This window comes from Microbacterium sp. KUDC0406 (genome assembly GCF_021582875.1).
Taxonomy (GTDB): domain Bacteria; phylum Actinomycetota; class Actinomycetes; order Actinomycetales; family Microbacteriaceae; genus Microbacterium.
Window position 1 is genome coordinate 2,044,585 of sequence record NZ_CP091138.1, and the last position, 57,671, is coordinate 2,102,255.

Here is a 57,671-nt window from a genome sequence, read left to right on the forward strand (position 1 = left end):
GCGTTGCCGTCGAAGTCGGTCACCGTCACCTCGGAAGGCGTGATCGCGACGATCTGGTCCTGCCCGATCGCGAGCGCGCTGCGGGTGTGCTCGACGAACGCGGCGACGTCGGAGCCGAGGAAGTTCTCCCCTTCGCCCAGCCCGATCACGAGCGGCGAGTTGCGGCGCGCGCCGACGACCAGACCGGGCTGGTCCTGGTGCATCGCCAGCAGGGTGAATGCGCCCTCCAGGCGATTCACCACGCTCTGGAACGCGGTGGCGAGGTCGCCGCTGCGGCGGTACTCCTGGCCGAGCAGCGCGGCGGCCACCTCGGTGTCGGTCTCGCTGAGGAAGGTGACGCCGGCCTCGGCCAGTTCGCCGCGCAGCACCGAGAAGTTCTCGATGATGCCGTTGTGGATGACGGCGAGCCGGCCGTCATCGGCGAGGTGCGGATGCGCGTTGACGTCGGTCGGGCCACCGTGGGTCGCCCAGCGGGTGTGCCCGATGCCCGTGCTGCCGTCCGGCAGCGCGGCATCCGCCAGCGAGTCCCGCAGCACGGCCAGCTTGCCGGCCTTCTTGCGCATGCCGAGCTCGCCGTTCTCATCGATCACGGCGATTCCGGCAGAGTCATAGCCGCGGTACTCGAGACGGGCGAGTCCGGCGAGCAGGATGTCCTGGCTGGGCCGCGGGCCCACGTATCCGACGATTCCACACATGGGTTCAAGAGTAAGGGCGCGGTTTTGCGAGGGTTCCGAACCAATCGGTTCCGGGTCGTTGAGCGGAGCGACGAAGGAGCGCAGACGAAACGCCTTCACCCCGCCAGGAGAGTCACTGCGTTTCGTCTCGCTTCGCTCGCTCAACGACCTGAGGGGCATCAGACCTTGCGCAGCTGCACCCTCTCGACCGCGTGGTCGACGCCCTTGCGCAGCACGAGCGTCGCGCGGTGCCTGGTGGGCAGCACGTTCTCGAGCAGGTTCGGCATGTTGATGTCGTTCCAGTACCCCATCGCCGTCGTGACGGCCTCGTCGTCGGTGAGGTGCGCGAACACGTTGAAGTACGACGACGGGTTGGTGAACGCACCCTTGCGCAGCGCGAGGAACCGGTCGACGTACCACTGCGCGATGTGCGCGGGGTCGGCGTCGACGTAGATCGAGAAGTCGAACAGGTCGCTCACCGCGACGTCGTTCGGCGCGGGCGGCGGCTGCAGCACGTTCAGCCCCTCCACGATGACGACGTCCGGACGGCGCACCACGACCGTGGCATCCGGGATGATGTCGTACCGCATGTGCGAGTAGAACGGCGCGCGCACCTCGTCCGCACCGCTCTTGACCTCGGTGAGGAACGAGAGCAGCGCGCGGCGGTCGTACGACTCGGGGAATCCCTTGCGGTCCATCAGGCCGCGGCGCTCCAGCTCGGCGTTCGGGTAGAGGAATCCGTCGGTGGTGACCAGCTCGACGCGCGGGGTGCCCGGCCAGCGGCTCATCAGCTCGCGCAGCAGGCGCGCGATCGTGGACTTGCCGACCGCGACCGATCCGGCCACGCCGACGACGAACGGCGTCGTGGAGTCCGGTTCCTGCAGGAACGCACTGGTCGCCGCGCCCAGGCCCTTCGTCGAGGTGGCGTAGAGGCTGAGCAGGCGGCTCAGCGGCAGATACACCTCGCTGACCTCGGTGAGGTCGAGGCGGTCGCCGATGCCGCGCAGTTCGACGACCTCGGTCTCGGTCAGCGGCTGATCCAGACCGGCGGCCAGCCGCGCCCAGTCCGCGCGATCGATCGCGCGGTACGGAGACAGCGGCAGAGTCGGGTCGGTCACCCGAACATCGTATCCGCGCCGCGGCGAGGGCGGATGCCGGTGGGCGGCTGCTCGAGCCCCGGCAATAGGCTGATCCCATGTCCGAGCACGCCGGCGACGCGCCCCTGCCTCCGCTCTGGCGGCGGATCACCGGCAGCACCTGGTTCCACCTGATCGCGGCGTTCGTGGTCGTCGGCGCGCTGCTGTCGTTCGTCGCGAAGCCGTACTGGGTGCCGTCGGGATCGATGGAGCAGACGCTGCAGGTCGGCGACCGTGTGCTGGTGAACCGCCTCGCCTACATCGGCGACGCGCATCCGGGTGACGGCGACGTCATCGTCTTCGATGCCGACGAGACGTGGGGACCGCACGCATCCGACGACGAGAATCCGCTGAAGACGGTGCTGCGCCGGCTCGGCGAGGTCAGCGGCTTCGGTCCGTCGGGCGAGCACACCCTGATCAAGCGGGTGATCGCCGGGCCGGGGCAGACGGTGTCCTGCTGCGACGCCGAGGGCAGGATGCTCGTCGACGGCGAGCCCGTCGACGAGCCGTACGTCTTCGCGGACTTCCCGTTCGAGCCCGGCGCGCTGGACTGCGAAACGACGCCGAGTTCGATGCGCTGCCTGCCCGAGGTCACGGTGCCGGAGGGCGCGTATCTGGTGCTCGGCGATCATCGGGCGAACTCGGCCGACGGCGCGTATCCATGCCGTGGACGGGTGGATCCTGACCCCGGATGCTGGCGCTGGGCGCACGACGACGACGTCGTGGGCCGTGCCGTGGTGATCCTGTTCCCGTTCGACCGCTGGTCAGGCCTCTGACAGCGCTTCCGGGTCGGCGACGTCTACGCGGGTAGATCGCCGGGAACACGGGCCGGAGAGTCGACGAGAAAAGTGCTTCCGAATCGGGCGCTGATGAGCTAGAGTCAACTCGTTCGCACCGTTGTCTGCGAGCCCCGCCGTGTGGGAACGGCGACGGTACTTCGTGATGTGGGATCACGTCGGCAGACGACACCGAGGGGTCGGTGGTGTGCGGCGAACCGTGTGCCGATCAGCACACGGCTGGGGAACAACACTGGGGAACAATGATGCGCTGGGGACTGCGTTTCATGCTGGCTCGGGGAGCCCGGGCATGACCTCCGTCGAGGACGCGCTGAGCGTCGCTCGCTTCGGGACCGTACACGTGCCGCTGGCCGCGCCGCCCGGCATGAGTGCGCCCGCGAGGCCTGATCCGTTCACGGCTCCTCCGATCACGTCGCCGACCGATGCGACGACATCGCACGGTGATGCTCCTCCCGTGCATGCGTCGACCGCTCCACGCGTCTCCGCGACGCTGGAGCACCGGTTGACGTGGGAACGGCGATACCACCGTCGGCTCGGTCTGACCGATGCCGCGGTGCTCGCCGCTGCCGCCGGCGCCGCCGCCATCAGCAGCACGCTGGGAGGCGGCCCCTCCGCCGCCGTCCTGGTGCACAGCGTGCTGCTGATGGCGATCTGGCATCTCTTCTGAGCGCCATGCACACCCGGCAGGCCGCACTCTTCCGCACCAGCGTCTCGGAGTACCGCAGCGTGGCGCACGCGACGGGTCTCGCGTTCGGCATCCTCGCGATCATCGCGGTCGTGCTGCGCCTGCCCGACATGCAGCTGACGATCATCGTCGCGCTTCCCGTGGGACTCTTCGGCCTTCTGCTGACGCGCTGGACGTGGCGCCGGTGGATGGTGGGACAGCGCCACCTCGGCCGGTTCACCTCTCGCGCACTGGTGGTCGGCAACCGCGGCGATGTCGAGTACGTGCTGAACCGGCTGCACCCGGTCGGCTCCTCGGGCTATCAGGTGCTCGGTGCGACGCTGCTCGACGCGAACGCCCGTGACCTCGAGGTCGGCGGCACGCGCTTCCCCGTACTCGGCAACGTCAACACGGTGGCGGAGGTCGCCGCGCAGCTGCACGCCGACACGATCGTCGTCGCGAGCCGCCCCGAGGGCGACCCGGACTTCGTCCGGCGCCTGAGCTGGCAGCTCGAGGGCACCGCCGCAGAGCTCGTGCTGTCGAATCCGCTCACCGACGTCGCGGGCCCCCGCATGTCGTTCTCGCCCGTGGACGGCCTTCCGCTGATCCAGGTGGAGATCCCCACCTACGAGGGCGGACGCCACGCGCTCAAGCGGGCCCTCGACATCGTGGTCTCGAGCATCGCACTCATCCCGATCGCTCTGATCACGCCCGTCCTCGCTGTCCTGATCAAGGTCGACAACCCCGGTCCTGCCTTCTTCTTCCAGGAGCGCGTGGGCCGCGACGGCCGCACGTTCAAGATGATCAAGTTCCGCTCGATGCGCACCGACGCCGAGCAGCAGCTCGCGGCGCTGAAGGCGCAGAACGAGGGCTCGGGCCTGCTCTTCAAGATGAAGGACGACCCGCGCGTGACGCGCGTCGGCAAAGTGCTGCGAAAGCTGTCCTTGGATGAGCTGCCGCAGTTCTGGAACGTGCTCAGCGGTGACATGAGCGTCGTCGGCCCTCGTCCTCCGCTGCCCAGCGAGGTCACCGCCTACGACGGCACGGTGTTCCGCCGCCTGTACATCAAGCCCGGGATCACCGGCCCCTGGCAGGTGTCGGGTCGCAGCGACCTCTCCTGGGAGGAGAGCGTCCGCCTCGACCTGCGCTACGTCGAGAACTGGTCGGTCATGAGCGACCTGCAGATCATGTGGCGCACCGCGAAGGTCATGGTCCAGCCGAGCGGCGCGTACTGATGCGCTTGCTCGACGAGGACGGCGGCCCCTGAGACTGGATCCGCGGCCATGCCCCTCCCTCGCCGGGCCCCCTCCCCAGCAACCCGGCGAAAGCATGGCCGCGGGTCCTTTTACAAGACAGATCCGAGTCGAAGAGAAGTATGGTGAGAACAGGGAGCGATGTCCGCAGCGAGGAGGCGGCGGGGATCGGTGAGTTGGGGGATCAGTCGTGAGCACTGACGAAGCGGACGCGAGCATGCGCGTCTCCATGGCGGGGGGCCGGCTGTCGGGTGTGCCGACCGTGCGGATCGCAGGCACCGAGGTGCATCTCGTGCGCGAGGAGGAGGCGGTCGACATCATCGCCGCGTCCGCCGGTGGACCCGGCGCCGGGCAGCTCGCGGTGATCTCGATCAACCTCGATCACTTCCACCATTTCCGCGCCGGCGACCGTTCCAGCGCCGGCGCACCCGAGCACTTCAACCTGATCGACGGAGCGCCGGTCGCGGCGCAGGCCGGGCGCATGACCGGTGCGAAGCACCCCCGCCTGGCGGGCAGCGACCTCATCGACGGCATCCTCGATCGGGCATCCGTCGAGCGTCTCTCGATCGGGGTCATCGGAGGGAGCGACGAGGTCACCGCGCCGCTGCGTGCGCGCCTCGCCGCCGACTGGCCCGGCATCCGTTTCGCGGGGCACTGGACTCCGTCGCGGGAGGATCTCACCGATCACGACGCGCAGCGCGCGCTCGCGGAGCGGATCCGCTCCGCGCACGTCGACGTGCTGCTGGTGTGCCTCGGCAAGCCGCGCCAGGAGCACTGGATCGACGAGTACGCGCAGTTCACCGGTGCACGTGTGCTGCTCGCGTTCGGCGCCGTGGTCGACTTCCTCGCCGGCCGCGTGAGTCGCGCCCCCGCGTGGATCGCCGGAGCGGGATTCGAGTGGGCCTGGCGGCTGCTGCGTGAGCCGCGCCGCCTCGCCCGCCGCTATCTCGTGCAGGGCCCGCCGGCATACCTCGCCGTGCGCCGCTCGTCTCGGGGAGGACGACATGACTGACGACCAGGAGATCGGCGTCCACCCCGCGCTCACGCGCGGCATGAAGATCGCCATCGCCGTCGTGGCCGTCGTGATCGCCGCAGCGGTGATCACGATCGTGCTGCTGTGGAGTCCGTGGGATGCACCGGATGCTTCGGCACCCGTGCATCCCGCGGCAGGGACCACCTCGAGTGCGACGCCGTCGCCGGGGGCGACGGGCGGAGCATCCGGCTCCTCGGGTGACGGGGCTACGGCTCCGAGCCCGGGGCCGTCGCCGGATGCCACACCGGGGACGGGTTCGGAGGTGCTTCCCCCGTCGGCGACACCGGGCACCGGGCTGCCGCCGCTGAAGAAGGCCGACCCGCTGGTCTCGGCGCCGCTGCCCGCCACCGGTTCGCAGAACGGCGCGCTGGTGAAGGGCTTCCCGACGCGGATACTCGGCCCGATGAAGGGGTCCACCGTGATCTCCAGCTCGATCGCGACAGAGGGGAAGCGGATGCAGGTGACCTTGATCGCCGTCGCACCGAAGGCCGAGAAGGACATCGCCGCCCACTACGGCGAGCTGTGGGCCGGCCTGGGGCTGCAGCGCGGCACCACCGCCGACGGAACGGTGCAGTACACCGGCTCCTACGAGTCGGTCACCCTCGCGATCGAACCGTCCGGCACCGGCAACCGCTACACGCTCTTCGGCACATTCCGGGCGAAGTGACCGCGATGTACATCTCGTTCTCGAACAAGCCCAAAGGCGCAGACACGCCCGACGAGGCGGATGCTCCGCCACGACGCGGGCGGCGCACCGTCTCATCGACGGTCGTGGCGTTCGGCATCGTGTCGATGCTCACCGACATCTCGTCGGAGTCGATCACCGCGGTGCTGCCGCTGTACGTGACCTCGTTCCTGGGCATGTCGATGATCGCGTTCGGCTTCCTGGACGGGCTCTACCAGGGCGTCAGCGCGCTGGTGCGCATCGCGGGCGGGTACACCTCCGACCGGCTGGATCAGCCGAAGTGGGTCGCGTTCGTCGGGTACGCGATCGCGGCGATCGCCCGCGTGGGATTGTTGTTCGTCTCGGGGCTCGGCTCGCTGACCGCGGTGATCACCGCCGACAGGATCGGCAAGGGCATCCGGACCGCGCCGAGGGACGCTGTGATCACGGCCTCATCGGACCCCGACAACCTGGGTGCTTCATTCGGTGTGCACCGCACGCTCGACAACATCGGGGCGGCTGTCGGACCGTTGCTGGCGTTCTTCATCCTGCTGCTCATTCCGGACGGGTACGGAGCGATCTTCGTCGCCTCGCTGGCCTTCGCGATGATCGGCGTGACGATCCTCGGCCTGTTCGTGCCGAACGTGCGCACCCGGCCCCGCGTCGAGGGATCGAAGGGCGAGACGATCGCCCGCCCGAAGTTCGACTGGAAGGTCGTGACCTCGGGCCCCATGCGGCGCGTGCTCGCGGCCGCCGGCATCCTGGGTCTGCTGACGATCGGCGACGGGTTCGTGTACCTGATCCTGCAGGATCGCAGTGACTTTGCGGCGCAGTGGTTCCCGCTGCTGTATGTGGGCACGAACGTCGCCTTCCTGGCATTCGCGATCCCGCTCGGCCGGCTGTCGGACCGGATCGGCCGGGCGCGCGTGTTCGTGTTCGGGCATGTCGGGCTGCTCGGTGCGTATCTGATCGCCGCGTCGCCGATAGCCGACATCGCGGCCACGCTGCTGTGCCTGCTGTGTCTCGGGGCGTTCTACGCCGCCACGGACGGCGTGCTCGCGGCTCTCGCGGCTCAACTGACCACACCTGAGACGCACGGCACAGGCATCGCTGCGGCGCAGACCGTCGTGGCTGTGAGCAGGTTCCTCTCGGCGGCGGGATTCGGCATCCTGTGGTTCGCGATCGGACGTGAGACGTCGATGCTGATCGTGTCGGCACTGCTGCTGGTGGCGATCCCGCTGATCGCCTTGCTGCTGCGCCCGTATCTGTCCCGGCCGCGCCCTTCGATCCCGACGGCGGCCTCGTGAGCTCGCGGATCAAGTGGCTGATCATCGCCGTCGTCTCGGTGCTCGCGCTGGGTGCGACGGCGATCGTCGCGCTGGTCGCCTGGTCGGACTACCGGGCGCGGCAGGATGCCCCGTCGGCGGTGCAGACGTCGGACGGCGGCACCGCGACCGGCGACCGGATCGTGTTCCGCAACACCGCGTCCGGGCAGGGCTACGGCCTGGTGGCATCCGTGCCGCTCGACGACCCGGCCGGGAGTCGGTCCCTGACCGACATCGCCTGCGACCGGGTCGCGGCGAGCACTTCGCTGCTGTCGTGCCTGCTGTCCGAGCGCGGGATCGCCCCGACGTATACGGCGAAGGTGTACGAGGCTTCCGGCGAGGAGAGGTTCAACGGGCCGCTGCCGGGAGTGCCGAGCCGTACTCGTTTCTCACCGGACGGATCGCTGCTGGCCACGACGTCGTTCGTCAGCGGACACGCCTACGCGGCGATCGGGTTCTCCACGGAGACCAGGATCACGTCGATGAGCGACGGCAGCGACTTCGGCAATCTCGAGGACTGGACTCTGCTGATCGACGGGAAGAAGAGCGCCCCCGTCGACCGCAACTACTGGGGCGTGACCTTCATCGACGATGACTCGTTCTACGCGACGGTCGGGATGACGACGATCGGCAAGACGTACCTGGTGAAGGGTGACATCGCGAAAAGGACGATGACCTCGGTGATCCCCGACGTCGAGTGCCCGTCGCTGTCACCCGACGGCACACGGATCGCGTTCAAGCGGGTGACGTCGGGCTCCGGGCCGACGGTGCACTGGACACCCGCCGTGTACGACCTCGCCTCGGGCAACGTCTCGGTGCTCGATGTCGAGACACGCAGCATCGATGATCAGATCGTGTGGCTCGACGACAAGACCCTGCTGTACGGGATGCCGGGCAAGGACGCCGGCGACACGGATGTGTGGAAACTGGCCGCGGACGGGTCGGGCAAGCCGTCGGTGTTCATCAAGCACGCCTGGTCGCCGACCGTGGTGCGGGAGGCGGGATGACCGGTCAGCGAGTGGATGCCGCCGCGCGTGCCGCGGCTCGTGACCTCTTGTGGTCACGGCGCAGGAAGAGCAACCAAGCGAGGAACGCTCCGATCGCCGCGCCGAGCGTGTTCGCGACGATGTCGCGCAGGCTCGCCACCCGATCGGGGATGACGATCTGCGCGACCTCGACGCCGGCCGAGAGGACCAGGGCGAGCAGCGTGCCGTACCAGGGATGCCGGAACAGCAGCGTGAGCAGGAATCCGAGGGGCAGGAACATGAGGACGTTGGCGGTGAACTCGACCCACCCGGCACCGAAGAAGGTGAGACCGAGGTCGGTGCGGATCCCGTTCCAGATGGCGGCGATGATCTCGGAGTACGAGACGGGCAGCAGCACGATCAGTCCCACGGCGACCAGGTACGCGGCGAGCGCCCATCTCACCCAGATGCGCTTGTGCACGAAGATCTCCACAGAGGAACTCTCGCACGGCACGAGCGCAAGCGAGAACACATGACCGAGTTCACCGGCCCGGACGGCCCCGTCGACCTCGCCGTCGTCGTCGTCACCTATCGCAGCGCCGACGACGTCCTCGGCCTGATCGCCTCGTTGCGCGCGGACGCCGGCGACCTGCGAGTTCGCGTGGTGGTCGCCGACAACTCACCGACCGATGAGACCCGGAGGGCGGTCGCGCAGCATCCTGATGTGATCTGCGTGGCCACTGGGGGCAATCTCGGCTACGCCGGCGGCATCAACGCGGCGATGGCGCACGTCGGAGAGGCGGACGCGATCGTGGTGCTGAACCCCGACCTCGTCGTCGAGCCCGGCTGCCTGGCCGCATTGCGCGCGCGGCAGCTGCAGTCGGGTGCCGGGATCATCGTGCCCCGCATCATGGACGACGAGGGGCTGACGCCGTCGCTGCGATGGGAGCCGTCGCTGCTGCGGATGCTGGGCGATGCGCTGTTCGGCGGTCGGTTGCGGGGTCGTCCGCAGCGTCTGAGCGAGATCGTGTTCTCTCCCGCGGCGTATCGGACGGCGCACACCGCCGACTGGGCCACTGGCGCTGCGCTGCTGATCGACGCCGAGACGGCGGCGATGGCCGGCCCGTGGGACGAGCGCTTCTTCCTGTACTCCGAGGAGACGGACTTCTTCCGGCGTGTACGCGAGAACGGCGGGACGGTGTGGTTCGAGCCGACCGCGACGGTGCATCATCGCCAGGGCGGCTCCGGGTCGTCGATCGACCTGGACCGACTGCTGGCCGTGAACCGGATCCGATACGCGCGCAAGCATCATCCCCGTGGAGTAGCGGCCTGCTACCGCGGCATGGTCGTGCTCCACGAGCTGCTGCGCATCGCGAGCCCGCGACACCGTGCGATTCTCGGCACCGTGCTGTCAGAGAGGTCCTGGGCGGGGCTGCCGCGGGCGCAACGATACGCGACTCGCTAGATCAGGGACCGGAAAGCGCGAATCGATGGTCAGGAAGTTCATCGAATGTTATGGTAAAGGCACCTCACCCGATTCGTTCTTCCCCCGGTTTGGATCATGAGCGCTCCCCCTTCACCGACCCGCCGCGGTCAACGTCTGCTGAGCCGGACGCGACGTCGCCGATGCACCGCTGCCGCCATGCTGATCGGCGCCTTCGTGAGTGCGCTGCTCATCGTCGCTCCGCACGCGCCCTCTGCGCAAGCCATTGAGAGCGCCTTCTCCGAGCAGAGGACGCCGAGCATCGCGGTGGACCCAGACCGCCGGCCCGTCGAGCTCGGTGTCACGTTCTCAGTAAAGAGGGCAGGCACGATCATCGGCATCGAGTTCTACCGGACCTCGTCGAACCGTCGGCCCCCACGTCGGCACGTTGTGGGACGCCAAGGGCAAGAGACTCGCCACCGTCCGATTCCCGGCGGGGACCGCGCGGGGTTGGATATCCGCCGACTTCAGCTCCCCTGTGCCGGTGAAGCCCGGGCGCGCGTACATCGCCTCGTACTTCGCGCCGCACGGGGGCTACTCGGTCGATGAGGACTACTTCGAACACTCGATCACCCGCGGCTCGATCCGGTTCCCACACGGGGCGGGCGTCTATCGCTACGGAGCACATGGCGGATTCCCGACCGCGGAGTACCGCCATTCGAACTACCTGGTCGATGTGCGTTTTCGGGCCGCCAGCGTGGACCCCAGGCCGACCCGGACCACGAACCCTGGAACGCCGAGGCCGACGGCCACGCCCAGTCCAAGGCCCACTGCCACTTCGGTCCCGACACCGACACCGATGCCGACGCCGACGCCGACCGCGAGCCCTACCCCGACGCCCGCACCCGGCAACGATGCCTCGCTCTCGCTCCCCAGGGTGCCTTGGTACGGCGGTCCGTCCTATTACGAGAAGTTCCCGAAAGCAGCCGCCGCCGGGTGGAGTGATCCGTCGTTCTTCCCGATCGCGGTCTTCATGGGCAAGCCTGAACATGCGGCAGAGTTGAAGGCCGTCGGCATCAACACCTACACCGGCATTGAGCACAACGGCTTCCCGATCTCCATCCCGACCGACGCAGGCATCTCCGTCATACCGCAACAGGGCGAATGGAGCACCGCCGAGGTCGGCGACGACCCGGGTGTTGTCGGCTGGTTCCTCAGCGATGAGTGCGAGATGGGTCTGGGCGGATGTACTGAAGCCGACGACGAATACGCACGTCTCGCCGATCAGAAGGCGTTCGCCGATAGGTTCCGTGCCCTGAAGGACGGGCGCTTCCTACAGGCCAACTTCGGCAACGGAGTGATAGGCGACTACTGGGCGCCACACACCATGCCGGCTCAGACCGATCTGCTCGATGTGACCAGCGTCGACAAGTACGCCTACACCAGTCCGCATGTCAGACGGATTCTCGAAGGCGGACCATTCTGGCCGAAGGGCCTGAACCCCGACAGTTCAGCGACATACGGGTGGATGCAGCAGCGCATGGACGCGTTCTCGAAGAGCACCAAGCCGAACTGGGTGCTGGTCGAGACCGCCATGCCTTTCCTCGATGAAGCCGACGCGGAGAGCATCGACGCGGATCAGATCGAGGGAGCCGTCTGGAGCTCCCTCGTCAACGGTGCCGCTGGCGTCGCGTACTTCCAGCACAACAACAACGGCAGCTGCGGCATGTACTCCATCCTGCAGTGCGGTGATGGATTGAAGTCACGCATCACATCGCTCAACCGCACCGTGAAATCGCTCGCCCCGGTGCTGAACACCCAGTCGTACCAGTGGACCTTCGGCAAGGAGCTGAACACGGCACTGAAAGTCTCGGGCAGCACTGCCTACGTCTTCGCCATGACCAACGGCGGGTCCGGCTCACGCACCTTCGCTCTGCCTCCGGACTTGGCGAAGGAGACGATCGTCACAGTGCTCGGCGAAGGACGTACGATTTCCGTCAGGAACGGCGTGTTCGTCGACACGTTCGCTCACGAGTTCACGCATCACATCTATACGGTCGCTATCGGCTGAACGAATCTCAATTGCTCATCCGAAAGCGCGATTCGTCGGAGTGCGGCCGAGATTCCGATGAGAAGGAAGAGCAGTCCTGAGACAGCCGGGAACGACAGCCCGTCGAAGAACAGGAAGAGCACGGCGACTGTGGCGGTTCCCGCGAAAACCCCGCCTGCCAGCAGCTTGGTCTCGGCGAACACGGTCCGGTGCGCGGCCTGCGCCACGCCCACGAGTGCAGTGAGAATCATCACGGCGAAGACCGCCGTGCCGGCTACTCCGAGTTCGACCAGCAGCGCTGCCCACTGGTTGTCGAACACGTAGTAGCGCGAGAAGAAGGTGCCGAGTCCCACCCCGAGGATCGGCGACGCCATCACGAATTCGGGCAGACGTTCCAGTCCTCCCGTGCGCGAGAGGGCGCTCGGGTCGTCTGAGGCACCGATGAACAGACCCATCGTCTGCTGCCAGACCCCCGGCATCAGCACGATGAGCGCTCCCAGTCCCGCAAACGCGACGATGACGCCGCCCCAGCGGTACGCACGCGGCAGGAACGGTGCCACAAGCACACCGGCGACAACGACGCCGATGATCGCGGACCGCGAGATCGACACGAGGCAGATGCCGAGGATGAGCACCACGATCGTCCACCACAGCAGCCGCCGTGGCGGCTTCGCGTTGAACCCGCCACTCGCCCCAGCCGCTATGGCGATGGGCAGGCAGCCCAACACCGTCGCGACGAATTCCAGCGGATGCGTCGCAGTGCCGGCGGGGCGGATGTAGCCTCCGCGGAAGTCGATCCCGCCCCAGTCGAAAGTCATCCCGGGGATCGTCGCCATCCACTCGAGCAGACTCGCCCCCATGAAGAACTGAGCGAAGCCGAGTGCCGCCACCAGCCCCGCGCCGATGGCGAGCCCTCTTGCCAGACGTCCGATGTCGTTCTGAGTGCGGACACCGTCCATCGCGACGAGCGCCACCCCCGTCCATGCCAGCACCCGGATGACCGAGGTCAGAGCGGGTGTGCCCTGGTCCTCGGGCTGGCCACGGAGCACCGCCATCGCGTAGCTGATCAGCACGACGACGACGAAGGTGAGCAGCGCCCAGCGCACCGGCTGGGAGACGCGCGTGAGGTCCTCGTCCCGAGCCTGGAGCCTGCCGAGCACCCACCACAGCAGGAGTACCAGCCCCCACAGCACCGACGGGCGGCCGAGGGCCCCCAGACCCGAGATCATCAGGTTCGATGGCACCGCGAAGAGCAGCACGACGTAGACCGTGAGCATCGTGGCTGCACCGAAGCGGCCGCGCCTCGCCGCACCACGATGCTCCTGTGCAGCGATCGGTGCGAACGGTTGGTTGGACGACAACACACTCACCCCGGTCGGATCATGAACTGTGATCGGGGCCGGGCGGTGTGCGTTCGGGCAACTGCTCAGCCCTAACCGCTTCGTATCCGTCCAGATCGTCGAGCTCCAGCTCCGGTTCAGGCATCTCGGGCTGCGGGCGTTGATCGGCGGCCGCGACCCGGCGGCGCCGGGTGCTGAGCCCGTCCATCACGCTGGCCAGCACGATGGAGGCGAGCAACAGACCGAATCCGACGACGCCTGCCATCAGCAGGCGCGATCGATTGCTCACCGTGCCTTTGGTGTCGACGGCAATAGTCGACACGGTGACCCGGTCCACTTCGGCCACTTTCTGATCGGCCTGCAACTGGTCGAGGGTCGTCGCCGTCTCCTTCAGCAGTGCGTCAATGGCCTCTTCTGCGCTCGACGCGCTCCTGGCCGTGACCGTCAGCAGAATCACAGGACCGGTGGCTGCGGCGTCGCGTGTGATCACCGTCTCGATCCCCTCGGCCCGATAGGACTCGACGAGTTCGCCAGAACCCACCGCTCGGGTGAGGACATCGGCCACCGGCGCCAGCCCGCCCAGGTAGAGATACTGGTTGGTGACACCGTCAGGCAGCACTCCTGCGCCGGGAAGCAGCAGCTGAGAAGCGCTCCGCTCGTACTCCGATGGCGTGACAGCCCACATCCCGACAGCGGCCACAATGGCGACAATCGCACCGGGCACCACGATGTACCAGCGTCGCAGCAGCCCTCTCAGCACATCCAGCACGTTCATGCGTTCGCCACCTCCTTCGCTGACACCGGCGACCCAGCGATGGGCATCGACCGCTGGTATGTGCTTCGTTTCCGGGGGTGGCGATGCTCGAGCGTCCAGGCGGCGGCGCTTCCAACGATGAGCGCAGCAGCGAGAAGCGCCATCGCCGCCTGCGCCTTGGTTCGGGTGTTCGGCTCGACGTAGGCGATTTCCTTGGTCAGAGGTTCGACGGTCGCGACGATCCGCTGATTGATGGGAATGCCCCTTTGCTCTTGCTCGGATGCACCGATTCCGATGACCTCGTCCAGCAGCTCCTGCTGACGGGTCCTGACCCATTCCTCGGTGCGTCCGACGACCTGCACTTCGATCACTGCCGACTCGACGACCGACACCCACTGGCTGCCCTGATCCTGCACGGTGACGAAACTGCCCTCGCGCAGTCCGGCGCCGTACAGAGGTGCGCCGATCTGGGAGTAGTAGCGGGTGTGCGTCTGACCACCGTTGACGAGGGTCGCGACCGTCGTCGCGAAAGTGATCACTCCCCAGGTCTCGCTGCCGTTGTACCGAGAGATCGGAGCGCTTCCCGGCTGTGTGAAGGTCACGAGCGTACGGGACGTGTACGTCCCGCCATCCCGCACCAGCAGGATCGTTCCTGTGGCCGCGACGATGACTGCGAGCGCCAGGACATACCATCGCCGAAGCAGCATCCGTGCGAAATCGCGCAACGACATCCTGCCACCTCCCCTGACGGCCCCTGCCCTCCAGATTAGCGATTATCTCTGGACCCGTGCTGAGCGAAGGCCACACTATAGGCTGATTGTTGGGAAGATGCGAACGGCCTGCCCGTTCTGCTCACTGTCGAGGGAAAGGCGATATCCGGATGCCGGTACCCGGGCGCCAGTTGCTCCGCGCGGCTCTCAGAAACTATTCGACCAGGGCTGATCTGCGCTGGCGGAAGATCCCGTCCTTCGAGGTGCTGCCGGCCACGAGCGAGCGCGCCGTCTACTACCTGACTCCCCATTCCGACGGACCGCATGGTGGGATCAGAGTGGCGTTCCGCCATGTCGACCTGCTCAACGCGATCGGCATCAGATCCGCGGTGCTGTACCCGAAGGGCACGCGCCGACCGGCTTGGTTCGAGAGCTCCACCCCCATGGTGACCGCCGATACCGTCGAGTTCCACGCCGACGACATCCTCGTCGTGCCAGAGGTCTACGGCCCGATGCTCACCGCGCTTCGCGATGACATCCGAGTGCTGATCTTCAACCAGGGCGCCTACATCACCTTCAACCACGTCGACCTGACGACGTCTCATCCTGGCGCGCCCTACTCGACGCTGTCACGCTTCGAGGGAATCATGACGGTCTCCGAGGACAGCGCCGAATTGCTCGGTCTCGCTTTTCCCGAGGCACAGATCGACATCGCCCGCCCCGTCGTCGATTCATCGATCTTCTACGCCGACGAACGTCCTCGCTCCAAGACGATCGCCTATGTTCCGACGCGGCGAGCCGATGAATTGCATCAGGTCCTGCACATCCTGCGAGCAAGAGGGACCACCTGGGAGTTGCGGGCGTTGCAGGGTCTGACCGAGAAGGCTGTCGGGGAGGCGCTGCGTTCAACGTCCATATTCCTGAGCCTGAGCGAACGCGACGGCTTCGGCTTGCCCCCTGCCGAAGCCATGGCGTGCGGCAATTACGTCGTGGGGTATCACGGCGGAGGGGGCCGAGAGTTCTTCGACCCCGCCTTCAGTAGGACGACCACATCGACCATCGACCTGATCAGCGCCCTCGAACAGGCGATGTCCGCACCCCTCGATCTGCTCGCACGCAAGGGACGCGCTGCATCCGACAGCGTGCTCAACGCCTACTCGGAAGACGGCCTGCGTGACGATCTCGCACGCATCTACTCCCGATTGATCTGACCGCTTCTGCGGGTTGGCGCCCGCCCTTCACTAGGGGATGAATGTCCACGTTGACCTCGAAGCTCTCCATGACCCTCCGACGTATCGGCGCACGCATGCCGGAGTGGGCGAAACGACTCGTCCGACGTCTTGCACCGGCGCCGACCTCGATCGAGGGCATCGAGGGCTGGGATCTCACTCTGCTCGGAGACGACGTGCCGCTCGATCTGAATCTGCTGCGTCCTCTCACTGCGGGCACCGATGCGGAAGCACAATCGCTGCTGAAGGCACCGATCCCCGTGATGCACACGACTCGGCCGTTGCGGTGCTTGCTCGTCGCCGACTCGCTGGATCAGGGCGGCGTGGACGAGTTCGTGCCGTTCCTCGCCCGTGGTCTGCGCAGAAGGGGCGCTCACGTCGAGGTGCTCGTCGCCAATCCGAGTCCCGACGTCGGCATCGGCAGGCTCGGACGCGAACTTCGGGCAGACGGCATCGAAACGCGGCACCTCGACGAAGATGAGGGCGGTCGCTGGATCCGCGAGTGGCAGCCCGACGTCGTCAGCTGCCACGGCGCGTTCCTCTGGCCCCTTGCGGTTGCACGTGGCATCGGTGCACGAACGGCCGTGACCCTGCACGGCGTGCACAACGTGATGGGGCTGAGCGCCGACGAACTCCTGGTCCGCAGCCACGATGTCGATGCGTACATCACGGTGAGCGCTCTCGTCCGAGAGGACTATCTCGCGAGGAACGCGCAGTTCCCGCCGGAACGCATCCATGTCATCGCCAACCCGGTGGACCCCGCGCGTGCCCTCCCGTACGATCGACGGGCTTGTCGCGAGGCCCTGGGGCTGAAGGATGAGTTCCTCTTCCTGTCGCTCGCTCGTCATTCTCTTCAGAAGAACAGCTATGCCCTTGTCGATGCGTTCGGCGATGTCGCGAAGGAGGTCCCCGGTGCACACCTGCTTGTCTGCGGCAGGGTGGACGACCCCTCGTACGCTCAGCAGATCGTCGCACTCCGAGACCGCCTCGGCCTACGCGACCGTGTTCACCTCCGTGATGGCACTCCGCATTCCACTGCCCTGCTCTGGGCCGCCGATGCCCTCGTGCTCGACTCGTTCTTCGAGGGCTGGTCCCTGGCGTCTTCGGAGGCCCTCGGAACGGGTCTTCCCGTCATCCTGAGCGACGTCGGCGGGGCGCGCGAGCAGCTGGACGGAGGCCCCTCCCGTGGCCTGCTCGTCAGCAACCCCCTCGGGGATCCGCGCGGGATCACCTGGAGCGAGATCGCTCAGGCTCGGTTCCGAAAGCAGATCAATCGCACCGAACTGGTCGAGGCGATGCGCTCGGTGGCGTCAGGCGACGTGGTCTTCGCGGACCGTCCCGAGATCGCGACGTACGCGCACGAGCAGTTCAGTGCGGCCGCGTGCATCGATGAGTACATCGCACTGCTCACGGAACTGCGCGAATAGGAGCGTCCGCGCAGGATGCGTCACGCCTTGGCGTGACGCCGAAGAAGCCGAGTGACCTGGCTCCGGATATCATTCAGCACGCTTCGCGCGGTCACACGCAGCACCAGGACCTGCATTCCGATCATCACGATCCCGACGAAGACGATGCAGAGCAGCGGCGTGAAGGGCTCGAGCAGTGCCATGGTTCCCAACCCGGCTGCGCCCACGACGATGACGGAGGTCAGCAGCATCGGTATCGGACGGAGCGTCTCCCTCACGCGGACGCCGAGCAGCCTCGCCACCAGGAACTGCCGGACCATCGTCGCGCCGACCGCGACTCCGAGGAAGCCCAGCACGACAGCGGGCAGGCCATGCGGGACCATCACGAGAGTGGTTCCAACGGTGGCCGCGTCGACTATCACCGCATAGATCAGCCAGACCCCCGGTTTCCCGACTCCATAGAACAGGCCCAGATCCAGACTCGCTCCCATGACCGCTATGCCCGCCAGAGCGAGAATCTGAGTCGGGAAGAAGCTCTGCTCCCACCCTGGTCCGAAGACGATAGGTACGATCAGCGGCGCCGCTACTGCGAGAAGGAGCAGTGTCGGCGTCATCATCGCGTAGATGACGCCGAGGGCACGGACGTACGATCTGGTGAGTCGTTCGGAGTCAGCGCGCCACTTCGCGAATGCAACGGTGGTCACCGGTGCCAGCGCGGACCCGGTGAGTTCCTGAACCGCCTGAACGAGACGCTGCGCCACCGTCAGATAACCATACGCAGTCAGACCGAGACCGTGAGAGATGATCGCCGCCTCCGCAGCAGCTCGCACCAGGGCCACGAGTTCGACGGCGAGCACCTGCGTGCCGAATCGGAACATCCTGCCGAACTCCGACCAGGAGAATGTCCAGTTCGGCGCCATCTCGCCACCCACAGTGCGGCAGCGGCGACGACGATCTGATTGCAGAGCGTCTGCCCCACCAGCGCCCAGACACCGAATCCGGCGAAGGCCATGACCACCGCGACGACTTGGGCGATCACCGCGGCGGCAGCGCCCTGTGCAGCCAGCGCCTTGAACTGCATCCGCCGCCGGAGAAGGGCGGTCGGAACCGATGCGAGCGCCACCAGCGGGATGACGATCGCCAGAGCCCGGACCACCGGTACGACGTCGTCCGAACCGAACATGACCCCCGCCACCGGCGCGGACAGCGCCAGAAGCCCCGACAGAACGACTCCCACGACGATCGAGAACCAGAATCCGGTGCTGGTCGTGCGTCGAGTCACATTGCCGGCCTGCACGATGTATGTTGCGAAGCCGAAGTCGCTGAGCAGATAGAAGAAGGGCAGCAGCGTCGATGCGGCCGCAACGGTTCCGAACTCTGCGGGCGCGATCAGGCGAGTGAGGATCGCGATGGTCGCGAAACCCGAGAGCCTGGTGATCCACTTCTGCACGGTCAGCCAGATCACCCCGGCCGCGGTGCGCTGCCCGACAGACGCGGTGTGCTCCACTGCCTCCTCGTCACTCACCCGGACACCGCCACCGGGTCGATCGCGGCATCACGGCGCTCCGTTCTCTGCCGCTCGAGCGCGAAGACGGGGAACCGCAGCGGCCGGAAAGCGGTACTCGCCCGCGCCCTCACGCGGAGGTCGGTGCAGAATGGATGTCCGCACGATCTCGCGGATCGCGTAGATCTCCAGGTCCACGTCCACCATCCACCCGCGCATTCCGTAGGCTCGACCGGCATCGCGGTAGACATCTGCGAGCCGCTCGGTCATTCGTGGAAGGCTGAGGTGGTCGAGTGCGAACTCCCGCCCGAACACTGCCCGGCGGGCCCGCGTGGAGGGATCGTCCACGAGCAGACGCAGGTGAGAAGCGAGCAGCGCGACCGGGTTCGAGACCAGCTCGTCGCTCCAGAAGCTGTTGCGGAAGATCGCATCGGCTCCGGTTTCCGTGAACGGCGCGGACCAGCCGCGTTCCCCGACCGCGACCAGGGGTGTGGCGTGCGCCAGGGCGCGGCCCGCTGACGAGCCCATACCGACCGAGACGTCGGCCCCGGCATACGCCTCGTGCGGGTCCGATACGGGCCCCAGGAACCGGATGATACGTCGTGCGTGCCGCGTGTCGACTTCTGCCCCCAGTGAACGGAGGTCCGTTTCGGCATCGCCGGTGCCGACGATGGCGAGCACCACGTCTCTGCCCTCGCTGGCGAGTACGTCGACTGCCGCGATCAAGGCGCGCAGCGCCGGCGACTTCATCCCCTCGTCGAGCCGGCCGACCCACCCGATGACCACCGTGTCCTCCGTGAACTCCACCGACGCGCGGAAGCGATGTCTCGCCGCGACGTCGGGCCGATCCCGCGCCGTGTCGATCGGCGGACTGATCAAAGTCGTCCGCCCCGCGCGTGCCGCGTGATCCTCCTCGAGATACCGCGTGCCTACGATGAGCGGCGCCCCCGCAAGTGTGGTCGGATTGACCGCCATCTCGTATGCAGTGATGACAAGGGGCCGGCGCCCGAATGCGCAGGGGCCCAGATACGCTCCCCGAACGGCATCCTGGCCGTAGACATGCACGATATCGGCCGACACCTCGCGCGCAAGGTCATTCATGGTGCGCGCCGCGGCGACAGCGGTCGACGGCCGCTCGAAGGTCTTGATCTCAATGCCGTACTCTCGCGCGACATCGATGGCTGACGGCCCATCTGGAACGGTGTCAGATGGGCCGTACAGGTGCGATTCGTAACCGAACTCACGCACGCCCGCGGCGAATTGGATCGCGTTGATCTCAGTGCCACCCAGTCCGAGGCGATTCATCTGCACGAGCACACTGGTCATCGACTGCCCCTATTCCGCGCGCCGGACCGCAGCGCGCAGCGCCGCGGTCACCCTCATCTGCTGCTCCTCCACCAGGTGCGGGAACATCGGCAGCGACAGGATGCGCCCGGCCGCGGCTTCGGCGACCGGGAACTCGCCCGGTCGGTGTCCGAGCCCGGCGTATGCCTCTGTACGGGGCACGATCGTCGGATAGTGGATGCCCACGCCGATCCCCGCGGAGGCCATCTCGCCCAGCACCCGGTCGCGGTCGTCCACCCGCACGACATAGAGGTGCCAGACGTCTTCGTTTCCGGGCCGCACGGTCGGCAGCCGCACGCCCTCGATCCCGCCCAGCAGGTCGGCGTAGCGATCAGCCGCAGCGCGGCGAGCGGCGTTCCAGCCGTCCAGACGGCGCAGCTTCGCGCGCAGCACGGTGGCCTGCACGGCATCGAGCCTGGCGTTCATGCCGATGTGGTCGTGCACGTACTTGATCGAGCTGCCATGCGCGGAGAGGTTGCGGATCAGCGCGGCAGCGTCGGCATCGTCGGTCATCACGGCACCCGCATCGCCGGCGGCACCGAGGTTCTTGCCCGGGTAGAAGCTCGTCGCCGCGATGCGACCGATCGCTCCGGCGCGGCCGACCGTCGACGACGCACCCTGCGCCTGCGCGGCATCCTCGATCAGGACGAGGTCGTGCTTCTGCGCGATCGGAACGATGCGCTCGAGCGGCGCGGTCTGGCCGAACAGGTGGACGGGCACGATCGCACGCGTGCGCGGCGTGATCGCGGCTTCCACGGCATCGGGATCCATCAGCAGATACTCGTCGTCGACATCGACGAAGACCGGAACGGCGCCGATGCGCGAGACCGCTTCGGCAGTCGCAATGAACGTGTTCGCGGGCATGACGACCTCGTCGCCGGCGGTGACTCCCGCGGCGCGGTAGGCGAGTTCGAGGGCATCGGTGCCGTTCGAGACGCCGATGACGTGGTCGACGCCGATGTACGCGGCATACTCCCGCTCGAACGCCTCGACCTGCGGGCCACCGATGAAGCCGGCGGTGGAGAGCTGCTGCTGCCAGACGGGCAGGACCTCATCGATGATCTCCGCCTGCTGTGCGGCCAGATCCAGGAACGGCACGGTCATCGGTTCTCCCCAAGGAATCGTGCGGGCACGCCGGCCCAGGTCTCGTGTTCCGGCACGTCAGTGAGCACGGCGGCTCCCATACCGATCGTGGCATCTGCCCCTACGGCCACCCCTTGCCGGACCGAAGCGTTCATGCCGATGTATGCCGCCTCACGTATGCGCACGGAACCACCGAGCGATACCCCGGCCGCCAGGGTGCTGAAGTCCTCCAGCACGTCGTCGTGGGTGATGGTGCTGTTCGGCATCACCACGACATGGCGGCCGATCTTCGCATCAGCCGTGACGACGACGGAATCGAGCAGAATGCTTCCAGGGCCGACTTCACTCGTCGCGCCGATCCGGGCCGACCGAGCGACGAAGACACCGTAGCGGTCGTCACCGATGCCGGCCTCGGCCAGCCGTCGCACGATCTGGCGCCGTGCTGCGCTGGGTCCGACGCACACGAGAAGCTGTTCGTCGCGCTTCGCAGCGAGCTCCAGCCCGCCCAGCACAGGCACGCCGGCGACGTCGTTGCCGTGCCGCGCTGTGTCGTCGTCGAGGATGCCGGTCACGCCCGCGATACCGGCGGCAAGCACCTCGCGAGCCAGGCCGCTCGCACCGAGCAGCAGCAGTCCCTCACTCATGCTCCGCTCCCGGAAGGCTCCCTCAACACCGCGATCACGCGGTCCTGGTCGGCATCCGACAACGTGTGGTACAGCGGCAGGATGAGCGTGCGGTCGGTGAGTCGCTCGGTGACAGGCAGGCCCGCCGGCGGAGTCAGATCGCGATACGGCGGCTGCCGGTGCGAAGCCATGATGCCCCGGCGAGCCGAGATGTCGGCGTGAGCGAGTGCTTCGAGCAGCCCCTCGCGACCGGTTGGGTACTCCTCCCCACCTCGACCCAGAACGACTGGAAGTTGCCCGTACCGTGCTCCGGATCCTGCACGGGTCGCAGTCCCGCGATGTCGGCGATCCCCGCACGGTACCGGTCCGCGAGCTCGCGGCGCCGGGCCACGATCTCGGGCAGACGGCCGAGCTGCACCAGCCCGACCGCCGCCTGCAGATCGGTCATCCGGAAGTTGAACCCGACCTCGGTGTACTCCTCGGCCGGCGGCAGCACCGACTGATGACGGTCCGCCGCGGACACGCTCATGGCGTGCTCGCGCAGGCGCCGGGCGCGCATCGCCCAGTCCTCCCGGACCGTCGTGATCATGCCGCCCTCACCCGTGGTGAGCAGCTTGCGCGGGTGGAACGACCAGGCCGCAATGTCGGCGCCCGCGCCGACCGGGCGGCCCTTGTAGGTGGACCCAGCGCCGCAGGCGGCATCCTCGATCACGACGATCCCGAGCGGATCGGTGACCGCGCGCACGTCATCGAGATCGAGCGGCACGCCACCCTGGTCCACGCCGATCACGGCACGGGTCGCGGGAGTGAGAGCGGCCCGCACCGTCTCACCGGTGATGTTCCCCGTCACGGGGTCGACATCGGCGAACACCGGGTTCGCACCCACATAGCGGACGGCGTTGGTCGTGGCGATGAACGAGAACGACGGGATCACGACGTCGTCACCGGGCCCGATGCCCGCCACGACGAGGGCGAGGTGCAGCGCCGTCGTGCAACTGCTTGTGGCCACCGCGTACGGTGCCTGCATCCCCGCCGCGAACTCCTGCTCGAAGCGCGCCACTCGCGGCCCCTGGGCAACCCAGCCGCTGGCGATCGCCTGGGCGACCGCATCGGCCTCTTCCTGGCCCAGCCAGGGGATCATCACGTTGATGCGGTCGCTCACGACGCCACCGCCGGTCCGGCCGGCGGCGATCTCCTCGCGCAGCGGACGCCACCACTCGACGAGCTGACGCAGTCCGTCCTCGACGCCGATCGTCGCCTGGAAACCGAGATCCTCGCGGGCTGCTGTGATGTCGGCGAGGCGTCGCGCCACGTTGTTCACCGTGCGCGCAGGACCGAACTCGACCCCCAGGTCGGAGTCCATCACCCGAAGGAGCGCCTCGGCCAGCTGCAGCAGACTGGTCTCCGTGCCGCTGGCGATGTTGTAAGTTCCCTCGACGACGTCGCTCTGCGCAGCGAGCACGTTCGCACGGGCGATGTCGGGCACGCAGACGAAGTCCATGGTCTGCTGCCCGTCGCCGAAGATGAGCGGCGGCTTGCCGTCGGCGATGCGTTCCATCCACCGCACCAGCACCTCGGTGTAGAGGCCGTGCACGTCCATCCGCGGGCCGTACACGTTGAAGTACCGCAGCAGCACGTAGTCGATGCCGTTCATCGCGCGGAAGCTGCGGATCAGGCCCTCGTTGAATGTCTTCGCCGCGCCGTAGAGAGTGTCGTTGTTCTCGTGGTGGTGCCGCTCGGTGGTCGGAAACTCCTCGGCCATGCCGTACACCGACGCGCTCGAGGCGGCGACGAGCTTCTTCACCCTGTGCGCAGCCGCCGCCTCCACCACATTGAACGTGCCGTCCACCAGCACCTCGAGTGCGAGCCGCGGCTCCTCGGCGCACTGCGTGATGCGGATCGCTGCCTGGTGGAACACGATGTCCTTGCCCGCCGTGACCTCGTCGACCGTCTTCCGGTCGCGGATGTCGCCGTCGATCAGCGTCGCCCGTCCCGTGGCGATCGCGTCGTCGAGGTTCGCGAGGCGGCCGCGGACCAGGTTGTCGAGCACGTCGACATGCGCCGCTCCGGCGTCCAGCAGCTGGTCGACGAGGGTCGAGCCGATGGTGCCGGCGCCGCCGGTGACGAGGATGTTCGCGCCTTCGATCTGAGTCATGACAGGACCATTTCGTGAGTGATGTCTACAGGGTAGGGGGCGCCGGCGTTCTGCAGGCTGCCGCGGGCGGCTTCGAGGATCGACAGCACCCTGAGCCCGGATGCTCCATCGGTGCGCGCCTGACGCTTCTCGCGGATCGCGGACGCGAACTCGGCGGTCATGTTCGACAGCGCCTCCTTCTCGGGCAGCGCCGGCGACCAGGTGTCGCCGAGCCGGTAGGAGATGTTCGCGGCGCGGGCGTCGCTGGTGGTGGCCTTCGACTGCTCGGCGAGGTCGACGCCGCGGTCGTACACGCTCAGACGCTGCTGCGGGTTCAGGTCATCCCAGACCAGAGTGCGCTTGGTGCCGCCGATCACCATCTGGCGGATCTTGGTGGGGCTCAGCCAGTTCACGTGGATGTGCGCGATCGCGCCACCGGCGAGAGGCAGCGTCAGGTAGCCGACGCACGACTTGCCCGTGTGCAACGGATCGGCACCGTGCGCAGCAACGGTCGCGGCGTCCAGCCCGCCCGGAAGGATGAAGTCGATGATCGACAGATCGTGCGGAGCGAGATCCCAGAACACGTCGACGTCGGGCTGGATGAGCCCCAGGTTGATACGCACGCTGTCGACGAACAGGATGTCACCGAGCTCACCCGCGGCGATCAGCTCACGGATCTTCAGCACGGCCGGCGTGTAGCAATAGGTGTGATCGGCCATCAGCACCAGGCCGTTCGCCCTGGCGGTATCGACCATCTCCGCGCCGCGCCCGCCCTCGTCGGCGAGCGGCTTCTCGACCGTGACGTGCTTGCCCGCGGCAAGCGCCGCCATCACGACCGGATGATGCGTCCGCGCCGGGGTCGCCACTGCAATGGCATCGATCGTCGGATCGGCGAGCACCTCGTCGAGGCTCGTCGAGATCGGTACCCCGCCGACGCGATCGGCGACGCTCTGCGCCCGTTCTGCGTCGAGATCGCAGATGACCGCGAGTTCCCAGTCCGGGCTGATGGCGAAGTTCCTCGCCAGATTCGGTCCCCAGTAACCTGCGCCGACAACGCCGACGCGCATGCGTGATTGCACCACGCTTCCTCCCCAGTTTTCTCTTTCTGTTGTCAGGACCGCCCTCCCCGGCAGCCCGTCCGATCCCGGTGACCGACGGTGTCAGTCATCGGGATCGAAGATCACGTCCACCCAGTACTTGTTCTTGGACGTCGCGCTCGGATACGACTTGCTGTTGACGGATGCCCCGCCTGTTGCGATCGTCGTGATCGGCCCATTGGCGACGGCGTTCGTCAGCCCGCTGGCCGTCTGCGCGTAGTACAGAGACGTGCTGTACATCCCGACTCGGTATTCTGCACCGACGGTGAGGCGCACCGGTGTCGTCAGTGCGGCGGCCTGCCAACCAGAGGCGCTCTCTCCCGTGAACGTCACGGTCGCGACCGACTTCCCGGTCGAGTCCCAGAGGTATCCGGTATGCGTACCCGTGTTCAGCGTTCCCTTGTAGAACTTGATCGCTCGTACGACCCCCGCTTGTGTGGCCTTGAACCGAGTCGCGACCTGCGTCGCCTGAGTGGTCAGGGTGTTCGTGCTTGTCGGAGTCCCCGTCGGGAACAGGCTCACCTGATCCGGCTTGACCTTGGTCGTGAAGGTCCACGTGCCACCGGCGACCGCGGCGCCGTTCGCAGTCACCGCCGCCGTGTACGTCGTGCCCCAGGCGAGCGCGCTGCTCGGCTGGAAGGTCACGGTGCCGCTCGACGCGGCGAAGCTGGACGTTCCTTCGACGGCATTCGATCCCGCCTTGAGCGTGATCGCGGCGTTGGCCGAGTTCGTGACGGTGGCGGACACCGTGATTGTCGTCGGGTCGAGACCGGTCGCGCCCGCCGCGGGTGTCGTCGTCGACAACGCCGGCGCCGGCGCCGGCGCGGGTGCGGGTGCCACCTCGGGTGCCGTCGCGTCGCCGAAAACCACCTCTGCATCCACGAAGTACGCCGATGCCCCGAATGTCCCGGTCGGGAAGCCACCTCCGGTGCCGTACCTGTACCGGCCGTTGAGCTGGGCGAGCCCGATCACCTTGCCGTTCTGGCGCTCGGCCGAGAAGTACCCGGGTTCGGAGGCATAGTTGCCCGCCGGGGCATAGTACGACACCACATACGTGTCTCCAGGCGTGAGCGACACGGGCGTCGGAAGCGCCGCGCGCTGCCATCCGGTCGCCGTCTCCGCCGTGAAGGTGACTTGACCGAGCTTCTCCCCGCTGCCGCTCCAGAGCGTCCCGACGTGCGTTCCGGTGTTTCCCGTGCCCTTGTAGAAGCGAATCGCTGTGACCTGGCCGGCTTCGCTCACGCGGAATGCCGTTCCGACCTCGACCGAGTCAGGATCAGCGGTCGCAGCGGTCGACGGAACCCCCTCGCCGAACAGATTGCCAATCGTTCCCTGAGGCGGTTGCGCAGCCGCGCTGAAGTTCCAGGTCACCTTCACCGCACCGGCCAGCAGCACCGATGCCTGATAGGTCGCCCCTTCACTGAAATCGGATGCCGGGTCGAAGGTGACCCTGCTCGTGGCCGCGTCGTAACTGCTGGTACCCGGGACGTTCGCGCCTTCGTCCGTCTTGAGGACGAGCGTCGGCGAACTGCCGGTCACGTCACGATCGAACACGGCACTCACGTTCGCGTCTCGTGCGACGCCTTGTGCGTCATCGGCAGGACTGGTCCCGACTACGGACGGCGCCGTCGCCGCAGCGACGAACTCCACGTCGACGAAGTAGTTCGTGTTGTTCCAACTGTCGGTCGGAACCACTCCACCTGCCCCGTAGCGGTAGCGACCGTTCCGGTCCGTCACCGAGCTCAGCGGATCATTCGCGATGGTGGTCGCGAGCCCTGCGGACGAGTACGAGTAGCCGCCGTTCGGCGCCAGGTACGAGACGGTGTAGACGGTACCCGGCGTGAGCTGGACCGGCGTCGCCAGCGATGCACGCTGCCAGCCCGAAGCCGACTCCCCTGCGAATACGACCTTGCCGAGCAACTCGCCGGCGGGTCCCCACAGCGAACCTGTGTGGGTTCCCGTGTTCGCCGTGCTCTTGTAGAAGCGGATGCCGGTGACCTTGCCCGGACTCGATGTCGTGAAAGCCATGCCCAGCTCGACCGAAGCGGTGTCGATGTCGGCGTCCACCTGTGGCACGCGATCGCCCAGCAGCGTCATCACCGGTACACCGTCATCCGTACGAACCGTGAAAGACCATGTCGCATCGGCGACGACTGTCCCTCCGGTGCCTGTGACACCGGTGAGCGTCACCTGCACGGACGATCCCTTCGGCAGCGCGCCGGTCGGGGCGAAGCGCAGCGAGCGGTTGTCGGATGTCCGAGCCCAGGTCCCGCCGACAACAGCCCCATTCGCTCGGACCGATCCGCTGAAGGTCGCCGTGACTGGAGAACTGAAAGTGGCCACGATCGGCGCATCGGTGGCAACATCGACGGCGCCGGAGGCCGGTGACGTCGCGACGAGCGTCGGCACCTGCACGGTCGGGTTGAACACCACGTCGACGAGATACCCCGCACTCGACGCAGCCGTCGGGAAGCCGCCCTGGTACGTGAACACGGATCCGCCCGATGCGACGGAGAGCGGGCCTCGTGCATAGGCCGCCGCGAACTGGCCAGGAGAGGCGGAGTACCCGCCACTTGGGGCCACGTAGGAGACCACGAACTTCTGACCTGCACTGGCCGCGACCGGCGTCGACAGCTTCGCCGTCTGCCACCCGTAGCCCCCGGTGGCGTCGAAGCTCACCGTCGCGAGCTTCTGACCAGTGGCGGTCCACAGGTCACCCGTGTGAGGTCCGTTGTTCTTCGTGCCCTTGAAGAACTTCAGCGCGGAGATCGTGCCGTCAACGGCGACGCTGAACGTGACACCGAGGGTGACCGAAGCCGTATCCGTATCCGCGTCGATCGTGGGACGAAGGCTCTCCGGGAACAACGAACAGGGGCAGGTTCCGTCCGGGAGGTCGGCGGTCTGGGTCCTGAACGTCCAGGCAGACCCCGCCTGGAGCTGCCCTCCGGCGGAGTCCTTCGCCGTCGGGGTTGCCGTGTACGTCGTGCCAGGCGAAAGCTGGAGATTCGGGTCGAACGTGACGGTCTTCGTCGTCGCGTCGTACGACACCGTTCCACCGACGGCGGCGCCATCGGCATCCTTCACCGACATTCCCACCGTGGCCGTGTCGACCGCCCTGCTGAAGCGTGCGGTGATGGCGGCGTCAAGCGATGCGCTGGTCTCACCGGCAGATGGCGTGCGGGCGACGATCGCCAACGGCGAGGTGTCGGTCGTGGTGAACGCGACATCCACGTAGTAGTTCGTCTCGCGGAACGCCGCGGTGGGGAACTCACCGGGCACCCCGTAAACTCCGGGACTCGCGCTGCCGACGCCCGGTGTGACGCTCAACGGTGATGTCGGAGTGGCTCGATACGGCCAGTAGTCCTCAGAGTACGCGTACCTGCCGTTGGGCGCCGTGTAAGACACCACGTACTGTGTTCCGGCCACGACGTTGACGGGACTCGCGAACTGCGCGGTCTGCCATCCGCCGGCCGTTTCATTCGTGAACTGCACGGAGGCGAGCACCTGTCCCGTGCTCGACCAGAGCGTGCCCGTGTGCGTTCCTGAATTTCCTGTGCCCTTGAAGAAGCGGACGCCGTTCACGTAGCCGTCCACCTCCGGGGTGAATCGGAGACCGAGCTCGACGGCGCTGGTGTCGTCCGCAGCGGTCTGCTTCGGTACATCCGCGCCCATGACGGAGAAGGGCCCCGTGACGTCGACCGAAACAGCCGTGCCGGCCGACGCGAAGTTGCCGCTGTCATCCGCGGCTCTCGCGAGCAGTTTCGTGGGCCCGTTGCCCTGCTGCACGTACGAGTAGGACCAGCTCGTCGTGCCCTGGGCGGGATGCCACGTCTTACCGCTGTCGACCGAGACCTCCACACCGGCGACCCGCCCGCCGACATCCGAAGCCGTACCGGTGATCGTCCTCGCCGTACCGTGCGCGATCTTCTGTCCCGCTGTCGGAGTGGTGATCGTGGTCACTGGCGCGGTCGTGTCGGTGCTCTTCGTCGCGGCCGTGAGTCCGCTCATCAACGAGCCCGGCTGCGCACCCATGTCTGCGAGCAGATTGATCTGCGCCTGCTGCATCCGCGCATCGGCGGGTGCTCCGTCGCCATCGTGCTCCGCGTCGAGTCCCCACCCCCACTGGATGGTGCCCGCCCCGAAGACGAGTGCGCCGCTGGCCGCGCGATACATGGTCAGGTGATGCTCTGTGGTTCCAGGCACCACGACGTTGCCATAGTCGGTGAGGTACTGCGGGGTCGGGCCGACAGTCGTGGAAAGCCGGATCAGACCGGCCGGCCGGAAGCCGTTGTCGGGATCCTCATCGGATTCGTAGCCGATCGTGTGGGGCGCGAGCGCGGCCTTCGTGCCTGCGGCCAGCCCCGTCAGTGACGTGTTGCGCCAGAGCCGCAGTTTGCCCTCCTCCGAACTCACTGTCACCGCGAGATCGTCGTCATTGACGAAGTACATGGTCCCGGTGAGCGCGTTCTCCGGGAGCGTCCCGCCGTCGGCGGCCGTCGCGAACCGCGGGTCGCGCCAGGTACCCGTCCACTGCGATGTCGGATCGATCTTGGCGTTCGACCAGGTCTCCTTGTACGACACGAGGGTGCGGTAGGGCGTCTTCGACGTGTCAGCCGAGGGCTCGTAGCGGGTGCGCCAGTAGATCTCGTTGCCGGACAGGAACTGCAGGTTCACGCCGGCGTCACGCGCCGCCTCGACGTTCTTGCGCTGCGCTCCCGACCAGTACTCGTCGTGTCCGACCGACAGGAACACCTTGTGGTTCAGCAGCTGCGCGCCGTACCGGTCGGTGTCGACGCCTGCCATGTACGTCATGTCGTAGCCGTTGCGCTCGAGGAACCGCACTGTGGCGTACTCCGAGGAGAAGTAGAAGTCCCGTCCATCCGCCAGATCGCGGGTCGCGAACGGTCGGTTGTAGCTGATCTTGTACGACCGGCCGTTGGCCGCGCCCTGATAGAAGTCGGACCCCCGTAGGTGTTGTACGCCTGCCAGGTGGGGTCGGAGGTCTGGAACACGACATCCGAGTGGCTGCCGTCGTTGCGGACGATGAAGATGATGTGGCTGGCGCCGCCCGTGTCGGTGCGGGTGAGCTTGGCGACGTACACGCCCGAGACCGCTGTGCTGGGCACGTTCCACGATGCCGACACCTTCCAGTTGCCGCAGTCGTAGAGCTCTGTCGCGACATCGGTGATGCACTGCTGCTGTGTCTGCGGCAGTGCCGCTGTCACGGGCACGGACTGGATGAACCGGGCGCCCTTCCCCTGGTACCAGCCGGTGCGGTAGATGTCGATGGTGTACGCGCGGGCGTTCGTGTCGACCTTGAAGTCGATCTTGCTGCCGGCGTTCACGCTGATGTCGGTCGCGAAGCCCTGGATGCTGCCGTCGCCGGCGCCGCTGATGTTCCACTCGTCGGGATCGGTGCCCGGCTTGGAGTTCTCGCAGACGATCGGGTTGATCGTCGGTCCGCAGGAGCTGCCCGCGGCCTGAGCCGGCTCCGATGCCGAGCCTGCGATGAAGGCGCCCATGACGACCGCGAAGGCGGCGACTAGCGCGACCATGCGCCGCGTACGGCTGATGCGTACGCTCGCTTCCCCAGTGTTCTGCATTCCCCAAGTCCCCACTCGAGCGGGTCGCTCACATCGTCGCGAACGGTTCCCAGATAAAGAACCCCGAACTCGCCCTGTGATACCGGGTATGCGAGATTCGAAGTCGTCCCGCTCGAATACTAGCCCCTACCGGGCTGCCGCAACACCCTTGTGACCGCTGAGGTGATCCGCGAGCCGCGCGGCGAGCACCGCGGCGAAGAACGTCGGGTTCGCCTCGGCCGAGGTGGGGAACACGCTGCTCGACGCGATGAACAGGTTCGGAGTGCCGTGCACGCGAAGATCGGCGTCCACGACTCCCTCCCCCGGTTCCCTGCTCATCCGTGTGGTGCCGATGCTGTGGAACCCGTCCGTCGTCTGCTCCCAGGCGAAGCGCCGCACCGCGTCGGCATCCTCGCCGAGGTACTCGATCCGGCCGATCCCCGCTGCTCGCAGCTCGGCATCGAGCAGCTCGTGGCAGGCCAGCAGCGAATCGACGTCCTCCTCGAGGAACCGGTAGTCGACGTCGAGCACCTCATCGCCGTTCGCGTCGACCGACAGCATGAGCCGGCTCTCGGGGTTCGGTAGCTGCTCGCCGTGGTAGTGGATCGCGTATCGGCCGCCCTCATTGCGAAGGATGAACCCGGGTTTACGCACTCTCGAGGCGTACCGGCGGCGGAAGATGTCGATGACATCGGCGGCGGCGCGGAACGGACGACGCACGATGTTCCCGATGTGCTTGCCCACGTGGTACGGACGAGGGCCGACGTGCCGCTGCCTGATCCCCTCGGCGAGGATGAGCCGTCCGATCGGGCGGATCGCCAGCCCCAGGAAGACCGCCGAGAGCGTCGCGTTGCGGTGCTCGTACTCGTAGAACGGCGGGTTGTCCACGTAGAAGCTCGTATTCAGCACCCGGTGCCGGCGCTGTGCCTCCTCGGTGAGCGTGAACCGGCGTCGGATGTAGGTTCCGGTGTCGTCCTGCACGAAGTCCAGTTCCGCGACATCCGCTGGATCGTCGAGCACGATGTCGGCGATGCTGCCGGTGGTGTGCCCCATGTAGTACCGACCCAGCGGGCCGTCTGGCCCGCCGAAGAGTTCGGGCCGGCGACGCTGGATGCTCAGCAGCAGCCTGGTGATCTCCAGCCCGCCCATCGCAAGCGCATAGGCCCGGGCGCTGAGGCGGACCGTTGCATCCGCATGGCGCACCACGAGTCCGGTCACGGTGCCGCCCGCGCCGAAGTCGATGTCGGTCAGCCGCGCGTCGAAGAGCGTGTCGATCAGCGGATGCTCCGCTGCGCGACGTCCCAGCCCGCCGGCCAGCTTGGGCTGCTGCGCCCAGCGCTCGAGATTCGACATGGTGAACTCGGAGAGCCCCGGCAGGTCGGGGCGGTCCGAACGGAACACCGCCGTGCCCGCGTCGAGGTGCCGGGCGGTCGGCTCGTACCACCGCTGCACGTCGTCGATGCGGATCGGCCAGTCACTGTCGGGTACGTAGTCACGCGGTTCGAAGTCGATCGGTTCGAACGCGACGCAGCGTCCGCCCCACATCGCCGAGGTGCCGCCGAGTCCGCGGCGCGTGGTGAGCACCAGCGGCGCGTGACGCGCGTCGTCGACGATGTGCGTGCGCTGCCCCGGAGCGTCCTCGATGTCGTGCTTCCACGACTCCGCATCCCCGGCATCCACGAGCAGCACCCGGCTGCCCGCATCCGCGGCCTCGATCGCCAGCACCAACCCCACCGGACCGGCGCCGACCACGCAGATGTCGTAGTCGTTCCCCGGAACCGAATCTGCTTCTCCCACGGTCACAGAACCCCCTCGCCGCTCTCGCGGCTCGATCCGTCGCGCTCCCAGTCGCGCGTTCCCCGCATGCGCATCGCCCGTTCTGCCCGGCGACGCGACATGACGGTGAGAAGCGTATACCAGCCGACATCGAGCGCGCTCCGCGGACCGCGGATGGATGCCAGCAGCGATCTGCCGCGGGAACCGGCATGCGACGAGATGCCGAGCTCGAGGTAGCCGCGTCGCTGCCGTGCCAGCACGGCGAGCAGGCCGGCGACGTCGCGAGGCGTGCGCACACGCATCGGCGAGGTGCGCACGACCGTCTTCTCGTCGTCGCTGAACTGCGCGTCGAACCAGGAGTCGTCGGCCGTGACGGTGGCGAACTGCCCGAACCGCGCGTGCCCGCGCTCGCCGGTCGCGTAACCGCCCGCGCCCCAGAGCCGGCGGGGCGGTGCGGGGATGCGGCTGCGCGCCCGATAGTAGGAGCGCACCGGGATGCTCGCGCCGATCGCGTCGTAGACGAACGACGGCCGGGCGGCGATGACGTGGCCTGCTGCGATCGCGTCGAACACCGCGACGATGCTCGCCGGGTCCACCTCGATGTCTGCGTCGAGGTAGATCCGCGGCCAGGTCGTGGCGATCTCATCACCGTGGTTCAGCGCGGCGATCTTCGACGCCTGCGCGATCTCGTCGACGCGCACGCCGTCGAATCCGCGTGCGACCCGGGCCGTGTCGTCAGTGCACCCGTTGCACACCACGATCACCTCCACGCCCGGCGTCGCCCGGAGCCGCTCCAGCGATCGCAGCGTCCGTGCGATCACCCCCGCCTCATCGTGGGCCGGGATGATCACCGCGCCGACCGCCGCCGACAGATCGGTTCCGGAGGGCGCGGGGATGCTGTCCGCGCGGAAGACGACCGCGCCGTCCTCCGGCAGCTGCGCGGGATGCCTGGTCATGCCGCCTCCTCGGCGAGATGGTGCGCGATCACGTACTGCGCGATCGCGATCGAACTGGTCGCGGCCGGCGAGGGCGCGTTGCGCAGCACCGTGACGGGACCGACCCGGTCGACGGCGAAGTCGTCGAGCAGCTCACCGCCCCTCCCCCAGGCCTGCGCACGCACCCCGGCCGCCGTCTTGCGCTCGAGATCCGCCATCGTCAGTTCGGGCACGAAGCGGCGCGCCTTGCGGAAGTACAGCGGCTTGATGAGCGATCCGCTGATCTCGTCCACACCCATACGCCAGTGCTGTTTGGCGAGCGGCCAGGCACCGGGCCAGCGCAGCGACTCCCAGGTGTCCTTGGGCGAGATCTTCAGCCATCCGTACCCCTCGCGCGCCAAGGCCGGGACGGCGTTCGGGCCGACGTGCACATCGCCGTAGACCCCGCGGGTGAAGTGCACGCCCAGGAACGGGAAGCGCGGGTCGGGCACCGGGTAGATCATGCCGTTCACGAGGTGCGCGCGGTCGTGCCGCAGCTGCCAGTACTCGCCGCGGAACGGCAGGATCTTCGGGGACTTATCCGCACCGATGAACTGCGCCACGACGTCGGAGTGCAGGCCGGCCGCGACGATCACACGATCGAACAGATGCTCCGAGACCGGCGTCGTCACGCGCACCCCTCCGGGCTCGCGACGGATGCCGGTGACCTCGCTCTGCAGTCGGATGCTGCCGCCTGCGGCCCGCACGTCCTGCGCCATGGCGTCGGTGATGGCCGCGTAGTCCACGACGGCGGTGTGGGGGAGTGGACCGCCGCGACACCCGTGGCGTGCGGTTCGATCTCACGCAGCCGCTCGATACCGTCGATGCGCGCGAGGTCGGGTACGCCGTTCGCGATCGATCGGCGCTCGATCTCGGCGAGTGCCGGCAGCTCGGACTCGTCGACCGCGACCACCAGCTTGCCGACCTCGTGGTAGGGAAGCCCCTTCTCGGCGCAGTAGTCGCGGATCAGGGTGCGCCCCTGCGCGCACAGTTCGGCCTTCAGCGACCCGGGCGCGTAGTACAGTCCGGCGTGCACGACGCCGGAGTTGCGGCCGGTCTGATGTCGAGCGAGGCGCGACTCCTTCTCGAGCACGACGACGTCGTCGCCTCGCTGCGCGAGCTCGCGCGCCAGCGCCACTCCGACGATCCCTCCGCCGATGATCCCCATCTTCGCCAAGTCAGACCTCCCCAGATCTCCCCGGCTCCCATTGTGGCGTGGTTCGGGACGGACATGCCACTCCCGCCGCCACCCTCCACCAGGTCGTTGAGCGAGGGAGCGCCAGCGACCTTCACCGGGTCGTTGAGCGAGGGAGCGCCAGCGACCGAGACGAAACGGAGCAACCCCTCCGCAGGAAGGCGTTTCGTCTCGCTCCGCTCGCTCAACGAGCGAGGGGCCACCCCTCCACCAGGTCGTTGAGCGAGGGAGCGCCAGCGACCGAGACGAAACGCAGCAACCCCTCCGCAGAAGATGAAGGCGTTTCGTCTCGCTCCGCTCGCTCAACGAGCGAGGAGGCCACCCTCCACCAGGTCGTTGAGCGAGGGAGCGCCAGCGACCGAGACGAAACGGAGCAACCCCTCCGCAGAAGGTGAAGGCGTTTCGTCTCGCTCCGCTCGCTCAACGACCCGGGAAATCGGGGCGTTTCGGCTCGCTCAACGAGCGGGCGCGGACAGATACTCCGCCAGCGACCGGCGCCAGTCGGAGAGGACCAAGCCGGTCGCTTCGATCTTCGACAGGTCGAGCACGCTGCTCCGCGGTCGCGGAGCGATCGGTCCCTCGGCGTCGGCGTAGTACTCGGCAGTGCTGACCGGGGTCACGCGCACCGGGTCATGCCCGACCGCCGAGAACACCAGCCGCGCGACATCCGACCAGGCCGCCGGCTCGCCGGTGCCGGTGAGGTCGTACGCACCGTAGGGCGCGTCCGTCGCGAGCAGATGACGGATGCCCCGGGCGAGATCGCCCGTGAACGTGAGACGCCCGCGCTGATCGTCGACGACGCGGGGCGAGACGCCGCGTTCGGCGAGCGACGCCATGGTCCGCACGAAGTTGTGCCCCTCGCCGATGACCCAGCTGGTGCGGACGATGTAATGCCGCGGTGCGGTCTGAACGGCCAGATCGCCGGCGGCCTTGGACTGCCCGTACACTCCGAGCGGGCTCAGCGGCGACTCCTCGTCGTAGAGCTCGGCTGCGCCGTCGAAGACGTAGTCGCTCGAGATATGCACCAGAGTGATCCCGTGGGCTGCCGCGATGCGGGCCAGCGCCGCGGGGCCGGAGGCGTTCGCCGCCCACGCATCCGTCCGGCCTTCCGGAGTCTCGGCGGCGTCGACGGCGGTGAAGGCGGCGGCATTGATGACCGTGCCGTAGTCGCGCCAGTGCCGGGCATCCGGGGCGGTGAGGTCGAAGTCGGCGCGGCTCGCGTACTCGAGATGCGGGGCGTCGCCGAGTTCGGCGCGCAGCGCGCGGCCAAGCTGGCCGTCGGCGCCGAGCACGAGGGTCTTGCGCGGCGGCACCGGCATGACGTCGGCGAGACGTGGATGCGCCCTGTCCTTGTCGGAGAGCACGGCATGCGACAGGGGGATCGGCCAGTCCACCGCGGCGGTCTCGTCGGCGAGGTTGAGGAACGAGTACTCGGCGTCGGGTGACCAGTGGTCGTTCACCAGGTAGGCGTAGACGGTGTCTGGTTCGAGCGTCTGATACGAGTTGCCGACGCCCCGGGGCACGAACACGGCGCGGTCGGGGCCGAGTTCGATCGTGAAGACCTCGCCGAACGACGGGCCGTCGCGCAGGTCGACCCACGCGCCGAAGATGCGCCCGGATGCCACGGACACGAACTTGTCCCACGGTTCGGCATGGAATCCTCGCGTCGTGCCGGCGGCGGCGTTGTAGGCGATGCTGTTCTGCACGGGGCCGAAGTCGGGCAGGCCTGCGGCGAGCATCTTCTCGCGCTGCCAGTTCTCCTTGAACCAGCCGCGATTGTCGCCGTGCACGGGCAGGTCCACGACGAGCAGGCCAGGGATGCGGGTTGGGGTGACGACCACCCCGCCGGTCGTTGAGCGAGCGGAGCGAGACGAAACGCCCTCAGCGGCCATCAGAGCTCACCCCGTTTCGTCTCGCTCGCTGCGCTCCCTCGCTCAACGACCCGGGAAGGGACCACCCCGCCGGTCGTTGAGCGAGCGGAGCGAGACGAAACGCCCTCAGCCTTCATTGCACCTCACCCCGTTTCGGCTCACTCGCTGCGCTCCCTCGCTCAACGACCCGAGAAGGGACCACCCCACCGGTCGTTGAGCGAGCGAAGCGAGACGAAACGCCCTCAACGGCCATCACAGCTCACCCCGTTTCGTCACTTCGTCTCGCTCCGCTCGCTCAGTACGGCGCTCACTCGCTGCGCTCCCTCGCTCAACGACCCGGGAAGGGACCACCCCACCGGTCGTTGAGCGAGCGGAGCGAGACGAAACGCCCTCAACGACCGACTGCGTCTCGGCGTAGAAGGCCTCAGTCGCGTCTTTCGTGCCGGCCCACCAGTCCTCGTTGTTCCGGTACCAATGGATGGTCGCGGCGAGGCCGGCTTCGAAGTCGGCGTATTGCGGTGTCCAGCCCAGCTCGTCGCGCAGTTTGGTGGAGTCGATGGCGTAGCGCAGGTCGTGCCCGGCACGGTCGGTGACGTGGTCGTACGCGGCCGGGTCCTGGCCCATCAGGGTGAGGATGAGTTCGACGACGGTCTTGTTGTCCTTCTCACCGTCCGCGCCGATCAGGTACGTCTCACCGATGCGGCCGCGCTGGAGGATGGTGAGCACGGCGGCGGAGTGGTCCTCGGCATGGATCCAGTCCCGCACGTTCGCCCCCGCCCCGTACAGTTTGGGGCGGATGCCGCGGATCACGTTGGTGATCTGGCGGGGGATGAACTTCTCCACGTGCTGGTAGGGGCCGTAGTTGTTCGAGCAGTTGCTGATCGTCGCCGCGACCCCGAACGAGCGCACCCAGGCGCGCACCAGCAGGTCCGATCCGGCCTTGGTCGACGAGTACGGGGAGGACGGGTTGTACGGGGTGGTCTCGGTGAACCGGGCCGGGTCGTCCAGTTCCAGGTCGCCGTACACCTCGTCGGTGGAGATGTGATGAAACCGCACCCCGTGCCGGCGCACCGCCTCCAGCAGCGTGTACGTGCCGATGATGTTGGTGTCCAGGAACGGCCGCGGGTCGTGCAGACTGTTGTCGTTGTGCGACTCCGCCGCGTAGTGCACCACCGCATCCGCATCCGCGACCAGCGAATCCACCATGCCGGCGTCGGCGATGTCGCCCTGCACGAACGCGACCCGATCCTCCGGCAGCCCGGCCAGGGATGCCCGGTTGCCGGCATAGGTCAGCTTGTCCAGCACCGTCACGTGATGATCGGTGTGCGTCACGACGTGGTGCACGAAGTTCGACCCGATGAACCCGGCACCACCGGTGACCAGCAGCCTCACCGCTCACCCCTCTCCAGCAAGTCCAGCAGGTACGCCCCGTAACCGGACTTCACCAGCTTCTCCGCACAGCTGCGCAGTTGCTCATCGGATAGGAACCCCTGCCGCCACGCCACTTCCTCCGGCACACCGATCTTCATCCCCGTCCGCCGCTCCATCGTGCGCACATAATCCGCCGCATCCGTCATCTGATCGAACGTGCCCGTGTCCAGCCACGCCGTCCCGCGCGGCAGCACCTCCACCTGCAGCTTCCCCCGCTGAAGATACGCACGGTTCACATCCGTGATCTCATACTCACCCCGCGCGCTCGGTGCCAGGCCACGCGCGATCTCGACGACATCGTTGTCGTAGAAGTACAGCCCCGGCACCGCATAGTTGCTCTTCGGCACGCGCGGCTTCTCCTCCAAAGACACCGCCGCACCGGACGCGTCGAACTCGACGACACCGTACGCCGACGGCTCGGCCACCCAGTACGCGAACACCGCCCCGCCATCGATCTGCGAGAACCGCTTCAACTGCCGACCCAGCCCCGGCCCATAGAGCAGATTGTCACCGAGCACCAGCGCCACACTGTCACCGTCGAGGAAGTCCGCCCCGATCGTGAACGCCTGCGCCAACCCGTCCGGCGAGGACTGCTGCGCGAACCTCAACGAGATGCCGAACTGCGACCCATCCCCCAGCAGCCGCTCGAAATGCGCCGCATCATGCGGCGTCGTGATCACGAGGATGTCGCTGACACCCGCGAGCATCAACGTCGACAGCGGGTAATAGATCATCGGCTTGTCATACACCGGCACCAACTGCTTCGACACACCCAACGTGATCGGATGCAACCGCGTCCCCGACCCCCCAGCAAGAATGATCCCCTTCATACCGCCTATCTTGGCATCCGCCCAGACACTGCACAGGTAGTCTCGTGCCGTGCGCATTCTTCTGACCGGCGGTGCCGGCTACATCGGATCCCACGTCGCTCTCGTGCTGCTGCAGGCGGGTCACGATGTGCTGCTGGTCGACGACTTCTCGAACAGCAGCCGCGAATCCATCGACCGGGTGCAGGACCTCGCGTCGCGCACGATCGACGTCGTCGAATGCGATCTCGCGAACGCGGATGCCGCCCGTGCGGCGCTCAAGGGCCAGCAGTTCGACGCGGTCATCCACTTCGCCGGGCTGAAGGCCGTCGGCGAGTCGGTCGCGCTGCCCGCGAAGTACTACCGCACCAACCTCAACTCCACCCTCAACGTGCTCGACATCATGCGCGAGAAGGGGGTGCGCAAGCTCGTGTTCAGCTCGTCGGCGACCGTGTACGGCACGCCTGCGGAGGGTGTCGAGCAGCTCGACGAGTCGCAGCCGGTCGGCCAGGGAATCACCAACCCGTATGGCTGGACGAAGGCGTTCAACGAGCAGATCATCCGCGACGTGCAGGTGGCCTGGCCCGAGTTCGAGGCCGTGCTGCTGCGCTACTTCAACCCGGTCGGGGCGCACCCGTCGGGCCGCATCGGCGAGGATCCGTCGGGCATCCCGAACAATCTCATGCCGTTCGTCGCGCAGGTGGCTGTGGGCCGCCGCGACCACCTGAACGTGTTCGGCGATCAGTACCCCACGCATGACGGCACCGGCGTGCGTGACTACATCCACGTGATGGATCTCGCCGAGGGCCACGTCGCCGCCCTCGAGCATCTGAAGGCCGGCGTCGAGACCTACAACCTCGGCTCGGGCGAGGGGCAGAGCGTGCTCGACGTGGTGAAGGCGTTCCGCGAGGCATCCGGTCGCGAGATCCCCTACGAGGTCGTCGCGCCGCGCGCGGGCGACCTGCCCACCACGATCGCCGATCCGACGAAGGCGAACCGCGACCTGCAGTGGCGCACCACCCGCTCGCTCGCGGACGCCTGCCGCGACACCTGGAACTGGCAGTCGCAGAACCCGAACGGCTTCGCCGGGGAATGACGCGCATCGCCCGCATCCTGCTGGCGCCGTACCTCGTGTTCGTGCTGCTGCTGACGTGGCTGCCCGCCGAGGATGCGGGACAGGTGACGGGCATCGTGGCGACGGTCGCGCACCTGCTCGAGCCGGCCGTCCCGTTCGCGGTCGGGTATCCGGTCCTGGAGTTCCTGGCGAACGTCGCGATGTTCGCCCCGCTCGGCGTGCTGACCGCGCTGGCCTGGCCGCGGATCAGCGCCGGCTGGATCGTCGGGGCGGGCGCGATCCTCAGTGCGGTGATCGAGCTGGTGCAGCTCGCGATGCCGACGCGGTACTCCACGATCTCCGACGTGATCGCGAACACGCTGGGCATGGCTTCGGGCTGGGTTCTCGTCGCGCTCTGGCAGCGGCGCTCAGGCGCACGTCGTACGGTGGGGGAATGACCGAGCCCGCTTCGTCCGCGCCCCGCCTCTCCCGACGAGAGCTGCGTCGCCTGCGCGAAGAGAGCCAGGCGGCATCCGCTGCTCCGGCCGTCCGGCCGACCATCCTGACGGTGTGCACGGGCAACATCTGCCGGTCACCCCTCGCCGAGGTGCTGCTGCGAGCGCATCTGCCCGAGACGGTGCGGGTACACAGCGCCGGCACCCAGGCCCTGGTCGGACACGGGATGCCCGCGGAAGCCCGCGAACTCGCGGTGCAGCGCGGTGTGCCCGCCGAGATCGCCGATGCGCACAGCGCCCGGTACCTGGTCGAGCCGATCCTCGCCGAGTCGGATCTGGTGCTGACGATGACGCGCGAGCACCGCACGCACGTGGTGCAGATGATGCCGTCGCTGATCCGCCGCGCGTTCACGCTGCGCGAGTTCGCGCGGCTGGCGGCGGATGTTCCGGACGAAGAGCTCGCCGCTGCCGCCGATGAGGCAGGGACGGATGCCGCGCAGCGGCTGCAGGCGCTCGCGCGCGTTGTCGGGGCCCGGCGTGGTCTGGTCGCGGCGTCCGCCGAGGAGGACGATGTGATCGACCCGTACCGGCGATCGCGCGAGACCTACGAGCTCTCGGCGTCGCAGATCGACCCCGCTCTGGCCGAGGTGGAGCGGGTCACCGCCCTCGCGCTCGCCCTCCCCGTTCGTTGAGCGAGGGAGCGCCAGCGACCGAGACGAAACGCTCTCACCTCCCCGGGTCGTTGAGCGAGGGAGCGCCAGCGACCGAGACGAAACGCCTTCAGCTGACCTGAACCGTTTCGTCTCGCTCCGCTCGCTCAACGACCACGGGGCATCGCTCCTTCGTCGCTCGCTCAACCACCGGGAGGGTGAAACCGTTTCGTCTCGCTCCTTCGTCGCTCGCTCAACGACCACGGGGCATCGCTCCTCCTCCGCTCGCTCAACGACCACGGAGGGCTCGCGTAAGCTCGGGCGGGGAAGGACATCACGAGTGGAGCTTCGCGACTACCTGCGCATCCTGCGTGCGCACTGGATCGTCGTCGTCGTCGCGACGGTGCTCGGCGCCGCCATCGGCTTCGGCTGGAGCATGCTGCAGCCGAAGGTCTACACGGCCGACGCCACGGGCATCGTCTCCGTCAGGTCCGCCGATGACAGCGCGGGCAGCGCGATGATCGGCAACCAGCTCGCCCAGAGCCGTGTGAAGTCGTACCTGAACCTCGGCACCTGGCGTTCCGTCGCCGAGCATGCCGCAGAGGAACTCGGTCTCGACGACTCCCCCGAGTCGCTCGTCGCGCGCGTCACAGTGACCAACCCGCTCGACACGGTGGCGCTGAAGGTCACGGCCGACGGCTCCACCCCGAAGAGGCCCAGAAGCTCGCCGAGGCGTGGCTGCGGGGCATGTCCGTCGAGATCAACAAGGTCGAGGGCGGCACGGCCGACAAGCCTGCGAACGTCTCGCTGACGGTCGGCGATTCGGCCCGGCTCCCGACGTCGCCCTCGTCGCCGAACACGAGGCTCAACACCCTCATCGGCGCTCTGATCGGCTTCGCGCTGGGCATCGGCTATGCGTTCATCCGCAACACGCTCGACCGCCGCGTGCGGCATCCTCGTGACGTCGAGCGCGAGACCGGTATCGCCGTGATCGGCACGCTGCCGCTGGAGAAGACGCTCGACGGCGAGCGCCGGGTGATCGACTTCTCGTCCGACGGCGGAGTCGGGATCTCGCACCACACCGTCGAGTCGATGCGCGAGCTGCGCACGAACCTGCAGTTCATCGACGTGGACAACCCGCCGCGCGTGATCGTCGTCACCAGTTCGACGCCGGGCGACGGCAAGTCGACGGTCGCGGTGAATCTGGCATCCAGCCTGGCGGCCGCCGGGCAGCGGGCCATCCTCATCGACTGCGATCTGCGCCGGCCGGTCGTGGCGGACATCTTCGGGCTCTCGGCAGACGCGGGCCTGACCGACATCCTCGCCGGCAGGGCGGAACTGCAGGATGTCGCGGTTCGACCTCATGCCGAGTCGCCCCTCGCGGTCGTGCCGGCCGGCCGCATCCCGCCGAACCCGAGCGAGCTGCTGGGTTCGCAGCGGATGCGGGAATTCGTGCGCTCGCTCAGCGAGTCGGCGATCGTCATCCTCGATTCCCCGCCGGTGCTGCCGGTGACGGATGCCGCCGTGCTGGCGACCGCAGCGGATGGCGTGGTGATCGTGGCGTCGTCGGGCAGGACGACGTTCGACATGCTGCAGCGCGCGATCGACAACATCACCCGCACGAAGGGCCGGGTGCTCGGCATCGTGCTGAACCGCGTGCCGCGCAAGGGCGCCGATGCCGCGTACTACGGCCGCGAGTACTACAGCGCGGCGGGGCCCTCGGGCCGCTGAGGGCGTTTCGTCTCGCTCCGCTCGCTCAACGACCACGGGGTCGTTGAGCGAGGGAGCGCCAGCGACCGAGACGAAACGCTCTCACCTCAGCAGTAGTCGACCACGCGCTTCTCCCGCAGCCCCTCGAGCAGCGCGACGACGTCGGCCTCGATGCCGTCGGGCTGCACGTCGTATCCGTCGGCGACCTCGCGCAGCAGCTGCCCCTGCGCCACCGCCCCGTGCTCCGCGAGCACCTGCCACACCGCGTTCGCCGATCCCTCCAGCGCCAGAGGCTGCGCCTGCAGGTCGGCCAGTCCCAGCACGACGGTCCGGCCCGCGCCTCCCGTCCAGGCCGTGCGCGGGTCGATCCGCCATCCCGGTTCGTCGGCCAGCATCCCGCCGGCGCGCAGCTCGTCGACTGCGGCGCCGACCAGCTGCGCAGCATCCGCGCCGTCGGGCGGTTCGCCCAGCTCGGTCGTGACGACTGACACGAGGTCGTCGAGGGTCGTCCCGTTCGCCGCCCGCCAGATGGCGGGCCCGATGCCGTCGAGCACGTTCAGCCGTCCGCCCGAGGCGGAGCGCTGCAGCACGGCGATGCGCCCGTCGTCGGGCAGCTCCATCGCGTCGATCGCGGCTCCGCGGTACAGCCGCTCCCCGGGCCGGTCGCGCGCTCCGGCGCCTGGTCCGACACGAGAGGCACGACGAGATCGAACGGTGGCTCCCGATCCAGCAGCGCCGCGACGGCATCGTCGAGTGAGGATGCCTCGCGGTAGCGGATGCGCACAGCGCCGCCGGTCGCGCGCAGCAGCGCCTCGACCAGGTGCAGGCCGTCGCGCAGGTCGCAAAGGTAGCTCGACTGCGGGCCCAGCGCCTCCAGCGCCTCGGCCGTCGACAGCGGCGTGACCTCGGGCACCTCGGGCGCGGCCTCGTCGCGTGCGAGCACGGCGAGCGCCGACAGCCGCAGCGGCCGTGCCGGCCACTCCCCGCTCTCGAACTGCGACGGCGGGATCTGCTGCTTGTGCACGCGATCCGGCTGAATCATCGACAGCGGCTTGCGGTAGGCGGCGATGCCGCCCTGCGAGTCGACGCCGACGGTCTCGTCGCTGACGTACGCGTAGCGGGCGGAGAGGTGCCGCGCCGCGGTGGTCTTGCCGGCGCCCGAGGGCGCCGCGAGCGCGACGACGTGCCCGCGTTCGTCGGCGAGGCCTGCCGCGTGCAGCATCCACAGGTCGCCCCTGCGATGCTCGAGCGCGGCGAGCGTGACGTCGGTACTGACGCGCGCCAGCATCCGCTCGGCGTCGTCGGATGCTGCGGCGCGAACAGACACGTCGACATGGCGCGCGTCCGGCAGCCGGGCGTCGCGCCAGGCGTCGGCGACGACGGCGCGATCGGCCTCCGCGAGGTCGGTCATGTCTACTTCGACGGCCGCCCCGACGGCACTGACGACGATGCGTTCCCCCATGTCGACAGCGTATCGATCCGACATGTTCTCCCTGTTCTCGCTCGACGTCGGTCACAGATCCTGATAAGCGGCGAGAAACTGCTCAGCGGAAATCATCACATCCGCCCGCAGTTGCTCTGGGTCGGCATCGTCACCGGCAACGACGAGTTGCTCGGTCGTGCCCATGTGCGGGTTAGGAGCGTACGGCGCTAGGAAGTCCGGGTTGAGTCCGCCGATCACGACGAAGTCGGTGGAATGTCCTTCGGCGAGCAATGCGAACCGGACGAGCGCTTCCTCTGCTCTGGCCCGCGTGTCTCGGTTGCGCGATTCAGAATCCAATGGCTACCTCCCGCAAGTGCTCCGCTGCGTCAGCACCCCTGTTGTCGGCGCTGACGAGGTCGCCGTAGATGCGCACAGGCGACACGATCGGCTGCCCGTGGGCCTCCGACACGAATGCGAAGACGTGGCGGGGAGCGGTTCGCAATCGGATGCGTCCGCCTCTGTCGACCTGCGTGACTTCGGAGCGCGACGTGAGCAGCTCGAGCGATCGAATGAAGCCATCCTCCGGAACGTACACGATCGTATTCGGGACAGACGTGCTGAACGGAGCGACGGCATCGGCACCGACCCAGCCGGACATCGCCCACTCTTCCCCGTCAAGCGCCTGGGAGACGATCTCACTCCAGACCCGTCGGGTCCCGGGACAGGACGTGCAGTTCAGCCTTCTGACGCCGCCCGGTGCCTCGCTTGTAGTGCCCCGCCCAGTCGCTGAGCAACGAACTCTTCCCCCGCAGCTCCCGCGTGGAGCTCGGGCCTCGTTCCGGGCCGAACTTCGCGGTGTAACCGGCTTCGTCGAAGGTCACCAAGACCTTTGCCACCTGTCCGGCCGAGATCCCCGTGGCGTGAGCGATCTGGGCAACACGGTCGACGCCGTTCCAGAAGTCGACCTGACCTGCAGGCGATTGCACCCGCCTGGAGAGGATGTACTCGGCGATCACATCTGCACTCGGAGACCAAGTCAGCAGCGTGGTCTTGTTGCGAGGCAGCGGGCGCGGCTTCAGCCGCGCGATATACAGCCCCTCGGGCATGGCGATGTCGGCCTGTCCGTCAGCATCCGCCCAGGAGATGCCCCGGTCTGCGAGAAGGTCGATCGCGCCTGGACTCATTCGACGCGCTGTCACGACCGCGCGCGCGAAGCTCTCTTCGTCGCCTCGCTCAAGGATCCTTCGGATGTCCGATGGGAATCCTTGACCTGCCCAGACTGAACGCAGACGGAGGACGCGACCGTTGTGGATCACTTTGGCTCCATCATCGGTCGCTTCGGCGTGCAGCGCGGGAGGGAGAGCGTTGAGCAACACGGCACGGCTTGGGTTGTCTCCTCTAGGCATGGTTGTCATTATACGAGGAAACAACCCAATTGTCTCGCAACAACTGCGTTCTCAGTGACCCAGGAAACAACCTGGCCCGCCACGACCCATCCCATGCGGACGCATAGAATCAGAGCATCCGTCCGAGGGGGACGGAGCGGGGAATCCGACCCGACGGATGCCCGATGGCTCGCGCTCATGCGCGCATGCGTGCCTGCGCCTTCGCGCGCCGGCGGAACGGTGGACGAGTGATGACGAGCGCGCCCGCAGGCTGGTACCCCGATCCTTCGCGGCCTGAGCAGCACCGCTGGTGGGATGGTGCCGCATGGACCGAATACGTGCAGCCGGTCGCCGGCCCCGGGCTGCTGCCTCCGCCAGCGACGCCTGCAGCCGCGAAGACCAGGCGCCGCCGCCTGCCGGTGTGGGCGTGGGTGCTGATCGGCATCGCGGTGGTGGTGCTGGGCATCCTGCTCTCGCCCGTGTTCGCCCCGCTGTGGCTGGTGGTGCTGATCACCGGGATCGTCGCGCTGGCGAAGAACACGCGCACCTGGCTGCGCTTCCGCAGCCGCAGGACGGCGACGGTCGTGACCGTGGTCTCGGCGGTGGGGTTCCTGATCACGGGCAGCCTCAGTTCGGTCGTGCTCGGCCAGCCGTCGGATGCTCCCGTCGTCGCTGCGACACCCGTCGCGACGCTGTCGCCGACTGCCGACGCCACCCCGGATGTCGCCGAGGAGGATGCCGATGCTGTCGCGTTCGCCGGGAGGCATCCGCGCCGGCGGACGGCTCCGCGACGGCCGGGCGCACCGCGCTGGAGGTGCTGGAGTCGCTGCCGGTGAAGGGCCGGGCGGCGAAGACCGGCTACGACCGGGAGCAGTTCGGTCAGCGCTGGCTGGACATCGATCACAACGGATGCGACACCCGCAACGACATCCTCGCCGGGCAGCTGATCGGCGTCGAGAAGCAGGGCACGTGCAAGGTCATGTCGGGAGTGCTCACCGACCCGTACACCGGCGACCTGATCGCCTTCCAACGTGGCCAGGGCACATCGGAGCTCGTGCAGATCGATCACGTCGTCGCACTCAGCGACGCCTGGCAGAAGGGCGCTCAGGCGCTCACGCCCGACCAGCGCGCCACGTTCGCCAACGACCCGCTGAACCTGCTCGCCGTCGACGGCCACGCCAACGCGCAGAAACGCGACGGCGACGCCGCCACCTGGCTGCCCGCCAACAAGGCGTTCCGCTGCGAGTATGTGGCCCGGCAGGTCGCCGTGAAGGCGACCTACGGCCTGTGGGTCACGCAGGCCGAGCACGACGCGATCGCGCGCGTGCTGACCGGATGCCCCGATGAGCCCGCACCGGTCTCGGAGTACGCAACGGTCGCGCCGGAACCGGTGCGGACCGAGGATGCTGCGGATGCGGCGACACCGGCGCCGCAGCCTGTGCCGTCGGAGACGGCGTCGGCGAAGCCCGTACCGGTGGCGCCGGCGCCTGCCCCGTCGAAGCCGGCCCCGGCGAAGCCCGCGCCGGCGAAGCCCGCACCCGCGAAGCCTGCGCCTCCATCAAACGTGTTCTACCAGAACTGCACCGCCGTCCGCGCTGCGGGCGCGGCGCCTCTCTACGCCGGCGAGCCGGGATACACCCGCAAGCTCGACCGAGACGGCGACGGCGTCGCCTGCGAGTGAGTGGGCGGCCGGGTCCCCGCAGCCCTGCTGTTCAGGGGTGCGCTCACACGTGACGAGTGGGGTCCATCCGCTGGTGCAGGATGCGGATCACGTCCACGCCGCCGCCGGGGCGCTCGACGAAGAAGATCAGGTGGCTGCCGATCGAGTAGCGCCAGTAGCCCCCACGGATCTCGTCGACCGGGCGGCCACGCTCAGGCTGCGCGGCGATGCGCTCGATGGCGGCCCTGATCTCCAGCACATCGGTCTCTGCCTGGCTCTCGTCCCAGCGCTCGAGCGTGTAGTCCCAGATCGAGGACAGATCCCGCTGCGCCGCCGGGGAGAGCCTGTAGTCGATCACGCGCGCTTCGATGCGATGAACGCGTCGAAGTCGAAGGCCTCGGGCTCACCGCTCTCTTCTCCGGCGGCGAGAGATGCACGGAGCACGGACATCTGCGATTCGTGATCCTCCAGCAGCCGCAACCCTGCGCGCACGACCTCGCTGGCGGAGCGGTACCGCCCGGTCGCGACCTCTTGGGCGAGGAAGTCCGTGAAGTGCTCGTCGAGGCTGATCGAGGTGTTGGACGCCATGGGACACATGGTACCAAGAATTGGTAAACCTCATGCCTGCAGACCGATTCCTCGCCACGGTTATTGCCCGGGTCGCGCGGACTGAGACGCCGAAGTGCACGGTGGACTCGACGTCGCAGATGCGGGCGGGATCGAACTGTGCAGATCCTCAGGGATACGCCCGAAGTCGTTCAGCTCCCAGGGGTCGGCATCCATCACGAGGAAGCCGGCATCGGTGAGCTCGCGGCGCAGCTGGTCGACGTCCCGGGTCGTCGGTGCCCACACGAGCGTCTCGCGGGGTGCGGTTGTGATCTCGAGTTCCATGAGAGCCGTCAGATTAGACCCGCGCCTGCGCGAGGTAGCCCTCTACATCGAACCGCACGAGCGGTGTGTCAGCTCGCACGTAGAGCGGGCACAGCAAAATCCTTCCAGGCCTCCCCTCGGGCAAGGCGGATCAGATGTCACCTACTCGTGCAGTCCCATCAGTCGACGCCTGCCCTCGGCGAGGAACGCGGCGTTCGCGGTATGACACGACACCCCACGCCTGCTGCGGCGCGGAAACGGTGAGATGGTCGACCACGATCGCGGTCAGCGCCCACCCGATCCCGCCGCGAGAGACCTTCGTCCGCGGCGCCGCCGCCTTCGTCGTGTGCTGCCGCCACGTCCGGCGGCAGGACACACGCCGGTACCGGCGCACCCGCACCAGCAGCGTCGTCGGCAGATGCCCGAACGGCTCGTGCGCGAGCGGCCGCGTCACGGTGTCCTGCGGCACGCCCTCGGCGCCGCACTTCCGGCACCACCGGTCGTCGTCGTCGACGACGTGGCACTCCAACACCGCCCGATCAGGCTCGAGACGCTGGCCGACGACTTCGAGGCCAAGCTCGTCGAGACCGCAGAACGTGGTGAGATCAGGGGTCGCAAACGTAGGATGGTGCACGTCGAGGCCCTCCGGCAGATGGGCAGTGTGAGAACTTCCATCCTGGAAGACCTCGACATCTATCCGCGAACAGCCGACGCCGCTCGACTACACCCTCAACTGCGAAGAGCCAGATAAGCCGTAACGACATCCTCGCCGCGCAGTTGGTCGGTACCTCCAGGAGCCGCTCATTTTCCCCGGAGAAACCTACAAGCGCCTATTCTGAGTCGACGCAAACGGGCACGGGTCTCATGACCGAACTCTTCGTCCTTCACCAGTTGGCTGTTGTGCACCATATCCTTGCTCGGCCAAATGAGACGGAAGAGTACCCGCACGCGATCCCTAGCACGTATCCGTCCAACCGCTCTCAGATATTTACGCGGCCCCATTGGCATCTCTCGCAGATCCCAATGGGGCGGTTTTCCTGTCCTCGAAAGCTCGATGCGCGCATCAGGAAACACGTCCTGCAACACAGGGTTGAGCACGTAACCCGCTCCAAGAAGACCGGACGCTGCGATGGCGTCGGCACCTGCTGCACGAAGCGTCGAGACAGCGCTCGCCACCTTGGCCACGCTCGGAGGTAGACCGTCAGCGGGTCGCATCTCATGCAGCGCGAAAATCACAGCCCCAACTGGCCGGGACGGCGTGCGCAAATCGTTTCCCGCAAAGGTCCGCCGTTCCGACGTAGCAAGCACTTGCTCGAATGCGATAACCGGGTCCAGGTTCATACCCGGGAACCGGGTATGAACGTCGACAGCACATCCCCAGCCACCAGCGAACAGCGACAAGGAATGCGGAATATCGGTTCCCGTGAATGCCGAGTAGAACGGCCTCCACCCCCACGCCCGCATTGCCTCTGCGAGACGGATATCCTGCCCCGGCCGCACCCAACAGTCAACATCACCCGAATGCTCCCGGGACCTGAGGCCCTGCGCGTGCAGGATAGGCCCTTTGATGAACACGATGTCGATGTCGAGTCGGGCGGCCACGCGCGATAATAGGGCATAGACGAGCTCATGCTGTGGAGAACTCAGCCATGGGGCCGATGCAATGGCCGGCGCGATGCCTACTTCGGCTCTGCGGGCGAGCCCCATGTCTACAAGCCTCCCAAGATGATCCTGCTCTTCTTGGTTCAGGTCCGACCTGCTGCACGGCTCAACGGACAACCTTCGCCACAACCTTGCGCCGTCGCCCCAAAGCATCGAGGGGATGCCCGGCCGAATCGGGGTCGCAATCAGCTCATACCCATCGGCTGCGAGCCTGTGCTGTCTAAGGTCAAGCGCACCAAACGCGGCCGCAACCCAGAGCGTCATTTCAACTTCACGAATCAGATCGATTTTGCCGGGGCCTCATCCGCGCGCCCCCCCGAACTCGCTTCTGTGGCCGTGACGATTCTAAGCGCGTGGATCGACGCGGACTCCACCCCCGTTTTGGCGCCAGCATTAGGAGTACGGCCATCGCTACGAGACCGTGAGAGAACATGGACGTCAGGATCGAGGTATTCGACAGCGCCACGGCCGGCATGACGACGACCAGCGAGGCAACCATTGATGGCAGCCCGTGCGCTGCGCGATCTAGGACACGAAGGAAGATCAACAGAATAACACCCGCCCCGAATACGCCAAACCATCCGAAATGCGCATACCCGTCGGCAAAGAGATTCGCATTCGCCGAGAGTTCGGAAGACCCCGAGACCCACAGCCCAATCATCCGCGCCGGACCGCGCGGATACGGGGGATTTTGAAAGAACGGCGCAAGAACGGAGTGAGACAACATCTCGAATGGCCCGTCACCATAGAAGGACACATATTGCTGCGAAAGTCGGGCAGGTGTAATCAGGAAGCGTCTCGCAAAAAGCGAGGACCACAATATCCCACCGCTCAGTTTATCCAGCGCTGCGGCGAAAAGAATCAGCCCCGACGCCCCCCACACAAGAGTCAGCGCACGCGGTCGAGGATTCATGCGAAACAACAATGCCATGATAAGCAAGGTCGGAATGCTAAACAAGACCGTCTTGAATCCCGTTCCCGAGTATATAACGAGCTGCCCGAGAACCCCAATTGCAACGACGGACCAACGTTGAGAAATCAAACCTCTGCTAATGATGAGCGGATTGACGACATAAGCCTGCGTCGAAACAAGGTAACCTAGCAGACCTGCACCTGCGAGAATCTCCGCATAGTCTTCTCTTACATCGTAGACATCAAAGATCGACAGCAGAGTTAAATTCAGGCCCGCAACAAGTGCAAGATATCCGTAAACAAGAGTCGAGAATGCAATAATAACAAGCCAGAATGTCGTGCCGCTCGGCCGCGCCATCAATGGACGCCGACCACCTCTTGCGCGCACGCCGAAACACGCGATCGCGAAGGCTGCAGCGAAGCCTGTTGACATTGCGACAGCGTCCCAAGCGTCAAGTATCCCTGCATAGGTGCTCATAAGGATGGTCGGCGCGATTGTGACCACGTAGAGCACCCAGAGAACCGTGCTAGAAGGCCGCGTAAGACGATGCGGCAGTACCCACGCAGTCAGTATCGCCAGAATAACCGTTAGCACAACCAACGAAAGAGGCGCTGGCACGTACCGCTGTCCGGCATATGCAAACGCTGGCTGAATTATTGATCGATAAGTCCAATGCAACGCTACTGCGTACAAGACAACTGCAGCAGGGACCGTTACGACATTGCGAAAGAATAGCGAGACAAAGCGCTTCTCTCGCTCTACTCTATGAGATCGGAGTAAACGGCCGGGCATGACACGAAGTTGAGGTGGCTGCGCTGCCCGATGATCAAGTGAGCTCATCTGCCTCCCCCTCGTCCTACATTCCTCTGATCCCGTGCTGTGGCCGCACGCAACACCAGAAGTAGCATGATCGCATAGCTGAGAACTTGGACCGTGGCCCAGCCAGCGAGTGCCCACCCCATGTCGAGATCCACGAGGCCCGCCCCCATGATCGCACAGGCAGCTCCGACTGCCCTACTCACGTCCCACCAAAGTTGCTGCGCCTGCTGTTCAAGCAGAACGAGCCCTCTAGAGACGGGTACGACGATGAACTGTGCCAGATAGGCCACGACCACGAGCTGCGCAAATACCCCAGAACCGGCCCACTGACTTCCGAACACCATCGAGAAGAGCCATGGTCCACAGATCATCACTATGAGAGCAGGACCGACGCCGAGGAGCGTTTGTCGACTCACCAGGATGAGCACCATCTGCCGGAGTCCTGGCTGACGTTCCCGTAATCGGTGTGCGAAGGTGCTCTCGAAATGTTTGCTGACAGCGTCAACGATCATCCCCACCGGTGCCGCCAGCACACGCATCGTCAACGCGAAGAGTCCGGCCTCTGCTGCACCGTAAACCGCTATGAGCAGGAGCGACGGCAGTTGGAGCCCTATGGAGTTGACCATGCTTGACCAGGTGTTGATCAGAGGGAAGCGACGGTACCTGCGGGCGACCTCACGCATTGACACCGCTTCGACCCTCGAGTCCGGCGGCGGGTCGGAGCGACGCGACCTGAGGCCGAGCCCAAACAATCCGGCAAATCGCCCGGCCGCCAGACTGGAGACGAGGCCGAACGGCGCCAGGCCGATCCATCCGAGGCCGACGCTCCACGCCGCTTGCGCAATCCCTTGCGCCGCGTTGCGCACCGCCAAGCCCGAGTAGTCCTGCCTACGTACAATCCACGCCGATACCAGTGCGTTTAGGCTCATCGCCACGAGGCTTACTGGAATCACCCACCAGAAGCTCTCTAAGATCACCACGCCTGAGATTTCTGCGAGGATGTTGCGGCCGAAGTACATCACGACGGTGACAACTGAGATGACCACGACCATCGTCACGAGACCGAGCTTGATGAGGACTCGCGCCTCCGCATCTTCCCGTGGAAGGACGACGGCCCTCTCCCAACTGAAGGTCGCGAGAGAGCTCAGCACCGCGCATACCGCTGTCACCATCGCGAAGGCACCGAAGTCCGCTGGGGTGTACAGCCGGGACAGCACCGGGGAGACGAGTAGGACCGCGCCCTGACCGATCAGCGTCCCCAGCAGGATCTTCGAGACGGCGCCACGGAACATCACGATCGCCGCACTCCCCGATCGCACACCGCGTCGTAGGCCAGGACCAACTGCTGAGCCTCGCTCGCCCAGTTCAGCGACTCAACGGCGGCGTGCCGCGCGTTGATGCTGTGCTCGGCGAGAAGGGCTGGGTCGTCCGCATAGCGCCGCACCGCCCGTGCGACGGCGGCCGGATCCCGCTCGTCCACCAGCTGCCCGCAACGGTGTCCATCCACGATACTCCGCCACAGAGTGAAGTCCGAGGCAATCACGGGTACACCCGCGGCGAAGTACTCGAACATCTTCGTAGGGAGCGCGTCGACGTACGCCGGCGTCGCCTGCAAGACCGACAGTCCCACACGAGCGCGGAGCAGGAGCTCGCGTGCCGCCTGCGGAGGGATCACTCCGAGGTACTCGACGCGCTCCCAACCGGGCTTCCTCTCCAGCCGCGCGAGGAGCGGCGGCGGCACGGCGCCCGCGAGCCGCAGCGTCCACCCCTCCGGCATGTCCGGATGCGCCATAGCCTCGACCATCACGTCGACGCCCCGCGCGGCACCGATCGCGCCGATGTACACCAGGTGCGGATCCCGGCGGCCGACGGGGACCGCCTCCGCCTCCTCTTCACGCAGCGGGGGAAGTTCCGCACGACGGTGGTCTTCGTGTCCGGGAACCTGGTCGCCACCTGCTCGGTCGCCGCGATGACTGCCGTGCTGGTGCCCGCCACCGCGCACAGTGCCCTGGCCACCGCGGCCAGAACCGGCCGCGTTACGGCGTTCGCGTATGGCTTGTCCAGCACCTGCACCGGCAGATCTTCATGGGCGTCGTATATCACGGCGCGGCCGACGGCGCGCAGCAACGGAATGGCCCAAATCAGTTCCGGGTCGTGCAGATGGAAGATCTGCGCACCGGTTTTCAGCGCCGCGACGATCGCCCGCGGCCCAGAGACCAGCACCCGCCACGCCCTTCGGAGCCGCGGGACGGTAATCACGCGCACCTGGCCAGACGGTGGCGCTTCCGCAGTGGCGACTGCGACGAGGGTAACATCGTAGCCAGCGCGTGCCAGGCTCACCGCCTCGCGGTAGTGGATGCGGTTGTCGCTCCACGGGTGGGCCGACGAGACATGAACCACCCTGGTCATGAGGCGATCAGCCGATCGAGCGACGCGGCGAGCTTCGACGCGAGGGTCTCATAGGAGTACTCCTCCAGTACATGCGCACGGGCGCGGCTGCCCATTTCCTCACGTTCCTCATCAGAGAGACGGGCGACATCGGCCATGGCTGCTGCAAGGGCCTCGATGTCGTCGGCGGGTACGGTGACACCTGCTCCAGCCTCGGTGACCGGATCGTTGAAAGCGCTGCTTCCTAGGATGACAGGCCGCGCGGCGAGCATGTAGTCGAACAACTTGTTGAGGCTGATCCCGTAGCGGTAGATCGGCCGGTCGCGGAGGTTGGCAACGAGGCAGTCGGCATGTCGCGCGCGGTGGACGACTTCTGCCCGCGGGATACGTTCCTCGAACTGGATACGCTCGCCGTGCGGCAGCTCCTGCGCCCATCGAATAAGCGACTCGCGCAGCGGCCCGCTCCCCACCAGGCGGAATCGGAGGTCAATCTCTGGCGCGATCTCGCAGGCACGGTCGAACGCCGCCAGCAACGAGTCGAGGGCATTCGCTCGCCCGTGCGCCCCCAGATACATGAACGTGAATCGATCGGCGTCGGGACGCGCCGTTTCCGCGGTCCGGTCCGCCAGTGACGCGTCAGTACCGTTGGCGATCCAGAGGAACGGCGTCTCAACGCCGTTATCCGAGAGATAGCGGCCGACGCCCGGCAGCGGTGAGATCACCAGGGATGCTCGGCGCGCCAGCGAGAGGGACAGCGCCTTGATCGCTCGTGCCGACTGGCTGTCCTCGCGCAGCGCTCCCAGGTCTACCAGCGTCTCCGGCCAGATGTCCCTGATCTCGTAGATGAACGGCACCCGGTGGCGCCGTGCGAGCCGAGCGCCCGCCCAGGCGGCGAGCAGATGCACTGTGCTGCCCATGACGGCATCCGGCGCGTCGAGACCACGGGTAGCGCGAGGGAGCAGCAGATTGACGGTGAACGTGGCCATCCCCGCTAAACGCGTCGCCCCGGAGCGATAGGAGTTCGACCACATCCAGAGGCGGTCGACGCCGTCGTCTTTGTCGCGCCGCAACCGCGCGGGGCGCGGGAAGATCTGCCGCCCGGACGGGTGCTGGGTCGACGCCGCGAGGATGGCGGTCCTCCAGCCGTGATCGACCAGGTGCCTGCCGAGCGCATGGTGACGGCCGCTGTTCCCGCTCGAAGACGGTGCCGAGGCATAGTGGTTCACAATCCACAGTCGGTGCGAGCCGGAGGCCTCAGGGGCGGTGCTGAAGTAGTGGTCGGGTAGGCCGCGCGTCACGCCAACATCGTCGATCTGCCGGAGGTCGTTGCCCATCGTCACATCGGAGGAGCGGAACAGCGCGACGACCGTCCGCCAAACGATGATGAGGTCGAGGCGGAGCGAGACGTTCTCCACGTATTCGATGTCGAGGTCGAAGCGTCTACTGAAGGGCAGGCGGTTCCGCCCCGCAACCTGGGCGAGCCCGGTCACCCCCGGCCTAACGTCGTGCCTGCGGGCGTGATAAGGCGAGTAGTGCGGCAAGTACTCGGGGACGAGCGGACGAGGGCCGATCAGGCTCATCTCGCCGCGCACGATGTTCAACAGTTGCGGGAGCTCGTCGATCGACAGCTTGCGGATGGTCCTGCCGAGCGGGGTCAACCGGTCCTTGTCTACGAGCAGCCGACCGTCGGGATGCCTCGCATTCGTCATCGTGCGGAACTTGAAGACGCGAAAGAGAACGCCGTCTTTTCCTGCCCTGGCATGGGTGAAGAACGGGTTGCCTCGGTTCTGGATCGCGAGAGCCACGGCTACGACGATGACGAGCGGTGACAGGAAGATGAGCGCGATCGTGGCGATCGCGCGGTCGGCGAACGGCTTCACCGCATCCGAGTAGAAGGACATCACAGCACCGCCGCAAGTTCGTCGAAAGTCCGGTCGAGGGTAGCGACCATGAAGTCCCTGTAAGCGCGCAAGGCGGAAGGGTCATCGCGCTCGACCATCAGCCTGTTCAGCACCGAGGGGATCGCGTCCACCGAACGGGCGAACATCTCGGTGCGCATCTGTAGCCCAAGCAGGTCTTGGAACTTCGTCCCCGGCCACTTGTTGAAGATCGCCGCAGGGATTCCGTACGCCAGCGCTGTGATGGCCACGTGCAGGCTCGACGACATCACGATCGTCGCCCCGGCGACGATCCGGGTGATCTCGAGAGGCTCCAACTTCTCAGCGGGCATGGTGATCTCGCCGGCCGCGGCATCGACGATGGGTTGCATCGACGCGCGGTCATTCCAGAGATGTATGACGGGGAGCAGGATCACGTTCAGTCCCGTCATGCGGCGGAAGGTCCGCAGCATCTCCGCGATCCGCGCGCCCTCTTCCACGGTGATGTTGTGGAACTGGAAGACCGCATAGGGCGCTTCCTGCTCAGGCGCAGCTTCATCATTGAGCAAACGCGGGAACAGCCAGCCGAGATCCGGACTGACCCGAATGCGGTCATCCATCTCGACGTACTCCCCGCCCTCCAAGATCTTCCGCGAAAGGATTCCCCGTACCGAAACGAAGTCCAGGCGGTCGAGCGTCGCAGCGACTCGGGCGGGGTCGGTCTGGTCCTCGAACGGACGGACGCCGACCGAGAGCCACGCTTTGGTGCGCGCCGGAAGGTCGGACCAGTCCCACACGACATCGGACGCCCGCCCCGAGGGCACCTCGACGCCGAGACGCTCATATATCGGCTGCCAGCTGCGGCGGTCGAAGAAGTGGACCACTTCCCCGCCGGCGAGGATGAGCGCGTCGTACCGGGCAGCGATCGCGTCCCGGTCGTAGTGGTGGTACAGATCCTCGCCGATTCGCGTGCTCGTCGGCGAGATGAAGTCCACGACCAAATCGTCGCGGCGCCGAAGGAGCTCACGGCGTACGACGTGCGAGAAGAGGATATCGCCATAGTTGTCGATATCCGCGAACGAGAAGACAGCGACGCGCGTCATCGTCACAGGGAATGCACCAGTCCTTCAACCGCATCTACGTCGAAGGTCGGAATGCCGGTGGCCTCGGCGACCTCGCGACGCTCTAGATACCAATTATCGATGAAAATCGAGTCCACCTCGGTGATGTAGTTCGACTTCTTCTCGTCCGCATCGAGGTGGACGATCTCGTCGAATAGCGCCGGATCCAGGTGGTGATCTCGCAGGACGCCACGCGGGTCGACAACCGATTTCGTAATGAGTACCAGGCGCTTGCCGCGTGCCGCGGCGAGGTAAAGGAAGCGGACGAGATCCGCATTGACCGCGCCGCGCACGATCAGAGTGTCGTCCAGGTCGACGTACACGTGGTCGTACGTGAACGAGTAGCGGTAGTGATTGGTCGTCGATCGGAACATCTCGACCTGGAACGGCGCAGGACGGATCTCCACCGGTCGGTCGAGCAGGTCGAAGATCGTCAGCAACGGGAGGTTTACGCCCAGGTGGCGGAAGAACCCGCCGGTGCCCGGAGCCCTGGTCGAGACCTCCAGCAGCTTCATCTTCCCGTCCGCGGCCTCCTTAATCTGGAACCACCACAGACCGCGCAGCGCCATCCGCTCATTGATTCGGTCGGCGATGGCCTGGATCTCCGTCGTCGTGGCCGTCTCCCGACTGCGGAACGAGATGCCCATTCGGATCTCCACGCGTTCGCGAGTCCCGGTGAACACCAGTCGGCCTCTCCGGTCGGTGAAGCACTCGACCGTGTACTCCTTTCCTGGGAGATACTCGAGCACGAGCATCCCCGGCTCCTTGCGCACCTCGTCAAGGTCGTGGCGATCCCGCACAACCCGTGTGCCCTTGCTGCCCTGGCCGACATCGGGCTTCG

Annotated in this window: 48 protein-coding genes and 8 pseudogenes (2 of these 56 only partly in view); 18 read left to right on the forward strand and 38 right to left on the reverse strand. The window is 67.0% G+C overall.

Going from position 1 to position 57,671, the window contains the following annotated elements:
* Nucleotides 1-695, reverse strand: partial view of a glutamine--fructose-6-phosphate transaminase (isomerizing) gene (gene glmS / locus L2X99_RS10245; RefSeq protein ID WP_236135057.1) — the 5' end (the start) only. The gene continues 1,150 nt to the left of window position 1, outside the view; only the first 695 of its 1,845 coding nucleotides appear in the window; its start codon is at nt 693-695; the stop codon falls past the left edge of the window.
* Nucleotides 696-853: 158 nt separating this feature from the next.
* Complete coding sequence (gene coaA / locus L2X99_RS10250) at nt 854-1,792, reverse strand: type I pantothenate kinase (protein ID WP_236123712.1); 939 nt, start codon at nt 1,790-1,792, stop codon at nt 854-856.
* Between the two features lie 77 nt (nt 1,793-1,869).
* On the opposite strand from coaA, the gene lepB reads away from it, so the two are divergent.
* From lepB to L2X99_RS10285, 6 genes and pseudogenes are all read left to right on the forward strand, one after another.
* Complete coding sequence (gene lepB / locus L2X99_RS10255) at nt 1,870-2,586, forward strand: signal peptidase I (RefSeq protein WP_236123711.1); 717 nt, start codon at nt 1,870-1,872, stop codon at nt 2,584-2,586.
* Nucleotides 2,587-2,971: 385 nt separating this feature from the next.
* Nucleotides 2,972-4,506 (forward strand): annotated as a pseudogene (locus tag L2X99_RS10265) (sugar transferase).
* Nucleotides 4,507-4,714: 208 nt separating this feature from the next.
* Nucleotides 4,715-5,536, forward strand: coding sequence for a WecB/TagA/CpsF family glycosyltransferase (locus tag L2X99_RS10270; RefSeq protein WP_236135058.1), 822 nt, complete (start codon nt 4,715-4,717; stop codon nt 5,534-5,536).
* Nucleotides 5,529-6,224 (forward strand): hypothetical protein, encoded by a 696-nt coding sequence (locus tag L2X99_RS10275; RefSeq protein WP_236123707.1) that lies wholly within the window; start codon nt 5,529-5,531, stop codon nt 6,222-6,224. The genes L2X99_RS10270 and L2X99_RS10275 overlap by 8 nt, the downstream gene beginning before the upstream one ends.
* Nucleotides 6,225-6,229: 5 nt before the next feature.
* The gene (locus tag L2X99_RS10280) at nt 6,230-7,528 is read left to right on the forward strand and encodes an MFS transporter (protein WP_236126853.1); all 1,299 of its coding nucleotides are present in this window, start codon (nt 6,230-6,232) and stop codon (nt 7,526-7,528) included.
* A complete protein-coding gene (locus tag L2X99_RS10285; RefSeq protein WP_236123706.1) occupies nt 7,525-8,553 on the forward strand; it encodes a hypothetical protein in 1,029 nt (342 codons plus the stop codon). The genes L2X99_RS10280 and L2X99_RS10285 overlap by 4 nt, the downstream gene beginning before the upstream one ends.
* A gap of 4 nt (nt 8,554-8,557) precedes the next feature.
* Here L2X99_RS10285 and L2X99_RS10290 read toward each other — a convergent pair whose 3' ends face one another.
* Nucleotides 8,558-9,004 (reverse strand): VanZ family protein, encoded by a 447-nt coding sequence (locus tag L2X99_RS10290; RefSeq protein ID WP_236135059.1) that lies wholly within the window; start codon nt 9,002-9,004, stop codon nt 8,558-8,560.
* 39 nt (nt 9,005-9,043) lie between these two features.
* On the opposite strand from L2X99_RS10290, the gene L2X99_RS10295 reads away from it, so the two are divergent.
* The 3 genes and pseudogenes from L2X99_RS10295 to L2X99_RS10300 all read left to right on the forward strand — a co-directional run.
* Nucleotides 9,044-9,976: a glycosyltransferase family 2 protein gene (locus L2X99_RS10295; RefSeq protein ID WP_236135060.1), complete on the forward strand. Its 933-nt coding sequence runs from the start codon at nt 9,044-9,046 to the stop codon at nt 9,974-9,976.
* Nucleotides 9,977-10,153: 177 nt separating this feature from the next.
* A pseudogene (locus L2X99_RS18570) lies at nt 10,154-10,348 on the forward strand (DUF4082 domain-containing protein); the annotation flags it as partial.
* A gap of 25 nt (nt 10,349-10,373) precedes the next feature.
* Nucleotides 10,374-12,005: pseudogene (locus L2X99_RS10300) on the forward strand (DUF4082 domain-containing protein); the annotation flags it as partial.
* On the opposite strand, the gene L2X99_RS10305 reads toward L2X99_RS10300, so the two are convergent.
* The 3 genes from L2X99_RS10305 to L2X99_RS10315 all read right to left on the reverse strand — a co-directional run bounded on the left by L2X99_RS10305 (nt 11,984) and on the right by L2X99_RS10315 (nt 14,617).
* On the reverse strand, nt 11,984-13,261 hold the full coding sequence (locus L2X99_RS10305; protein ID WP_236135061.1) for an O-antigen ligase family protein: 1,278 nt from the start codon (nt 13,259-13,261) through the stop codon (nt 11,984-11,986). The pseudogene L2X99_RS10300 and the gene L2X99_RS10305 sit on opposite strands and share 22 nt — an antisense overlap.
* A gap of 103 nt (nt 13,262-13,364) precedes the next feature.
* A complete protein-coding gene (locus L2X99_RS10310; RefSeq protein WP_236135062.1) occupies nt 13,365-14,099 on the reverse strand; it encodes a hypothetical protein in 735 nt (244 codons plus the stop codon).
* The gene (locus tag L2X99_RS10315) at nt 14,096-14,617 is read right to left on the reverse strand and encodes a hypothetical protein (RefSeq protein WP_236135063.1); all 522 of its coding nucleotides are present in this window, start codon (nt 14,615-14,617) and stop codon (nt 14,096-14,098) included. The genes L2X99_RS10310 and L2X99_RS10315 overlap by 4 nt, the downstream gene beginning before the upstream one ends.
* Nucleotides 14,618-14,958: 341 nt before the next feature.
* Between L2X99_RS10315 and L2X99_RS10320 the strand changes: the two genes are divergently transcribed.
* Nucleotides 14,959-15,999, forward strand: a complete 1,041-nt coding sequence (locus tag L2X99_RS10320; protein WP_236123695.1) for a glycosyltransferase — start codon at nt 14,959-14,961, stop codon at nt 15,997-15,999.
* Nucleotides 16,000-16,067: 68 nt separating this feature from the next.
* Nucleotides 16,068-17,444: a glycosyltransferase family 4 protein gene (locus tag L2X99_RS10325; protein ID WP_236123694.1), complete on the forward strand. Its 1,377-nt coding sequence runs from the start codon at nt 16,068-16,070 to the stop codon at nt 17,442-17,444.
* Between the two features lie 20 nt (nt 17,445-17,464).
* Here the strand turns inward: L2X99_RS10325 and L2X99_RS10330 are convergent, their stop codons facing one another.
* The 16 genes and pseudogenes from L2X99_RS10330 to rfbA form a co-directional block, all read right to left on the reverse strand.
* The gene (locus L2X99_RS10330) at nt 17,465-18,280 is read right to left on the reverse strand and encodes an oligosaccharide flippase family protein (RefSeq protein WP_442923433.1); all 816 of its coding nucleotides are present in this window, start codon (nt 18,278-18,280) and stop codon (nt 17,465-17,467) included.
* Nucleotides 18,205-18,948: an oligosaccharide flippase family protein gene (locus L2X99_RS10335; RefSeq protein WP_236135065.1), complete on the reverse strand. Its 744-nt coding sequence runs from the start codon at nt 18,946-18,948 to the stop codon at nt 18,205-18,207. The genes L2X99_RS10330 and L2X99_RS10335 overlap by 76 nt, the downstream gene beginning before the upstream one ends.
* A gap of 30 nt (nt 18,949-18,978) precedes the next feature.
* Nucleotides 18,979-20,253 (reverse strand): glycosyltransferase family 4 protein, encoded by a 1,275-nt coding sequence (locus tag L2X99_RS10340; protein WP_236135066.1) that lies wholly within the window; start codon nt 20,251-20,253, stop codon nt 18,979-18,981.
* Between the two features lie 9 nt (nt 20,254-20,262).
* Nucleotides 20,263-21,375 (reverse strand): DegT/DnrJ/EryC1/StrS family aminotransferase, encoded by a 1,113-nt coding sequence (locus L2X99_RS10345; protein WP_236123692.1) that lies wholly within the window; start codon nt 21,373-21,375, stop codon nt 20,263-20,265.
* Complete coding sequence (locus L2X99_RS10350; RefSeq protein ID WP_442923434.1) at nt 21,372-21,926, reverse strand: NeuD/PglB/VioB family sugar acetyltransferase; 555 nt, start codon at nt 21,924-21,926, stop codon at nt 21,372-21,374. Before L2X99_RS10350 ends, L2X99_RS10345 begins: the two co-directional genes overlap by 4 nt.
* 68 nt (nt 21,927-21,994) lie before the next feature.
* Nucleotides 21,995-23,118, reverse strand: a pseudogene (locus L2X99_RS10355) (DegT/DnrJ/EryC1/StrS family aminotransferase).
* A 33-nt stretch (nt 23,119-23,151) separates the two neighbouring features.
* A pseudogene (locus L2X99_RS10360) lies at nt 23,152-24,132 on the reverse strand (NAD-dependent epimerase/dehydratase family protein); the annotation flags it as partial.
* Nucleotides 24,129-25,178, reverse strand: coding sequence for a Gfo/Idh/MocA family protein (locus L2X99_RS10365; RefSeq protein ID WP_236123689.1), 1,050 nt, complete (start codon nt 25,176-25,178; stop codon nt 24,129-24,131). The pseudogene L2X99_RS10360 and the gene L2X99_RS10365, both read right to left, overlap by 4 nt.
* Nucleotides 25,179-25,271: 93 nt before the next feature.
* Nucleotides 25,272-29,381, reverse strand: a complete 4,110-nt coding sequence (locus tag L2X99_RS10370) for a DUF4082 domain-containing protein (RefSeq protein WP_442923527.1) — start codon at nt 29,379-29,381, stop codon at nt 25,272-25,274.
* A pseudogene (locus tag L2X99_RS18575) lies at nt 29,367-30,811 on the reverse strand (N,N-dimethylformamidase beta subunit family domain-containing protein); the annotation flags it as partial. The gene L2X99_RS10370 and the pseudogene L2X99_RS18575, both read right to left, overlap by 15 nt.
* A gap of 126 nt (nt 30,812-30,937) precedes the next feature.
* Nucleotides 30,938-32,593: a GMC oxidoreductase gene (locus L2X99_RS10380; RefSeq protein WP_236135068.1), complete on the reverse strand. Its 1,656-nt coding sequence runs from the start codon at nt 32,591-32,593 to the stop codon at nt 30,938-30,940.
* Complete coding sequence (locus L2X99_RS10385) at nt 32,590-33,522, reverse strand: glycosyltransferase (RefSeq protein ID WP_236123684.1); 933 nt, start codon at nt 33,520-33,522, stop codon at nt 32,590-32,592. The genes L2X99_RS10380 and L2X99_RS10385 overlap by 4 nt, the downstream gene beginning before the upstream one ends.
* Nucleotides 33,519-34,708, reverse strand: a pseudogene (gene lhgO / locus L2X99_RS18580) (L-2-hydroxyglutarate oxidase). Before lhgO ends, L2X99_RS10385 begins: the two are co-directional and overlap by 4 nt.
* A 482-nt stretch (nt 34,709-35,190) precedes the next feature.
* On the reverse strand, nt 35,191-36,627 hold the full coding sequence (locus L2X99_RS10400) for a sugar nucleotide-binding protein (protein ID WP_236123683.1): 1,437 nt from the start codon (nt 36,625-36,627) through the stop codon (nt 35,191-35,193).
* A 231-nt stretch (nt 36,628-36,858) separates the two neighbouring features.
* The gene (gene rfbB / locus L2X99_RS10405) at nt 36,859-37,998 is read right to left on the reverse strand and encodes a dTDP-glucose 4,6-dehydratase (protein ID WP_236123682.1); all 1,140 of its coding nucleotides are present in this window, start codon (nt 37,996-37,998) and stop codon (nt 36,859-36,861) included.
* On the reverse strand, nt 37,995-38,867 hold the full coding sequence (rfbA, locus tag L2X99_RS10410) for a glucose-1-phosphate thymidylyltransferase RfbA (protein ID WP_236135069.1): 873 nt from the start codon (nt 38,865-38,867) through the stop codon (nt 37,995-37,997). The genes rfbB and rfbA overlap by 4 nt, the downstream gene beginning before the upstream one ends.
* 49 nt (nt 38,868-38,916) lie before the next feature.
* On the opposite strand from rfbA, the gene galE reads away from it, so the two are divergent.
* The 5 genes from galE (at nt 38,917) to L2X99_RS10435 (ending at nt 42,733) form a co-directional block, all read left to right on the forward strand.
* Nucleotides 38,917-39,939, forward strand: a complete 1,023-nt coding sequence (gene galE / locus L2X99_RS10415; RefSeq protein WP_236123681.1) for a UDP-glucose 4-epimerase GalE — start codon at nt 38,917-38,919, stop codon at nt 39,937-39,939.
* A complete protein-coding gene (locus L2X99_RS10420; RefSeq protein ID WP_236123680.1) occupies nt 39,936-40,355 on the forward strand; it encodes a VanZ family protein in 420 nt (139 codons plus the stop codon). The genes galE and L2X99_RS10420 overlap by 4 nt, the downstream gene beginning before the upstream one ends.
* Nucleotides 40,352-41,044 (forward strand): arsenate reductase/protein-tyrosine-phosphatase family protein, encoded by a 693-nt coding sequence (locus L2X99_RS10425; protein ID WP_329607978.1) that lies wholly within the window; start codon nt 40,352-40,354, stop codon nt 41,042-41,044. The genes L2X99_RS10420 and L2X99_RS10425 overlap by 4 nt, the downstream gene beginning before the upstream one ends.
* A 298-nt stretch (nt 41,045-41,342) precedes the next feature.
* The gene (locus tag L2X99_RS10430; protein ID WP_236123679.1) at nt 41,343-41,813 is read left to right on the forward strand and encodes a YveK family protein; all 471 of its coding nucleotides are present in this window, start codon (nt 41,343-41,345) and stop codon (nt 41,811-41,813) included.
* The gene (locus L2X99_RS10435) at nt 41,750-42,733 is read left to right on the forward strand and encodes a polysaccharide biosynthesis tyrosine autokinase (RefSeq protein ID WP_236123678.1); all 984 of its coding nucleotides are present in this window, start codon (nt 41,750-41,752) and stop codon (nt 42,731-42,733) included. Before L2X99_RS10430 ends, L2X99_RS10435 begins: the two co-directional genes overlap by 64 nt.
* Nucleotides 42,734-42,819: 86 nt before the next feature.
* On the opposite strand, the gene L2X99_RS10440 is transcribed toward L2X99_RS10435, so the two are convergent.
* Genes L2X99_RS10440 through L2X99_RS10460 form a run of 5 tightly spaced genes read right to left on the reverse strand, consistent with a single transcriptional unit; the run spans nt 42,820 to nt 45,541 of the window.
* A complete protein-coding gene (locus tag L2X99_RS10440) occupies nt 42,820-43,332 on the reverse strand; it encodes a PqqD family protein (protein WP_236135070.1) in 513 nt (170 codons plus the stop codon).
* A complete protein-coding gene (locus tag L2X99_RS10445) occupies nt 43,269-44,174 on the reverse strand; it encodes a hypothetical protein (RefSeq protein WP_236135071.1) in 906 nt (301 codons plus the stop codon). Before L2X99_RS10445 ends, L2X99_RS10440 begins: the two co-directional genes overlap by 64 nt.
* A 51-nt stretch (nt 44,175-44,225) precedes the next feature.
* The gene (locus L2X99_RS10450; protein ID WP_236135072.1) at nt 44,226-44,492 is read right to left on the reverse strand and encodes a hypothetical protein; all 267 of its coding nucleotides are present in this window, start codon (nt 44,490-44,492) and stop codon (nt 44,226-44,228) included.
* Entirely contained in the window at nt 44,482-44,793 is a 312-nt protein-coding gene (locus L2X99_RS10455) for a type IV toxin-antitoxin system AbiEi family antitoxin (RefSeq protein ID WP_236123675.1), read from the reverse strand. Before L2X99_RS10455 ends, L2X99_RS10450 begins: the two co-directional genes overlap by 11 nt.
* Before the next feature lie 37 nt (nt 44,794-44,830).
* Complete coding sequence (locus L2X99_RS10460) at nt 44,831-45,541, reverse strand: hypothetical protein (protein ID WP_236135073.1); 711 nt, start codon at nt 45,539-45,541, stop codon at nt 44,831-44,833.
* 230 nt (nt 45,542-45,771) lie between these two features.
* On the opposite strand from L2X99_RS10460, the gene L2X99_RS18325 reads away from it, so the two are divergent.
* The gene (locus L2X99_RS18325) at nt 45,772-46,356 is read left to right on the forward strand and encodes a DUF2510 domain-containing protein (protein WP_236123673.1); all 585 of its coding nucleotides are present in this window, start codon (nt 45,772-45,774) and stop codon (nt 46,354-46,356) included.
* Nucleotides 46,335-47,201, forward strand: a complete 867-nt coding sequence (locus tag L2X99_RS18330) for a GmrSD restriction endonuclease domain-containing protein (protein WP_329607979.1) — start codon at nt 46,335-46,337, stop codon at nt 47,199-47,201. Before L2X99_RS18325 ends, L2X99_RS18330 begins: the two co-directional genes overlap by 22 nt.
* Before the next feature lie 43 nt (nt 47,202-47,244).
* On the opposite strand, the gene L2X99_RS10480 is transcribed toward L2X99_RS18330, so the two are convergent.
* The 11 genes and pseudogenes from L2X99_RS10480 to L2X99_RS10530 all read right to left on the reverse strand — a co-directional run.
* Nucleotides 47,245-47,538 (reverse strand): type II toxin-antitoxin system RelE/ParE family toxin, encoded by a 294-nt coding sequence (locus L2X99_RS10480; RefSeq protein WP_236123672.1) that lies wholly within the window; start codon nt 47,536-47,538, stop codon nt 47,245-47,247.
* A complete protein-coding gene (locus L2X99_RS10485) occupies nt 47,535-47,768 on the reverse strand; it encodes a type II toxin-antitoxin system ParD family antitoxin (RefSeq protein ID WP_236123671.1) in 234 nt (77 codons plus the stop codon). Before L2X99_RS10485 ends, L2X99_RS10480 begins: the two co-directional genes overlap by 4 nt.
* 459 nt (nt 47,769-48,227) lie before the next feature.
* Nucleotides 48,228-48,684, reverse strand: a pseudogene (locus L2X99_RS10490) (ISL3 family transposase); the annotation flags it as partial.
* A gap of 167 nt (nt 48,685-48,851) precedes the next feature.
* A complete protein-coding gene (locus tag L2X99_RS10495) occupies nt 48,852-49,757 on the reverse strand; it encodes a hypothetical protein (RefSeq protein ID WP_236123670.1) in 906 nt (301 codons plus the stop codon).
* 226 nt (nt 49,758-49,983) lie between these two features.
* Nucleotides 49,984-51,138, reverse strand: a complete 1,155-nt coding sequence (locus tag L2X99_RS10500) for a hypothetical protein (protein WP_236135074.1) — start codon at nt 51,136-51,138, stop codon at nt 49,984-49,986.
* Between the two features lie 323 nt (nt 51,139-51,461).
* Complete coding sequence (locus L2X99_RS10505) at nt 51,462-52,736, reverse strand: lipopolysaccharide biosynthesis protein (RefSeq protein WP_236123668.1); 1,275 nt, start codon at nt 52,734-52,736, stop codon at nt 51,462-51,464.
* Nucleotides 52,736-53,290: a glycosyltransferase gene (locus L2X99_RS10510; RefSeq protein ID WP_236123667.1), complete on the reverse strand. Its 555-nt coding sequence runs from the start codon at nt 53,288-53,290 to the stop codon at nt 52,736-52,738. The genes L2X99_RS10505 and L2X99_RS10510 overlap by 1 nt, the downstream gene beginning before the upstream one ends.
* The gene (locus L2X99_RS10515; protein ID WP_236123666.1) at nt 53,248-53,853 is read right to left on the reverse strand and encodes a glycosyltransferase family 4 protein; all 606 of its coding nucleotides are present in this window, start codon (nt 53,851-53,853) and stop codon (nt 53,248-53,250) included. Before L2X99_RS10515 ends, L2X99_RS10510 begins: the two co-directional genes overlap by 43 nt.
* On the reverse strand, nt 53,850-55,733 hold the full coding sequence (locus tag L2X99_RS10520; protein ID WP_236135075.1) for a sugar transferase: 1,884 nt from the start codon (nt 55,731-55,733) through the stop codon (nt 53,850-53,852). The genes L2X99_RS10515 and L2X99_RS10520 overlap by 4 nt, the downstream gene beginning before the upstream one ends.
* Complete coding sequence (locus L2X99_RS10525) at nt 55,733-56,812, reverse strand: polysaccharide pyruvyl transferase family protein (RefSeq protein ID WP_236123664.1); 1,080 nt, start codon at nt 56,810-56,812, stop codon at nt 55,733-55,735. Before L2X99_RS10525 ends, L2X99_RS10520 begins: the two co-directional genes overlap by 1 nt.
* A gap of 2 nt (nt 56,813-56,814) precedes the next feature.
* Nucleotides 56,815-57,671 carry the 3' portion of an ATP-grasp domain-containing protein gene (locus tag L2X99_RS10530; RefSeq protein WP_236135076.1) on the reverse strand. 448 nt of this gene lie beyond the right edge of the window, so 857 of the gene's 1,305 nt are visible here — the last part of the coding sequence; the start codon falls outside the window, past its right edge; its stop codon occupies nt 56,815-56,817.

What these genes read in the sequence shown, in the direction of transcription:
- lepB (WP_236123711.1), top strand. Translation starts at nt 1,870, where the DNA reads ATGTCCGAGCACGCCGGCGACGCGCCCCTGCCTCCGCTCTGGCGGCGG.
- L2X99_RS10275 (WP_236123707.1), top strand. Translation starts at nt 5,529, where the DNA reads ATGACTGACGACCAGGAGATCGGCGTCCACCCCGCGCTCACGCGCGGC.
- L2X99_RS10280 (WP_236126853.1), top strand. Translation starts at nt 6,230, where the DNA reads ATGTACATCTCGTTCTCGAACAAGCCCAAAGGCGCAGACACGCCCGAC.
- L2X99_RS10295 (WP_236135060.1), top strand. Translation starts at nt 9,044, where the DNA reads ATGACCGAGTTCACCGGCCCGGACGGCCCCGTCGACCTCGCCGTCGTC.
- L2X99_RS10305 (WP_236135061.1), bottom strand. Translation starts at nt 13,261, where the DNA reads ATGCTCACGGTCTACGTCGTGCTGCTCTTCGCGGTGCCATCGAACCTG.
- L2X99_RS10310 (WP_236135062.1), bottom strand. Translation starts at nt 14,099, where the DNA reads ATGAACGTGCTGGATGTGCTGAGAGGGCTGCTGCGACGCTGGTACATC.
- L2X99_RS10320 (WP_236123695.1), top strand. Translation starts at nt 14,959, where the DNA reads ATGCCGGTACCCGGGCGCCAGTTGCTCCGCGCGGCTCTCAGAAACTAT.
- L2X99_RS10325 (WP_236123694.1), top strand. Translation starts at nt 16,068, where the DNA reads ATGACCCTCCGACGTATCGGCGCACGCATGCCGGAGTGGGCGAAACGA.
- L2X99_RS10340 (WP_236135066.1), bottom strand. Translation starts at nt 20,253, where the DNA reads ATGACCAGTGTGCTCGTGCAGATGAATCGCCTCGGACTGGGTGGCACT.
- L2X99_RS10345 (WP_236123692.1), bottom strand. Translation starts at nt 21,375, where the DNA reads ATGACCGTGCCGTTCCTGGATCTGGCCGCACAGCAGGCGGAGATCATC.
- L2X99_RS10365 (WP_236123689.1), bottom strand. Translation starts at nt 25,178, where the DNA reads ATGCGCGTCGGCGTTGTCGGCGCAGGTTACTGGGGACCGAATCTGGCG.
- L2X99_RS10370 (WP_442923527.1), bottom strand. Translation starts at nt 29,381, where the DNA reads ATGTATCGCGCGGCCAGCGGCGCACTCGTCTTCGGGGCGGGCACCATC.
- L2X99_RS10385 (WP_236123684.1), bottom strand. Translation starts at nt 33,522, where the DNA reads ATGACCAGGCATCCCGCGCAGCTGCCGGAGGACGGCGCGGTCGTCTTC.
- L2X99_RS10400 (WP_236123683.1), bottom strand. Translation starts at nt 36,627, where the DNA reads ATGGCCGCTGAGGGCGTTTCGTCTCGCTCCGCTCGCTCAACGACCGGC.
- rfbA (WP_236135069.1), bottom strand. Translation starts at nt 38,867, where the DNA reads ATGAAGGGGATCATTCTTGCTGGGGGGTCGGGGACGCGGTTGCATCCG.
- L2X99_RS10420 (WP_236123680.1), top strand. Translation starts at nt 39,936, where the DNA reads ATGACGCGCATCGCCCGCATCCTGCTGGCGCCGTACCTCGTGTTCGTG.
- L2X99_RS10425 (WP_329607978.1), top strand. Translation starts at nt 40,352, where the DNA reads ATGACCGAGCCCGCTTCGTCCGCGCCCCGCCTCTCCCGACGAGAGCTG.
- L2X99_RS10435 (WP_236123678.1), top strand. Translation starts at nt 41,750, where the DNA reads ATGTCCGTCGAGATCAACAAGGTCGAGGGCGGCACGGCCGACAAGCCT.
- L2X99_RS10440 (WP_236135070.1), bottom strand. Translation starts at nt 43,332, where the DNA reads ATGGAGCTGCCCGACGACGGGCGCATCGCCGTGCTGCAGCGCTCCGCC.
- L2X99_RS10445 (WP_236135071.1), bottom strand. Translation starts at nt 44,174, where the DNA reads ATGGGGGAACGCATCGTCGTCAGTGCCGTCGGGGCGGCCGTCGAAGTA.
- L2X99_RS10455 (WP_236123675.1), bottom strand. Translation starts at nt 44,793, where the DNA reads ATGTCCGGCTGGGTCGGTGCCGATGCCGTCGCTCCGTTCAGCACGTCT.
- L2X99_RS10460 (WP_236135073.1), bottom strand. Translation starts at nt 45,541, where the DNA reads ATGCCTAGAGGAGACAACCCAAGCCGTGCCGTGTTGCTCAACGCTCTC.
- L2X99_RS18325 (WP_236123673.1), top strand. Translation starts at nt 45,772, where the DNA reads ATGACGAGCGCGCCCGCAGGCTGGTACCCCGATCCTTCGCGGCCTGAG.
- L2X99_RS10485 (WP_236123671.1), bottom strand. Translation starts at nt 47,768, where the DNA reads ATGGCGTCCAACACCTCGATCAGCCTCGACGAGCACTTCACGGACTTC.
- L2X99_RS10495 (WP_236123670.1), bottom strand. Translation starts at nt 49,757, where the DNA reads ATGGGGCTCGCCCGCAGAGCCGAAGTAGGCATCGCGCCGGCCATTGCA.
- L2X99_RS10505 (WP_236123668.1), bottom strand. Translation starts at nt 52,736, where the DNA reads ATGTTCCGTGGCGCCGTCTCGAAGATCCTGCTGGGGACGCTGATCGGT.
- L2X99_RS10515 (WP_236123666.1), bottom strand. Translation starts at nt 53,853, where the DNA reads ATGACCAGGGTGGTTCATGTCTCGTCGGCCCACCCGTGGAGCGACAAC.
- L2X99_RS10520 (WP_236135075.1), bottom strand. Translation starts at nt 55,733, where the DNA reads ATGTCCTTCTACTCGGATGCGGTGAAGCCGTTCGCCGACCGCGCGATC.
- L2X99_RS10525 (WP_236123664.1), bottom strand. Translation starts at nt 56,812, where the DNA reads ATGACGCGCGTCGCTGTCTTCTCGTTCGCGGATATCGACAACTATGGC.